The 57,671-nt window shown below is 45.2% G+C and carries 48 protein-coding genes and 1 tRNA gene (2 of these 49 only partly in view); 16 read left to right on the forward strand and 33 right to left on the reverse strand.

The window, feature by feature from the left end:
* From F8C76_RS15100 to rplM, 7 genes are all read right to left on the reverse strand, one after another.
* Window positions 1-556 carry the start of an efflux RND transporter permease subunit gene (locus tag F8C76_RS15100; protein ID WP_152132492.1) on the reverse strand. The gene continues 1,841 nt to the left of window position 1, outside the view, so the window shows 556 of its 2,397 coding nt (coding positions 1-556); the start codon lies at window positions 554-556; its stop codon lies beyond the left edge, outside the window.
* Between the two features lie 75 nt (window positions 557-631).
* Window positions 632-1,186 (reverse strand): ribosome recycling factor, encoded by a 555-nt coding sequence (gene frr, locus F8C76_RS15105; protein WP_152132493.1) that lies wholly within the window; start codon window positions 1,184-1,186, stop codon window positions 632-634.
* Window positions 1,187-1,228: 42 nt separating this feature from the next.
* Complete coding sequence (gene pyrH, locus F8C76_RS15110) at window positions 1,229-1,936, reverse strand: UMP kinase (protein WP_116217176.1); 708 nt, start codon at window positions 1,934-1,936, stop codon at window positions 1,229-1,231.
* A 139-nt stretch (window positions 1,937-2,075) separates the two neighbouring features.
* Complete coding sequence (gene tsf, locus F8C76_RS15115; RefSeq protein WP_152132494.1) at window positions 2,076-2,900, reverse strand: translation elongation factor Ts; 825 nt, start codon at window positions 2,898-2,900, stop codon at window positions 2,076-2,078.
* 84 nt (window positions 2,901-2,984) lie between these two features.
* Entirely contained in the window at window positions 2,985-4,040 is a 1,056-nt protein-coding gene (rpsB, locus tag F8C76_RS15120; protein ID WP_129655570.1) for a 30S ribosomal protein S2, read from the reverse strand.
* Between the two features lie 208 nt (window positions 4,041-4,248).
* The gene (gene rpsI, locus F8C76_RS15125; protein WP_152132495.1) at window positions 4,249-4,635 is read right to left on the reverse strand and encodes a 30S ribosomal protein S9; all 387 of its coding nucleotides are present in this window, start codon (window positions 4,633-4,635) and stop codon (window positions 4,249-4,251) included.
* Window positions 4,635-5,090, reverse strand: a complete 456-nt coding sequence (rplM, locus tag F8C76_RS15130) for a 50S ribosomal protein L13 (RefSeq protein WP_129655568.1) — start codon at window positions 5,088-5,090, stop codon at window positions 4,635-4,637. The genes rpsI and rplM overlap by 1 nt, the downstream gene beginning before the upstream one ends.
* 352 nt (window positions 5,091-5,442) lie before the next feature.
* Between rplM and F8C76_RS15135 the strand changes: the two genes are divergently transcribed.
* Window positions 5,443-7,983: a DUF5916 domain-containing protein gene (locus F8C76_RS15135; protein ID WP_152132905.1), complete on the forward strand. Its 2,541-nt coding sequence runs from the start codon at window positions 5,443-5,445 to the stop codon at window positions 7,981-7,983.
* Window positions 7,984-8,183: 200 nt separating this feature from the next.
* Here F8C76_RS15135 and hisC read toward each other — a convergent pair whose 3' ends face one another.
* The 5 genes from hisC to hppD form a co-directional block, all read right to left on the reverse strand.
* Entirely contained in the window at window positions 8,184-9,284 is a 1,101-nt protein-coding gene (hisC, locus tag F8C76_RS15140) for a histidinol-phosphate transaminase (protein ID WP_152132496.1), read from the reverse strand.
* Window positions 9,285-9,287: 3 nt separating this feature from the next.
* Window positions 9,288-10,157 carry a flavin reductase family protein gene (locus F8C76_RS15145; RefSeq protein ID WP_152132497.1) on the reverse strand — a complete coding sequence of 290 codons (870 nt, stop codon included), beginning with the start codon at window positions 10,155-10,157 and terminating at the stop codon, window positions 9,288-9,290.
* Window positions 10,158-10,256: 99 nt separating this feature from the next.
* Entirely contained in the window at window positions 10,257-11,477 is a 1,221-nt protein-coding gene (gene fahA, locus F8C76_RS15150) for a fumarylacetoacetase (RefSeq protein WP_152132498.1), read from the reverse strand.
* 115 nt (window positions 11,478-11,592) lie between these two features.
* Complete coding sequence (locus F8C76_RS15155; protein WP_152132499.1) at window positions 11,593-12,750, reverse strand: homogentisate 1,2-dioxygenase; 1,158 nt, start codon at window positions 12,748-12,750, stop codon at window positions 11,593-11,595.
* Between the two features lie 86 nt (window positions 12,751-12,836).
* Window positions 12,837-13,970, reverse strand: a complete 1,134-nt coding sequence (gene hppD / locus F8C76_RS15160; protein WP_152132500.1) for a 4-hydroxyphenylpyruvate dioxygenase — start codon at window positions 13,968-13,970, stop codon at window positions 12,837-12,839.
* A gap of 175 nt (window positions 13,971-14,145) precedes the next feature.
* Between hppD and F8C76_RS15165 the strand changes: the two genes are divergently transcribed.
* Window positions 14,146-14,592, forward strand: a complete 447-nt coding sequence (locus F8C76_RS15165; protein WP_152132501.1) for a MarR family winged helix-turn-helix transcriptional regulator — start codon at window positions 14,146-14,148, stop codon at window positions 14,590-14,592.
* Window position 14,593: 1 nt separating this feature from the next.
* Here F8C76_RS15165 and F8C76_RS15170 read toward each other — a convergent pair whose 3' ends face one another.
* The gene (locus F8C76_RS15170) at window positions 14,594-15,325 is read right to left on the reverse strand and encodes a sulfite exporter TauE/SafE family protein (RefSeq protein WP_152132502.1); all 732 of its coding nucleotides are present in this window, start codon (window positions 15,323-15,325) and stop codon (window positions 14,594-14,596) included.
* A gap of 176 nt (window positions 15,326-15,501) precedes the next feature.
* Between F8C76_RS15170 and F8C76_RS15175 the strand changes: the two genes are divergently transcribed.
* Window positions 15,502-16,065, forward strand: coding sequence for a hypothetical protein (locus tag F8C76_RS15175; protein ID WP_152132503.1), 564 nt, complete (start codon window positions 15,502-15,504; stop codon window positions 16,063-16,065).
* Between the two features lie 74 nt (window positions 16,066-16,139).
* Here the strand turns inward: F8C76_RS15175 and F8C76_RS15180 are convergent, their stop codons facing one another.
* From F8C76_RS15180 to F8C76_RS15235, 12 genes are all read right to left on the reverse strand, one after another.
* Window positions 16,140-16,886, reverse strand: a complete 747-nt coding sequence (locus F8C76_RS15180) for an SDR family oxidoreductase (protein ID WP_152132504.1) — start codon at window positions 16,884-16,886, stop codon at window positions 16,140-16,142.
* 69 nt (window positions 16,887-16,955) lie between these two features.
* Complete coding sequence (locus tag F8C76_RS15185; protein WP_116217190.1) at window positions 16,956-17,513, reverse strand: Crp/Fnr family transcriptional regulator; 558 nt, start codon at window positions 17,511-17,513, stop codon at window positions 16,956-16,958.
* Between the two features lie 52 nt (window positions 17,514-17,565).
* Window positions 17,566-18,159 carry an SET domain-containing protein gene (locus tag F8C76_RS15190; RefSeq protein WP_152132505.1) on the reverse strand — a complete coding sequence of 198 codons (594 nt, stop codon included), beginning with the start codon at window positions 18,157-18,159 and terminating at the stop codon, window positions 17,566-17,568.
* A 144-nt stretch (window positions 18,160-18,303) separates the two neighbouring features.
* Window positions 18,304-18,630, reverse strand: coding sequence for a DMT family transporter (locus F8C76_RS15195; protein WP_152132506.1), 327 nt, complete (start codon window positions 18,628-18,630; stop codon window positions 18,304-18,306).
* Window positions 18,631-18,835: 205 nt separating this feature from the next.
* Window positions 18,836-19,117 (reverse strand): thioredoxin domain-containing protein, encoded by a 282-nt coding sequence (locus F8C76_RS15200; RefSeq protein ID WP_152132507.1) that lies wholly within the window; start codon window positions 19,115-19,117, stop codon window positions 18,836-18,838.
* A gap of 81 nt (window positions 19,118-19,198) precedes the next feature.
* Window positions 19,199-20,995, reverse strand: coding sequence for a leucine-rich repeat domain-containing protein (locus tag F8C76_RS15205; protein WP_152132508.1), 1,797 nt, complete (start codon window positions 20,993-20,995; stop codon window positions 19,199-19,201).
* Between the two features lie 64 nt (window positions 20,996-21,059).
* Complete coding sequence (locus tag F8C76_RS15210; RefSeq protein WP_152132509.1) at window positions 21,060-21,683, reverse strand: JAB domain-containing protein; 624 nt, start codon at window positions 21,681-21,683, stop codon at window positions 21,060-21,062.
* 66 nt (window positions 21,684-21,749) lie between these two features.
* Window positions 21,750-22,184, reverse strand: coding sequence for a hypothetical protein (locus F8C76_RS15215; protein WP_152132510.1), 435 nt, complete (start codon window positions 22,182-22,184; stop codon window positions 21,750-21,752).
* Window positions 22,185-22,566: 382 nt separating this feature from the next.
* Window positions 22,567-23,004, reverse strand: coding sequence for a hypothetical protein (locus F8C76_RS15220; RefSeq protein ID WP_152132511.1), 438 nt, complete (start codon window positions 23,002-23,004; stop codon window positions 22,567-22,569).
* Window positions 23,005-23,073: 69 nt separating this feature from the next.
* Window positions 23,074-25,908 carry a DNA polymerase I gene (gene polA, locus F8C76_RS15225; RefSeq protein ID WP_152132512.1) on the reverse strand — a complete coding sequence of 945 codons (2,835 nt, stop codon included), beginning with the start codon at window positions 25,906-25,908 and terminating at the stop codon, window positions 23,074-23,076.
* A 171-nt stretch (window positions 25,909-26,079) separates the two neighbouring features.
* The gene (locus F8C76_RS15230) at window positions 26,080-26,592 is read right to left on the reverse strand and encodes a hypothetical protein (RefSeq protein ID WP_152132513.1); all 513 of its coding nucleotides are present in this window, start codon (window positions 26,590-26,592) and stop codon (window positions 26,080-26,082) included.
* 99 nt (window positions 26,593-26,691) lie between these two features.
* The gene (locus F8C76_RS15235; RefSeq protein WP_152132514.1) at window positions 26,692-27,687 is read right to left on the reverse strand and encodes an isoaspartyl peptidase/L-asparaginase family protein; all 996 of its coding nucleotides are present in this window, start codon (window positions 27,685-27,687) and stop codon (window positions 26,692-26,694) included.
* Between the two features lie 38 nt (window positions 27,688-27,725).
* On the opposite strand from F8C76_RS15235, the gene F8C76_RS15240 reads away from it, so the two are divergent.
* The 4 genes from F8C76_RS15240 to F8C76_RS15255 all read left to right on the forward strand — a co-directional run bounded on the left by F8C76_RS15240 (window position 27,726) and on the right by F8C76_RS15255 (window position 31,058).
* Window positions 27,726-28,445 (forward strand): copper homeostasis protein CutC, encoded by a 720-nt coding sequence (locus F8C76_RS15240; RefSeq protein WP_152132515.1) that lies wholly within the window; start codon window positions 27,726-27,728, stop codon window positions 28,443-28,445.
* A gap of 54 nt (window positions 28,446-28,499) precedes the next feature.
* Window positions 28,500-29,732, forward strand: coding sequence for a metallophosphoesterase (locus F8C76_RS15245; RefSeq protein ID WP_152132516.1), 1,233 nt, complete (start codon window positions 28,500-28,502; stop codon window positions 29,730-29,732).
* 102 nt (window positions 29,733-29,834) lie between these two features.
* On the forward strand, window positions 29,835-30,626 hold the full coding sequence (locus tag F8C76_RS15250; protein ID WP_152132517.1) for a glycoside hydrolase family 16 protein: 792 nt from the start codon (window positions 29,835-29,837) through the stop codon (window positions 30,624-30,626).
* Between the two features lie 135 nt (window positions 30,627-30,761).
* Window positions 30,762-31,058 carry a thioredoxin family protein gene (locus F8C76_RS15255; RefSeq protein WP_036382448.1) on the forward strand — a complete coding sequence of 99 codons (297 nt, stop codon included), beginning with the start codon at window positions 30,762-30,764 and terminating at the stop codon, window positions 31,056-31,058.
* A gap of 37 nt (window positions 31,059-31,095) precedes the next feature.
* Here F8C76_RS15255 and F8C76_RS15260 read toward each other — a convergent pair whose 3' ends face one another.
* The gene (locus F8C76_RS15260; protein WP_152132518.1) at window positions 31,096-34,428 is read right to left on the reverse strand and encodes a glycosyltransferase family 117 protein; all 3,333 of its coding nucleotides are present in this window, start codon (window positions 34,426-34,428) and stop codon (window positions 31,096-31,098) included.
* Window positions 34,429-34,620: 192 nt separating this feature from the next.
* Between F8C76_RS15260 and F8C76_RS15265 the strand changes: the two genes are divergently transcribed.
* Window positions 34,621-34,692, forward strand: a tRNA-Gln gene (locus F8C76_RS15265).
* A 55-nt stretch (window positions 34,693-34,747) separates the two neighbouring features.
* On the opposite strand, the gene bamG is transcribed toward F8C76_RS15265, so the two are convergent.
* Together bamG and F8C76_RS15275 are read right to left on the reverse strand one after the other, a co-directional pair.
* Complete coding sequence (gene bamG, locus F8C76_RS15270; RefSeq protein ID WP_249042431.1) at window positions 34,748-35,995, reverse strand: BamG family beta-barrel-assembly machinery protein; 1,248 nt, start codon at window positions 35,993-35,995, stop codon at window positions 34,748-34,750.
* Complete coding sequence (locus F8C76_RS15275; RefSeq protein WP_152132520.1) at window positions 35,985-37,316, reverse strand: DUF4270 family protein; 1,332 nt, start codon at window positions 37,314-37,316, stop codon at window positions 35,985-35,987. Before F8C76_RS15275 ends, bamG begins: the two co-directional genes overlap by 11 nt.
* Before the next feature lie 223 nt (window positions 37,317-37,539).
* Here F8C76_RS15275 and F8C76_RS15280 point away from each other — a divergent pair, with 223 nt between their 5' ends.
* The 4 genes from F8C76_RS15280 to F8C76_RS15295 are packed head-to-tail and all read left to right on the forward strand — an operon-like array spanning window position 37,540 to window position 40,736.
* Window positions 37,540-38,535 carry a Kelch repeat-containing protein gene (locus F8C76_RS15280; protein ID WP_152132521.1) on the forward strand — a complete coding sequence of 332 codons (996 nt, stop codon included), beginning with the start codon at window positions 37,540-37,542 and terminating at the stop codon, window positions 38,533-38,535.
* A 50-nt stretch (window positions 38,536-38,585) separates the two neighbouring features.
* Window positions 38,586-38,951 carry a DUF4907 domain-containing protein gene (locus tag F8C76_RS15285; RefSeq protein ID WP_170284041.1) on the forward strand — a complete coding sequence of 122 codons (366 nt, stop codon included), beginning with the start codon at window positions 38,586-38,588 and terminating at the stop codon, window positions 38,949-38,951.
* Between the two features lie 37 nt (window positions 38,952-38,988).
* Window positions 38,989-39,996 carry a sensor histidine kinase gene (locus F8C76_RS15290; RefSeq protein ID WP_249042432.1) on the forward strand — a complete coding sequence of 336 codons (1,008 nt, stop codon included), beginning with the start codon at window positions 38,989-38,991 and terminating at the stop codon, window positions 39,994-39,996.
* Between the two features lie 14 nt (window positions 39,997-40,010).
* Window positions 40,011-40,736 (forward strand): LytR/AlgR family response regulator transcription factor, encoded by a 726-nt coding sequence (locus F8C76_RS15295; RefSeq protein WP_152132524.1) that lies wholly within the window; start codon window positions 40,011-40,013, stop codon window positions 40,734-40,736.
* Window positions 40,737-40,864: 128 nt separating this feature from the next.
* Here the strand turns inward: F8C76_RS15295 and F8C76_RS15300 are convergent, their stop codons facing one another.
* From F8C76_RS15300 to F8C76_RS15320, 5 genes are all read right to left on the reverse strand, one after another.
* Window positions 40,865-43,120 carry a xanthine dehydrogenase family protein molybdopterin-binding subunit gene (locus F8C76_RS15300; protein ID WP_152132525.1) on the reverse strand — a complete coding sequence of 752 codons (2,256 nt, stop codon included), beginning with the start codon at window positions 43,118-43,120 and terminating at the stop codon, window positions 40,865-40,867.
* Between the two features lie 33 nt (window positions 43,121-43,153).
* A complete protein-coding gene (locus tag F8C76_RS15305) occupies window positions 43,154-45,415 on the reverse strand; it encodes a xanthine dehydrogenase family protein molybdopterin-binding subunit (protein WP_152132526.1) in 2,262 nt (753 codons plus the stop codon).
* 26 nt (window positions 45,416-45,441) lie between these two features.
* On the reverse strand, window positions 45,442-45,900 hold the full coding sequence (locus tag F8C76_RS15310) for a (2Fe-2S)-binding protein (RefSeq protein WP_152132527.1): 459 nt from the start codon (window positions 45,898-45,900) through the stop codon (window positions 45,442-45,444).
* A gap of 271 nt (window positions 45,901-46,171) precedes the next feature.
* Window positions 46,172-47,269 (reverse strand): adenylate/guanylate cyclase domain-containing protein, encoded by a 1,098-nt coding sequence (locus F8C76_RS15315; protein ID WP_249042433.1) that lies wholly within the window; start codon window positions 47,267-47,269, stop codon window positions 46,172-46,174.
* Between the two features lie 90 nt (window positions 47,270-47,359).
* Window positions 47,360-50,782: a PA14 domain-containing protein gene (locus F8C76_RS15320; RefSeq protein ID WP_152132528.1), complete on the reverse strand. Its 3,423-nt coding sequence runs from the start codon at window positions 50,780-50,782 to the stop codon at window positions 47,360-47,362.
* A gap of 410 nt (window positions 50,783-51,192) precedes the next feature.
* Here F8C76_RS15320 and rimP point away from each other — a divergent pair, with 410 nt between their 5' ends.
* The 4 genes from rimP to F8C76_RS15340 form a co-directional block, all read left to right on the forward strand.
* Window positions 51,193-51,654, forward strand: a complete 462-nt coding sequence (rimP, locus tag F8C76_RS15325; RefSeq protein ID WP_129655498.1) for a ribosome assembly cofactor RimP — start codon at window positions 51,193-51,195, stop codon at window positions 51,652-51,654.
* A gap of 13 nt (window positions 51,655-51,667) precedes the next feature.
* Entirely contained in the window at window positions 51,668-52,900 is a 1,233-nt protein-coding gene (gene nusA / locus F8C76_RS15330) for a transcription termination factor NusA (RefSeq protein ID WP_129655496.1), read from the forward strand.
* Window positions 52,901-52,942: 42 nt separating this feature from the next.
* Window positions 52,943-55,651: a translation initiation factor IF-2 gene (infB, locus tag F8C76_RS15335; RefSeq protein ID WP_152132529.1), complete on the forward strand. Its 2,709-nt coding sequence runs from the start codon at window positions 52,943-52,945 to the stop codon at window positions 55,649-55,651.
* A gap of 239 nt (window positions 55,652-55,890) precedes the next feature.
* Window positions 55,891-57,671, forward strand: the 5' portion of a protein-coding gene (locus tag F8C76_RS15340) for a hypothetical protein (protein WP_152132530.1). The gene runs 151 nt beyond the window's last position; the window shows 1,781 of its 1,932 coding nt (coding positions 1-1,781); the start codon lies at window positions 55,891-55,893; its stop codon lies beyond the right edge, outside the window.

The following is a 57,671-nucleotide window of genomic DNA, read 5'->3' on the forward strand; positions in this document are numbered from 1 at the left end:
GCACCGCGGTGTTCATGATGTCCTTGTCCAAATAGGCAATGGTCTGTATGGTGCCACTTTTGGGATTGTAGACCAGATTGTCGTAAAAGGGCAGTTCATTGAACAGGTGATGGGTCAGGGAATCAATTTCCTGCTTGGTCTCAGGGGGATTTTTAAGGAAGGGCTCCATGATAAAAGCCTGTGTCTCATTATCCTTGACCAGGACCTTAAGGTTGTCCGTGGAAATCACAAAGTCAATCTCAGGAAAAGCCTCCAATTGCTTGCTGAGCTTGTTCCAACGGTTAAAATTTTGGGGTGTGAACAAAGCGGTATCCCGTATGGCCAATACAATGGCATTGCCCTCTTCGCCAAAAATCTTGGTGAAGGCATTGTACTGAACGGTGGCAGGATGGTCGTCTGGGAGAATGTTGGCTTCCGTGTTGGAAAACTGCATGTTTTTCCACTGAAGGCCCAAAAAGACCGTGAATCCAGCAATGGCGATAAGAATCAGAATCCTATTGCGAAGAATAATCCGTGCGACCTTAGGCCAAAATCCTTTAGTGAGCTTTGCTACCATTTGGGTTTTGTTGGGCGCAAAGGTAAAAAATGATCGGCTGTGTTCCTAGGAAAGCAGGCAATCTATACCTTGGTTTTACACCTTCATGATTTCCGCTTCCTTAACGGATAAAATGGCATCTACTTTTTTACTGTATGAATCGGTCAGTTCCTGCACATCTACCTCGGCATTGCTCAACAAGTCCTCAGAGATATCCAAGGCCTTAAGCTCCTTGTTGGCCTCCTGTCGGGCACTTCGAATACTTACTTTGGCATCTTCGGCTTCACTCTTGGCCTGTTTGGTAAGCTGAACCCTTCTTTCCTCGGTCAAAGGAGGGACATTGATGATGATCATTTCGCCATTGTTCATGGGGTTGAATCCTAAATTGGCATTCATAATGGCCGTTTCAATTTCTCCAAGAAGATTTTTTTCCCAGGGTTGCACCGAAATGGTCCTGGCATCTGGGGTATTGATGTTGGATACTTGTGAAAGTGGGGTTTTGGAACCATAATATTCCACCATTACCGTGGAAAGCATCACTGGACTTGCCTTTCCGGCACGGATTTTTACGAGGGCTTTTTCCAAATGGGAAATGCTTGCATCCATGCTTTCTTTAGTGCTATCAAGTACAAATTTTACTTCTTCGTCCATAATTTTTAAGTTTTATTGTCTCAAATCAAAGCGTATGCCAATTTAAATATTGACCACGGTTCCAATATTTTCTCCGGAAACTATTTTCATAAGGTTGCCCCTTGTGTTCATATCAAAGACCACAATGGGAAGTTCGTTTTCCTGGCTTAGTGTAAAGGCGGTGGTGTCCATTACCTTTAGCCCTTTGGAGAGCACTTCCTTGAAGGAAAGGGAGTCGAACTTGGTGGCATTCTTGTCTTTTTCGGGGTCCGAGGTGTATATGCCATCTACCCGGGTACCCTTGAGGATAACATTGGCATCAATCTCAATGGCACGTAATACTGCTGCAGAGTCGGTGGTGAAGTAAGGGTTTCCTGTACCTCCTCCGAAAATGACCACTCTTCCTTTTTCCAAATGGCGGATTGCCCTTCTTCGAATGAAAGGTTCGGCCACTTCATTGATTTTTATGGCGGACTGTAAGCGGGTTTCAACACCTTGATGTTCCAAGGCACTTTGTAGGGCCAATCCGTTGATAACGGTGGCCAACATGCCCATGTGATCTCCTTGAACGCGATCCATACCCTGACTGGTTCCGGAAAGTCCCCTGAAAATGTTTCCGCCGCCAATGACAATGGCCACTTCAACACCCTTTTCCACTACGGCTTTGATGTCTTCGGCATACTCGGCCAAACGTTTTGCATCGATACCATATTGTTGTTCGCCCATGAGCGCTTCGCCACTAAGCTTTAAGAGGATTCTTTTGTATTGCATTGAGGGTGTCTTGAAGTTCGGACAAAAATAATCAAAAATATTTATGGGGAAAGAAGAGAAAATAGGGGGAATAAAGAGGGTATGAACAAAAAAGCCGCTTCTTTACGAAGCGGCTTTTTCAATTATGGTATTGGGTGTATTAACCCAAGGCTACCCTTTTAAATCCAGTAACCTGCAAATCAGCATTTACCGATTTTACATATTGGGCAACACTCTGCTTACTGTCTTTGATGAAATCTTGGTTCACCAAGGTGTTGTCTTTGAAGAAACGGTTCAATTTACCTTTGGCTATGTTGTCCAACATGGCTTCGGGCTTTCCTTCTTGACGCAATTGGTCTTTTGCAATCTCGATTTCTTTGTCGATAACGGATTGGTCAACACCTTCTTCGTTAAGCGCAACCGGGTTCATGGCAGCTGCCTGCATGGCAACGTCCTTGGCGGCTTCTGCTGCACCATCCACATTGGCGGAAAGTCCTACCAAAGTAGCGATTTTGTTTCCTGCGTGGATGTATGACCCCACGAAAGGAGCGCTCAATTTTTCGAAACTTGCAATCTCGATTTTCTCACCGATCACACCAGTTTGCTCAGTCAATTTTTCGGCAACGGTCATGCCTTCAAAAGAAGCGGCAAGGAAATCATCTTTGCTATCGTAACCCAAGGCCAAATCGGCCAAATCGGTCGCAAGCTTGACAAAACTTTCGTTTTTGGCAACGAAGTCGGTCTCACAGTTCAATGAAATCACAACACCTTCGGTGGCATCGGAATTTACTTTTGCGATGGCAGCACCTTCAGAAGACTCTCTGTCGGCTCTGTTGGCAGCAACTTTCTGACCTTTTTTTCTAAGGATTTCAATTGCTTTTTCAAAATCACCTTCAGCTTCAACCAAAGCTTTTTTACAATCCATCATACCAGCTCCGGTGGTCTGTCTTAGTTTATTTACTTCTGCGGCGGTAATCTTAGCCATTTTCTTTGCTTTTTTAAAAATTTATGTAAAGTAAAACACAAAAAAAGTGTTTCGTTTTAGCTCAATGTTAAATCAGGTTTTGGATTATTCAACCCCACCTTTAACGCTGTCTTGCCATTCCTTTAGTTCGTCCCACTTGCCATCAGCGGCCATTTTGGCCTGCTTTGGCCAAGAAGTTGGATCTAAATGGGCCAAATTGGAACTAGCTTCAGTCAAAACCTCCTTGATTTTCTCGGGATCTGCCTTTGCCAAATCTGCATAAGTGGCAACACCACTGTTTACCAATGCTTCGGCAGCTTTAGGCCCAACACCTTCAATTTTGGTCAAATCTTCGGCTTCAACGGCTGCAGCTTTTTTCTCTTTCTTTGGAGCTTCGGCAGTTTCCTCTTTTTTGGATTCTGCTTTTTTCTCCTTTTTTGGAGCTTCGGCTTCGTCGTCTTGCTTGTCGTTCTTACGCTCGGCCAAACCTTCGGCTACGGCATCGGTTACGTGAGACAAGATAGCTTCGATGGATTTCCCGGCATCATCGTTGGCAGGGATTACATAATCGATAGGTCTTGGGTCTGAATTGGTATCCACCATGGCAAAAATGGGGATGTTCAATTTTTGGGCCTCTTTTACCGCAATGTGCTCACGCATGGTGTCCACGATGAAGATGGCACCAGGCAAACGGGTCATGTCTGCAATGGAACCCAAGTTTTTCTCCAACTTGGCACGCAAACGGTCTACTTGCAATCTTTCTTTTTTGGAAAGGGTGTTGAAAGTACCGTCCTTTTTCATGCGGTCGATGGAAGCCATTTTCTTGACAGCTTTACGGATGGTGACAAAGTTGGTCAACATACCACCGGGCCATCTTTCAGTGATGTAAGGCATGTTTACCTTGGATACTTTGTCCGCAACAATGTCCTTGGCTTGTTTTTTTGTGGCTACGAAAAGGATTTTTCGTCCAGAAGCTGCAATTTTCTTAAGGGCTTCGTTGGCCTCTTCGATTTTTGCAACTGTTTTGTAAAGGTTGATGACGTGGATTCCGTTACGCTCCATGTAGATGTAGGGCGCCATGTTTGGATTCCACTTTCTGGTAAGGTGTCCAAAGTGTACACCTGCTTCCAATAAGTCTTTGACTTCGATTTTACTTGCCATTTTTTGTACTTAGTTTACGTTCCGTTGTAGTAGCAATAGAAAGGTGGTCACAAAAGTTCGCCCTCTCCATTTAGATGCTAAACTAAATTCCAAAAAGCCATTTTTTTCCTTTTTGGAACAACGACAACTTGGTTAAAAATTTAACCCTGAAAAATGGATTCCAGGGTTTTCAATGAACTTTATATATAGGTGCAATTGCACCGAAATATTAACGTTTGGAGAACTGGAATTTCTTACGGGCTTTCTTCTGACCGAATTTCTTCCTTTCCACCATTCTTGGGTCTCTGGTCAAGAGTCCTTCTGGTTTAAGAACAGTTCTGTTTTCTTCGTTGATTTCGCACATGGCTCTGGACAAAGCCAAACGAACGGCCTCTGCTTGACCAGTGATTCCACCACCGTAAACATTTACTTTTACATCGTAGGTGTCTTCAGTTTCGGTCAAAGTAAAAGGTTGCTTTACTTTGTACTGCAATGTAGCTGTAGAGAAGTAGTCGTTCAAATCTCTTTTATTGATGGTGATGTTTCCTTTTCCTTCAGAAACATATACTCTCGCTACTGCAGTCTTTCTTCTACCAATCTTATGAACCACTTCCATTATTTGTAGTCGTTTAAGTTTATTGCTTTGGGTTTTTGTGCTTCTTGGCCATGCTCAGATCCGGCATATACCTTAAGGTTTCGGAAAAGGTCGGCACCAAGTCTGTTCTTGGGCAACATTCCTTTTACCGAATTCTCGATAATACGCTCAGGATGCTTTTCCAATACCTCTTTGGCGGAAGCAGAACGCTGTCCTCCAGGATATCCAGTATATCTTAAATATACTTTATCATCCAATTTATTGCCGGTCATGACGATTTTCTCGGCATTGATCACAATGACATTATCACCACAATCCACATGGGGAGTAAAGTTGGTCTTGTATTTTCCCCTAAGCAATTTGGCTACCTTTGACGCCAATCTTCCCAATGTCTGTCCTTCAGCATCAACCAATAACCATTGCTTGTCAACGGTAGATTTATTGGCGGAAATAGTCTTATAACTTAATGTGTCCACTTCTCTAATAGTATTGATTTAATAACCTATCCCGATAAACGGGCTGCAAATGTACAATTATTAGATTGAATTACAAATGGTTGATTGGGAATATTTTTTTGCTTTTTCCATTTTCTATCGGAAAGAGGCAAAACAACGGCTAAATGCACCATCTTTTGTTAAAAAAAATATAAAGTCAACCTAAAGTGTAACTGGGGCTTTCTTTGTGGGTCTTTACCTCAATCAATCAAAAAATAATCCAGTGAAACAAGCATGCCTTTTCCTTGTATGTATCTTCTTTGTCCAAATTCTACAAGCCCAAGATTCAACTACCGTAGTTCCTAAAAAGAAATATCGGACCCAAGCGCTGGGTATGGAAGAAGCGCCCATAATTGATGGTGTTTTGGATGATGCTTCATGGAATTTGGTACAGTGGGGCGATAATTTTATAGAGCAACGCCCAGATGAGAACACACCCCCTGGTCAACAGACCGCATTTAAAGTACTTTATGATGACAAGTCCTTATATATAGGTGTTCGGTGTTTTGATGATGAACCTGATAAAATTGTAAAGCGCTTGTCCAGAAGGGATGGCTTTGAAGGGGATTGGATCGGTGTTTTTATAGATAGTTATTTGGATAAGCGGACTTCCTTTGGCTTTATTGTAACGGCAGCAGGGGTAAAAGGAGATGTTTTTGGATCAAACAATGGGGCTGATGAAGATGATAGTTGGAATCCTATCTGGTATGTGAAGACCCAAACGGATGACGAAGGATGGACCGCTGAAATGCGGATACCGCTCAGTCAGATCAAGTTTGGCCATTCCGAAGATCAGGTCTGGGGATTTCAGGTAATGCGAAGGTATTTTAGAAATGAGGAGCGCTCCGTCTGGCAACGTTTGCCCAGGGATGTTGCTGGTTGGACCAGTGAGTTTGGGGAACTGCATGGACTTAAGAACATTGAACCCCAACGGCAAGTGGAAATACAGCCTTACACAGTTGCCAAGACTGAAACCTTTGAAGCAGAGGAAGGAAATCCCTTTGAAGACGGTAGTGATAGCAATATTACCGTAGGGCTGGATGCCAAAATAGGAGTGACCAATGACCTTACCTTGGATTTGACCGTCAACCCAGACTTTGGACAAGTGGAAGCAGACCCTTCTGCCATTGCTCTGGATGGATTCCAGATTTTCTTTCAGGAAAGGCGACCCTTTTTTGTGGAGAACAAGAATATTTTTGATTTTAATATTTCCCAATCCGAGGCTGGAAATACGTTTGGTTCCGACAATATTTTTTATTCAAGGCGTATCGGTAGAAGTCCACAGGGAAGCCCTGACACCGAAGATGGCGAGTTTGTGGACCAACCGGCCAATACTCCGATCATAGGAGCGGCTAAATTCAGCGGTAAGACCAAGAATGGTTGGGCCATTGGGGTACTGGAAAGTGTCACCGCCCAAAGACGGGCCACCATTTCGGGGGTGAACGGTGATCGTAGAAAGGAGATGGTGGAGCCCATGACCAATTATTTTGTGGGAAGATTGCAGAAAGACTTCAATGATCGGAACTCATATATAGGAGGTATTTTTACGGCTACCCATCGGGAAGAATTGCCCCAAGCCCTTGACTTTTTACATCGTTCTGCGTTTACAGGTGGAGTTGATTTTAAGCACCAATGGAACAACAGGGATTGGTACTTGGAAGGAAATATCACCTTTAGCCATGTAAAAGGGGGCGAGGCTGCTATCAAGAATACCCAAGAATCCATCACCCACCTGTTTCACCGTGTTGATGCCGATTACTTGGAGCTGGATTCCACCAGGACTTCCTTGACCGGTACTGGGGGTAATCTTCAAATAGGAAAACTTGGAAAGGGTAATTTTAGATTTGAAAGTGGTGCAACCTGGCGTTCCCCGGAACTCGAGCTCAACGATATAGGCTTTCAGCGCCAGTCCGATGATATTCGGCATTACACCTGGATAGGCTACCGCACCTTAAAACCGGACAACACGTTTCGACAATTGGGCATTAATTACAACCATTATACCGCTTGGGACTATGGGGGCAATCACAATTATTTGCAATTCAATACCAACAGCTGGCAAAACTGGAAAGGCAATTGGTTCAGCAATATTGGATTGAATTATGCACCTCTTGAATATTCCAACTTTGCCTTGAGGGGAGGTCCTAGACTACGGCTATCGCCTTGGGTGAGTTTTTGGAATAATATTGAGACGGATAATCGGAAGAAAATGCGGTTTTTCTATTTCCACAATGGACAAAAGGCACTGGACAATTCGTACAAGTCCTATTATATGGAAGGAGGGGTAACCTACCAACCGATTAATGCCTTGAGCGTCTCGGCCTTTCCCTCGTTGCGTATCAACCATGACAAGTTGCAGTTCATTGATAATTTTGACGATGTGAACGGGTCACCACGATACCTGAACGGCGAGATCGACCAGCGTACGCTAAGTATGTCCATCCGATTGAACTATACCATCAACCCTAACCTTACTATTCAATATTGGGGACAACCTTTTATTTCCAGGGGCAGGTATACCAATTTTAAACATGTGACCGATGCCACGGCCAAACGGTTTGAAGATAGGATCATGACCTATGGTCAAGATCAGGTGACATTGGTGGATGATGTCTATTCCGTTGATGAAAATCTGGATGGCACCGAAGATTTCAGTTTTGATAATCCAGACTTTTCCTTTGTGCAGTTCCGTTCCAATTTGGTGATCCGATGGGAATACATCCCAGGCTCCGAGTTGTTCTTGGTGTGGTCCCAAGACGTGTCCCGTGATGGAGACCCCACAAATGGATTATTGCCCAGCTTGAACGATAACATTTTTGGACAGAAGCCCCAGAACATTTTCCTGTTGAAGGCTACTTATCGATTTGTTCTTTAAGAGAAGTGTTATTCCGTACTTGATACGGAATCCTATCAAGTTCTGGTATTAGGGTCTGATGAGATGCTGAAATAAATTCAGTATGACGACTCTTCACATAGAGCTATTATTCAGAGAAAAGCAAAGAATTTAATTCTTTCGTCAACCTGAACTGGTTTCAGGTTCTTATAATATATTGAATCTTGAGGGTGGCCGAAGCACTATTTATTCATAATCTTCCGCATCGCATTCACCAAAGTTTCATTCGCTTCGGCATCACCTATGGTAATGCGTACCTTTCCCGGAGCCCCAAATTGGGAGACCGGTCGTACCATGATGCCTTCATCCATCATCCTATCGGTAAATTCCATTTCAGGAAGAGGGGGGTCTATGATGAAAAAGTTAGCTTGACTGGGCCAATAAGTGATTCCCGTTTCATCAAAGGCTTTGGCCAAAAACTTTCGACCTTCGTGTACGGTTTGGACCGTTTTTTCAATGAATGCATGGTCACTTAAAGCGCCCAGAGCTGCTTCCAACGAAGTTTGCGGTAACAAAAATGGTTTGTGGATCAACCGGATGTAATTGGCAATCTTGGCAGTGGTATAGCAATAGCCCACCCGTTGGCCTGCCAAACCATAGGTTTTTGAAAAGCTGTTCAGGCCTATCACATTATGACCGTCCAACACATAGGGGAGCGCGGTCACATAGTCTTCGGCATCGGCAAAATGACGATACACTTCATCAAACACCACCACAATATTTTTGGGGATACGGGAGATGAAATCATCCATCACCGATTTTGGAATATAAGTCCCTGTGGGATTGTTGGGACTGGTCAAGAAAATGACCTTGGTCCGTTCCGAAATGGCATTAAAGATTCCTTCCACATCCAAAGTGTAATTGGGTTGGAGCAAGGGGATATCAATAAGTTTGGCGCCATACCACCTTGAAAATACCGAATAGGGCAAAAAGCAGGGATTGGAATAAATGACCTCGTCCCCTTCATTGATAAAGGCCCGTAGAATCATATCTATGATTTCGGAGCCCCCATTGCCACAGATAAATTGGTCTTCGGTCAGTTTTGCGTCAAAATCTTGGGCAAGGGCCTGTCGGAGACGGATATCGGTCTGATCTGGATACAGGTCAATCCGGTCGGCGGTTTTTTTTATGGCCTCAACCGCTTTGGGCGAAGCTCCCAATGGGTTTTCGTTGGAGGAAAGTTTATATATTTTTTTGTCGGAAGGAGGGATGTTCTTACCTCCTTTATATACGTCTTTGGGCACCAAATGGGCCTTAAAAATGGATTCTATTCCGTTTTTCATGAATTATAGCGTTTCTGCGTGCAACAAAATGGACATGGCCCTCTGGGCATTTCCTTCTTCCAAAATGCGTTGTGCCAAGCGGTGCAACTCAATCTTGGACAATGTTTTTACTTCTGGGTCTTGGGAGATGTCCATTACATCTTGCTTGGAAGGTAGCTGTTCCATATTCCCCAATCGTCCCAAATTGTTTCCCGTCAGTACCTTACTTTCCCGAATGCCCTTGGGCAGCGCATCTACGCCCATACCTTTGGTTTGAATGGGTTTGGGAATTTCAAAAAGGGCATCTTTGGAGGCTCTGATATACCAACTGCCTCCCATACGGCCCACCAAATCCAATTTTTCAGTGTCCAAAATACCATTGGTAAAATAGGCTTCGTTGATATGGATGAGTTCCACCTTGGCCATTATCAAGTTGCCCGCTCCCGGGGTTTGGGCCAGTTCAATGACTTCCATCACACTACATTCAAACGAAACAGGGGCTTCGCCCACACGGGGAGGTCTTACTTTTTCACTGGGTATTTGGGTAAAGCCGGCCTTTACAAACTCGTTTACCCCTTTGTCATAGGCGGTACTGGACAATGACATCTGTTCCACCATATCATGGTTGACAATATTGATGACCACTTCGGGGACCTCCTTAACGTTCTCGTGGGTATGTTTCAAGCTATTGTCCCTACCGCTACGTGAAGGAGAAAATACCATCACAGGCGGATTGGAACTAAATACATTGAAGAAACTGAACGGGCTCAGGTTTACATTGCCTTCCTTATCCACGGTACTGGCAAAGCAAATGGGCCTTGGGGCCACCGCAGTGAGCATGATACTGTGGAGCTCAGGTTGCGAAATTTGGTTGGGGTCTACGGTCTTTATCATGGCATTGACTTTGCTGTCATATCGAGCGCAGTCGAGATATGGATTAAATCTAAGATGACATTTCGACTGCGCTCAATGTGACATCTTTAACTCATGAGCTTATTTTGCGGGCAATACTTTAGTGGAAACGGTTCCAAAACCAACCCGTATGGCTTCTTTTTGTGCATAACCGCGAAGGGTCACGGTATCCCCATCATTGATGAACTTGCGCTCGGAACCATCGTTCAGTTGTACGGGTTTGGTACCCATCCAGGCCAGCTCCAACATAGAACCATAGGAGTTTTTATCTTTTCCGGAAATGGTGCCGGAGGCCATCATATCGCCCACATGAATGTTGCAACCGTTCACGGTATGGTGTGCCAATTGTTGTGCCATGTTCCAATACATGTATTTGAAGTTACTATGGCAAACGGTGGTTTCATCACCTCCATCCGGGGTAATACCCACTTCAAGGTTGATGTCGTAGTTTTTTTCTCCTTCATACTCCAAATAAGGGAGCACTTTGGGCTCTTGTTCTGGACCGGCTAATCGAAACGGTTCCAAAGCATCCAAGGTAACGATCCAAGGGGAAATGGAAGAGGCAAAGTTCTTGGCCAAGAATGGGCCTAACGGCACATATTCCCATTTTTGGATATCCCGTGCCGACCAATCATTGAACAGCACTAGTCCAAAAATGTAGTCTTCCGCTTCCTTGGTGGATACACTTTCGCCTAAATCGGTATTCTTACCTACTACAAACCCCATTTCCAGTTCAAAGTCCAACCGTTGGGAGGGTCCAAAAACGGGAGTATCCGAGTCTTTCGGCAAGGTCTGCCCTTTGGGCCTGTGAATGGGCTGCCCGCTTACCACAATGGAACTGGCGCGGCCATGATAGCCCACGGGAATGTGCTTCCAGTTGGGCAGCAGGGCATTTTCGGGGTCGCGGAACATTTTGCCCACATTGGTGGCGTGCTCAATACTGGAATAAAAGTCGGTATAATCGCCAACGCAGACCGGCATGTGCATTTGTGCTTCGGATTGTTTCACGAACAACTCCGGTTTTCCCGCCAATGGGGAAGTATTGTCCTTGAGCCAATACTGGATTTTTTTCCGGACCCTTGAGGTGATTTCTTTCCCCAAGGAGATAAAATCATTGAGGTCTTCCCGCTCCAAAACGGCCACGTTGAAATCGAAAACATCCAATTCCCCCACAGCGACCAAATCCAAAATGTGGTCTCCTATGGCAACCCCAGCCCGTGGGCTTCTGTCTTTGGTGGAAAAGATTCCAAATGGAATGTTATGGATGGAAAAGTCTGAATTTTCAGGTATATCTATGATCATTGATGTTCTTTTTCTTATTTCTGTCATTTCGAACGAACGTGAGAAATCTGAAATTGAGATTTCCCAATCGTCCCGATGCTATCAGGACTTATTTTGAAATGACCGTACTTTAATGTTACTCCACCCAAGATTTGTAATACTTGCCATCGTCAATCTTGAGGGCATTCTCGGTTATCTTTAATGGCTTAAAAGTGTCTATCATCACAGCGAGCTCCTCAGTGCCCTTTTTGCCAATGCTGGCTTCGTAGGTTCCGGGGTGCGGCCCGTGTGGAATCCCGGCGGGGTGCAGTGAAATGTATCCGGGTCCAATTCCGGTACGGCTCATAAAATCACCATCCACATAGTACAACACTTCATCAGAATCTATATTGGAGTGGTTGTAGGGTGCCGGAATGGCTTTTGGATGATAATCGTACAGCCTTGGACAGAAGGAACATACCACAAAGGCACTGGTCTCAAAAGTCTGGTGTACTGGGGGCGGTTGGTGTACCCGGCCCGTAATGGGTTCAAAATTATGAATGGAAAAACCGTAGGGATAATTATAGCCGTCCCAACCCACAACATCAAAAGGGTGCGTGGCATAGACCAATTGGTGCAACATGCCCTCCTTTTTGATTTTCATCAAGAACTCCCCGGTCTCATCATGGGCCTTCAAGTCTTGAGGCAATTTATAATCCCGTTCGCAGAAAGGCGAATGTTCCAACAACTGCCCGAACCAATTCCGGTACCGCTTTGGGGTATACATGGGGTGAAAGGATTCGGCATAGAGGATGCGATTGTCCTCCGTGTCAAACTCAATCTGATAAATCATTCCGCGGGGAATGATGAGGTAGTCCCCATATTCAAAAGGGATATTTCCCAAAAAGGTCTTCAAGGTCCCAGAACCTTTGTGAATGAACAACATCTCATCCGCATCGGCATTTTTATAGAAATACTCCGTAAGGGATTTTCTGGGAGCTGCCAGTCCAATATGGACATCATTGTTGACCAAAAGCGGTTCCCGGGATTCCAAGAAATCGCCCTTGGGTGCTACATCAAAACCAATGAGTTTACGACTGGTGATGTTCTTGTCCACTGCAATCTTTGGGCGTACATCCACTGCCTTGCCAATCTCCTTTACCTGCGTAGGGCGATGGATATGGTAAAGCAGGGACGACATCCCATCAAAACCTATGGTACCGAACAATTGCTCATAATAGAGCCCGCCCTTGGGTTTCTCAAATTGGGTGTGCCGCTTTTGTGGGATTTTCCCGAGTTTATGATAGATAGGCATTTTTTAAGTTTTAAGTTATCAGTGCTAAGTGTTGAATAGTGGGTACACTGCCCTACTTAAAATTCAATATTTAAAATTTACAATTTTTAATGCAATGTTCCCCGAAGCTCTTGTTCGCGCTCAATGGCTTCGAACAGTGCCTTAAAGTTACCTTTTCCAAATGATTGTGCACCCTTTCTTTGAATGATTTCAAAGAACATGGTAGGTCTAGGTTCCACGGGTCGGGTGAAAATCTGTAGCAAATAGCCCTCATCATCACGGTCCACCAAAATGCCCAGTTCTTTCAAAGGAGCAATATCTTCATCTATTTTGCCCACACGGTCGGTCACGGCCTCGTAGTAGGTGTCGGGTACACGCAGGAATTCAACCCCACGGCTTCTAAGATCTCGGACGGTTTGGATGATATCGTCCGTAGCCACAGCGATATGCTGTACCCCTTCGCCTTCATAAAAATCGAGATATTCCTCTACTTGTGATTTTTTCTTCCCTTCGGCAGGTTCGTTGATGGGAAATTTGATACGGCCATTGCCATTGCTCATCACCTTGCTCATCAGGGCGGTATATTCGGTTGAGATATCTTTATCGTCAAAAGAAAGGATGTTCTTAAAGCCCAATACGTTTTCGTAGAACCCTACCCAGTGATTCATTTTGTTCCAATCCACATTGCCCACCATATGATCAACATATTTTAGGCCAGTGGAAGTGGGGTTGTAATCCGGGGTTTCCCATTTTTTGAAGCCAGGAAGAAATACCCCATCGTAATCTTTGCGTTCCACAAAAATATGGACGGTCTCCCCATAGGTGTAGATGCCAGAACGTACCACTTTACCAGTGGAATCCTCTTCCACTTGGGGCTCCATGTACGATTTTGCGCCACGTTCCATGGCTGCGTTATAGGCATAGGTGGCATCGTCTACCCACAGGGCCACCACTTTAACACCATCGCCATGTTGGTCAATATGTTTTCCAATTTGGGTCCCACTTTTTAAGGGAGAAGTAAGGATCAATCGAATCTTATCCTGTACCACCACATAGCTTTCGCGGTCTTTTAACCCAGTTTCCAGCCCGGCATAGGCCAAGGATTGAAAACCGAAAGCTGTTTTATAGAAATGGGCTGCTTGTTTGGAGTTGCCTACATAAAGTTCAATATAATCTGTGCCATTGATGGGCATAAAATCCGTCCCTTGATCAGATGTTTTGGTAAGTGCAGATGTCTCCATGATGAATATTTTTAGTTGTTAAATCACTTTGTTGTCTATGCAACAAAAATAAGTATTTTTGGGAAACGAAATTATTTTCCACGTTAAATTTTAAGCTAAAATTTGGAGCCATAGTACAAGGAAGGGCAAGACCCATAAAAAGGGAATCCCTATTTTTGTTGGAACATAAAAACTGATGCTTAACCATATAGATGACATACAGGGGATTGGATTGCACTTGGATTTGGTCCTCCGCAAGATTCAAGATGCCTATTTAAGGACCTTTGAGGACTTGGGTGTTGAAATGACCATTGAGCAATGGGTAATCTTGCACCGCATCTATGAGTTAGGCGATGAGGCCAGCCAACGGGACATTGTCCGAAGCAATTTCCGGAACAGGGCCACAACTTCACGGGTAATTGGTGGGTTGGAGCGAAAGGGCTGGATTGCCAAAACCCGTTTTGATGGCGACCAAAAACGATTTAAGCTGGAGTTTACCCCCAAAGGTCAAGAGGTGATTGACCTCGTATTACCGCACGCGCTCCAATTGCGAAAATTGGCAGTAAAAAATCTGGGGCCAAATGAGTTTGAGACCTTTTTAAAGGTCTTGGACCAAATAGGGGAGAATTACGAGGAAAGCTAAATCACTTTGCCACCATTATCTGTATCAGGGTGGCCAGACCAATAAGGAGAATGAACAGCAGGCTCAAGCTCCTAAACTTATCCTGTGGAATGTACGCCAGTATCTTTTTGCCCAAATAGGTCCCTATCAACCCAATGGCGAACAAAAAGGGAAGGTAGGTGAGTTCCTGTTTTCCAATATAGCCGTTGTTGTAATAGACAAAGGTCCGGGAAAAATCGATCATAAAATCTATAAAGGCCGAAGTGGCTATAAAGGCATGCTTTTCCAAATTAAAAGCGGCCATGGTCAACCCCCTTATGGCACCGCCGGTTCCCAAAAGCCCTGCAGAGAAGCCCGAAAGCGTTCCCCCAATGACCGCATTCTTTTTATTGGGAAGCACCACAATCTCTTTTTTAATGAGGAACAGCAGGCTAAAGACCACTAAGAAAACCCCCAGAACCACGGTAAGGGCGTAGCCATCCACCAGTTTTGAAAGAAATCCTCCGGCAATCACAAAGAATACGGACGGAACCCCAATGTACAGCAACAGTTTTTTGTCCAACCCTTTCTTGAACAAAAAGATCTTGCTCAGGTTGCTGGACAGGTGGAAAATGGCCGTCATGCCCAACACCGAATAGAAATCAAAATAAAAGTTGCCCAAGGGCACAAAAAAGACCGAAGACCCAAAACCACCGATGGTACCGATGATTTCGGCAGCCAAGGCCAAAAGCAGGAAAAAGTAGTTGATTTTCATAAGGTTTTGGGTGGTTGTTGCGTCACAAAGAATGGATGGTTTACAAAATTTTAACCTAAAATAAGCCTAAATTCCATCATATGGGTAATACAGCATAGAAACTGGTGAATTCTATGGACGCACGCATTTCAAATCCACCGCAACTTTGCCCTTGTATAATTTTAATATACAGGATTATGAAAAAGACAAGATTTTATCCAACAATATGGAGCACTGTACCTTTTACGCCCAGCATCATGGCCGATTGGTATGCACCACAGAACGGAAGCAAGGAGCTGATCATGAAAAACAATGCCGCTACCTCGCTAAAGGTTTCTGAAATGACCTTGAACATTGTAAAATTGGCAGCCGTGGATACGGATGGGAAAGAACACCAGGTCGTGGACTTCCCAGGACAGAACCCCGTGGTACTTAAAGGTATCCCTTCGGGATGTTTTTTGCGCTCCAAGAGCCTGCTTGCCCTTCCCAAGGGAAAATATACCGCCCTACGCTTTTATTTGGCCGGCTGGGGTAACCAGTTCATCTATAGGGATGGAGTGGAAGAATCTGCCAACTCTTTCGACAGTTTGGACTTTGCCGTGGAAAATGGCTTTGAAATTGATGGAAATGAATTGACGGAAGCAAAATTATGGTTTGACTTTGCTCCCTACCAGTGGAAGCGACACTTTAAACCGCTGTCGGATTTGTTTAAAGGGAGCAAAAGTCCCAAACCAAGATTGGCCAACAGTTTTGGCAATTAACATGTTTTGAGCAAATGGAAAAGGCACCTTTTGGGGTGCCTTTTTTGATTTTAGGGATTGGGGCGGATGTGGAATCAAGCATCGGCCAGTCCGTTTATTTTGTTGAAAGCGAACTTTGGGGCAATCCTTGAAATTTTGTAGAGCAGTTTTACCCCGGCAATTCTCACCTCGGGACTCCCTTTTTGTAGCCCTGCAAGCATTCCATCAACGGCTTTTTCCGTGGTGATGGCGATCTTGGGCGGATTTCCCTTGTGCCATGGGGTGTTCACCGCAGGGAACATGACCTCAACGGTCCGTACCTTGCCAGTTTCCGTTTTGCTCCGGAAGACTTGGGTGAAGGAGTGGAGGGCCGCTTTGGTGGCATTGTAAAAAGGGTAATCGGCGCGTGGGGTATAAATGAGGCCGGTGGTTACATTGATGATGTGTGCATCTGCGTTTTTTTGCAATTGCGGATACAGAAAATGGATCAGGCGAAGCGGGGCCAAAAAATTTGTTTCCACTTCCTGTTCCGCCATTTCCATAATATGGTCCGTGGTTAAAAAATCAACCTTATGGACCAAGGCTGCATTGTTGATGAGTACATTGGTTTCAGGATACTTCTCCATTACTTCTTGGGCCAATGCTTTGCATTGCTCTTTTTGGGAGAGGTCACATTGTATGGTTTCCAGTTGGGGAAGCTCTGCTTTGGCCCGTTCCAACTTTTGTTGGGAACGCCCACAGATAATGACCTTGTTTTGGTTGTTGATCAGGCGTTTGCTGAGTTCAAGGCCAATGCCCGAACTTCCGCCCGTGATCAAGATGGTGTTGCCGGATAGTTTCATGTTTTTTTGCATTTACAGTTGATACGCACCAAAAGTAAATCGGTGGAACCGGCACCGCATTGATGTATGTTAAGTCTGCATATTTTTCCGGATTCGACTGAGGCTTTCCGGCTGTATGCCCAGATAGGAGGCAATAATGGTCTGGTTGATCCTTTTGTCGATATTGGGATATTCCTCTAAAAAATCCAGATACCGTGTTTCGGCATTCAAGAGCAGAAGATCTCGCTCCCTTTTTTCCTTTTTGGAAAATCCCTTTTCAATGGATTTCAGTAAAAATTTCACCCAAAACACATCGGTTTCAAAAAGAGCGAGCCATTTTGGGTAGGGAATGACCAATATCTCGGCATCCTCCATCGCCTCGATAAAAAAATGGGAAGGGGCATTGGAGGTCATGGCCGAGTAGGAGCTGATAAAATCATGCTCCATGATGATGCCCTTGGTGAACTCGTTCCCCTTGGGGGTGATGTATACATATCTGAACAGCCCCGATTTTACAAAGGCAAAGCCTTTGGGGATTTCCCCCGCCCGAACAAAGTAATCGCCCTTTTGCAGGGTTTTCACCTGACCTATGGCGAGCAGTTGTTCCACTTTGTCCTCGGGCAATATGTGTTGCAGCACTTCTTTCATGGCCTGCCCTAAAGATACTAAGGGAATTTATTGGATGATCAAAATAAGCGGTTTATACACTTTCCCCATTGTAAAAATTGGTAAGGATGGATTCCATTTCTTCCTTGCCGGCCACAATACCCTCAATTCTGTCCCACAGTGCTTCGGGGAGCAAGGGGCGAAGGGCCTGTTGCCGTTTGGTGATGTGGCCGAACACCTTTTCAATTTTTTTGTCCCACACCTTGTAGTATTTCCGAAGGTCGTCCGGGTACACGATCTTGCGGCGGGTACCCTCATCGACTGCCCGAAATGGCAGGGGAATGTTGAGGTAGCCGTAATCGTCCGTCAATTGTTCCCCGGGCTGTATGTCGCGGATGGCGATCTCAAAATCGTAGGCCGTGGTCAGGCAATTGGAGTTGAAACTGTGGTTCACGTACCGCCCATTGTCCCAACAAAGGATGTAATTGCCCTTGTTGTTGCGAAAGGTGTAGGTGTCCAAAATGTTTTGGTAAATGGGGTCCATTTGTTGGAGCTCCAAAGGGGTGAACTCGCGGTCCAAGCGGTCCAAGACCCATGTGATGGTGCCCGCGGGGATGAACTTGGTGGCCACTACGCCATAGCCGATCTCATTGCTTATAAACTTTAATTCTGTATCTGGATGAATCATTTTATACTCTTGAATTTTTAGTTGAAGGTATAAAATTGTTGGATCGGTTTTTTGGAATAATGCGGTCCAATAAATAATGGAAACCACACCTGTACAAACCCTTTATGGCCGCCCAGAATTGACTTGAAAATAGGATGGCTCCCTTTAGTGGGACACCATTTTAAGGCCAATGATGGAAATGACCAAAGTGGTGATGAAAAGGAGTCGCAAAAACGTGGTGGGCTCCTTGAATACCAAGATCCCGATCAAGACCGTGCCAACGGCCCCAATCCCTGTCCAAACGGCGTAGGCCGTTCCTATAGGCAAGGTCTGGGTAGCTTTTACAAGAAGTCCCATGCTTATGGCAAGTGCTATCAGAAACCCTGCGTACCATAAATACATATCGGTTCCTGTGGCCTCTTTTGCCTTTCCCAAACAGAATGCAAAAGCTACTTCAAACAATCCGGCAACGATCAAGATGATCCAGTTCATGCTACACTGACATTAATACCCATTTGGACGGTTTCCAACAGGTTTTTTTGGCACCATGCAAAGGTATGGTTTCTTGGGGTTTCTCCTTTAGTTGTATGGCTCTGTTTTATACCTGATATATTTTGGGGTATAGGTATGAATGGTCAAATCCGTTGATGGAAATTTTAGGGGTGTAACCGCGTAGTTTTTTTCAGGGTAAAAAAACCTATTCCCCACTCAATCGCTTGAGTTTTTGCAAGACTTCATACACTGAAAAACTGCGGGCAAAGCGGTACATTTCTTTGTTGTCTGCCTTGAGTATTACCACCGGCAGCGTGAAGACCATGGATTGCCCGGTAAACTCCACTTCCTCCTCCACATCCACCACACGAATGGCCACCTTGGGAAAATTTTCTTGAATAGCCTCCAGCAACTTTGGTTTTAGCACTTTACAGACCCCACAGGTTTTACCGGTAAAATAGAGGAGTTCAATGTTTTGTGTTTCCATATGACAGCAAACGATTTTACGGTCAAGCTGTATTCCTAGCATCCATTGGATGATAAGTGACAAATGATCAAAAGAATGATCCTACGGACTACAGTTACCTTCCGAAATGTTTTGCTGGGTTGGATTGAACGCATTGCCCATTATCTCAAAAGAGTTGGAAAATCCATTGTCGATCAAAGGCTTTAACCCACAAAAATCAGTTAAACTGGTATTGCCGTTCACTCGAAGATCCCCATTAAGGGTGGTCAAAGCTCCCAATGCATCTATATTCACTAAAGAGGCATTCTCAGTGATTTGTAAGTTGTAATCAACTAGTTCTATATTGTTAAGGCCATCAAGACTGGTCAATGCAGAATTTTCAGAGATCAGCATTCTGCCATTAATCCCAAGAACATTTCTAAGTCCGTTTAGGCTGGCCAATGAAGGGTTCCCGACAATACTAACATTTCCCTTTATTAGCTCAAAATTGGTTAGCCCCTCAAGGTCCGTCAATGAACTATTATACTCAATTCTGATCCCTCCGTAAAATATGATTCCATTGACCTTGCTTAGTCCATTGATATTTGTCAGATTATTATTTCTTTGGATTGTGATGGATCCTAATGTCTCGAGATTGCTCAATCCATCAAGGTTGGTCAGGGATGTATTGTCTATTATTGTCAAATTTTCACCAATGGAAGTCACGCTGGAAAGCCCATTGACATTCATCAACACAGGATTCTTTTGAACATAAAGACCATATCTGGTAGATACCAACCCGGAAAGGCCGTCAATATTCTCCAAGGTTTCATTGTTATCTACTCCGAGCCACCTATCTACTTTGGTTAGATTTTCCAGACCATCTAAATTTTTTAAGGAAGGGTTTGTGTCTATATCCAAGTAGCCTAAAATTTCTTGTAGACCATCAAGTCCTTTTAGTGTGGTCAAATAGTCATTGTACATAATAGTGACGTTATCGCCTATCGTGGTCAAGTTTTCCAGACCTTCAAAACTTTCTAGATGGGTAGGGCCGACCCAAACCTCTCCATCCACTGTAGTAAGGTCCTTTAAGGGCTCTAAACTATTGATGATATTGTCATCAATGGCGGAGATTCGTAAGCGCCCAGTAATTCTCTTGTATCCATGGCTGCCAAAAGCATCAACCTCCTCTTGGGAGGTCAAATCTATATACCCTTCATATGTGAGGGCAGGGAAATCTTGGGACGTGAAGGTCACTTCGTTGCCATAAGCAACTCCAAAGCTGTTTGCCGCATAGGCCCTTAGGTAGTATTTGGTGTTTGCCGTTAAATAGGTCAAGGCGCTGGTATAAGTACCTGTTCCCGTACCGTCTAGGGTCCTGCCGCCCGATCCTATGACTGGGTTGGGAGAAGTGCTCCAGCAAATGCCTCTTACCGTAATCTCGGCACCACCGTCATTGGTGATGTTCCCCCCACTGCTAGCCGTTTCTTCACCAATTTCCGAAACCGCCAAAGTGGTAAGTGTGGGCAAGCCAACATCCGTGGTGAAGATCACTTCGTTGCCATATGCGGTTCCCTTGCTGTTGGTGGCATAGGCCCTTAGGTGGTATTCGGTTTTTCCTGATAAATGGGTCAAGGCACTGGCAAAATTTCCTGTCCCTGTACCATCGGTGGTCTTGCTGTCCGCTACGGTAGGGTTGGTCGAAGTACTCCAGCAAACGCCCCTTGCCGTAATCGTGGCACCACCATCATCGGTGACGTTGCCCCCACTGCTGGCGGTTTCCCCATCAATTTCGGAGACCGCTAAAGTAGTGAGCGTGGGAAGGGCGATCGGGGTCTCATTTTCTATGGGATCGGAACTGTCTTTGGAACAGGAAAAAAAAGTAAAGGCAATAAGGAGGGATAGGAAAATCGGTTTCATTGGGCTAAGGTTGAGTAACTTCTGTTTTTAAAGGACAAAAATGTTCAAGATAACCATTTTGGATTTATTTCCGCTTCCCCCGCAACTTTTTCACCTCGTCCACGGTAAGGCCGGTGGAGTTGGCAATGGTTTCCACATCCACACCGTTGGCTTTAAGTTGCCGGGCAATCTCAATTTCCCGTTTTCGTTGGGCCATGGCGGCGGCCTCTTTTTTGTAGCGTTCCTTGAGCACGTAGTTGGGCACGTACTGGGTGCTTTCGGCCAGTTCTTCCATAAGCCCCATGTTCTTGAAGCTTACGTAGCTCTCGGTGGTAATGATCAAGTGGTCCAGCACCTCGGTGTTCACAATAATGCCCACTTGTATAAGGCGGTCTGTAATGTCCTTGTCCACCTCGGTGGGCACCAACTCGCCAGATGGGTGGTTGTGGCACAGGACGATCTTTACGGCCCTTTTCTGGAGCGCCAGGCTAAAGACCTCCATGGGTTCGGCCAGGGCACGGTTCACCGTGCCCAGACTGATCAGCTCTATAAAGAGGATGCGGTTGTTGTTGGCCAGCCCGATCACCCAAAAGTGCTCGCGGTCCTGGTCTATCTTGTCCTCACGCAACAGAATGCGCTGCATGATGCCATAAATATCGAAAGCGTTGAGGATTTTGATCTTTTCGGCTTTGGTGAGTTTAATGTCCATGTTCTAAAGATAGCATTTTGTAGGATTTGGGTTTGGGGAGGTTGGGGGTAATCCAATGGTTGTTTTTTAGATGTTTTCTCTAGTTACCTTTAAATTTAATAGTTTAAGTTCTTTTTCAAGTAAATCAATGGTCTTTTTGTCCATCGCAAGCATAAAGCCGCCATTCTTTTCTCCGGTGATTTTGATAAACGGTCCTGCACGAACAACCTTTTTTAGTTCAATGTTGTTGATTTTTTCAAGTTTGAAACTCATCTCGGCAAACTTAAAAGGCATCAATGGTCTTTTGATTACCAGATTTGATTTTGAAAGATGGAATGTTTTTACTTTTCGGATGAGTTGGACTACCCCAAATACCATTAAAAATGCCCCTGCCCATAAGAAAAAAGCATCTTCTCCATGTGAAGCCAGAAATGTGATTCCAAGGCCTATTTCTAGAATGGCATCCAGTATATAAGGGATGATTTTTCTCCAATTGACACCTATTTCTAAAATACCGTTCATTTTGTAGGATTTGGGTTTTGGGAGGTTGGGGGCTAATATAATCTTTATTTGAATTCTAGTTTTTTACATCTCCATTTGATGAAAAATGCCAGTAAAAAGATAAATACAATATGTATGATCGGAACAAAAATAACGTACAATAATCTCTGGATTCCATATTCGTCGTGGCCAATGAAAGGAAGATCGGCATAGATCAGATATAGGGAATAGCCAACGACCAAAATTACATTCAGGACAAAGAACAATTTAAAGTATTTCCAATTTGAAAGTAATGCCATACTGATGTACCAGAGGATTCCGGGTACCAGAAATATCAAAACGAGAAGGAATACAACGTCCATGTTCTAAAGATAGCATTTTATAGGATTTGGGTTTTGAGAGGTTATGGGTTTGTCAATATTGGATTTTGAATAAATTCATCAATTCTAGTTTTTTTCCAAAATGGAAATGCCCAAAGTAACATTGTGGCAAAACTTTCAAACGTGCCATTTCTTTCAACAAAATAATCAGTTCTATAGTGAAAGCTCCCCTTGTAATATTTTTGTCTTTTTATTCTTGAGTGTAAAACTTCCTTGAATCGATTTATCCCATCACTATGAGTCCTGCCTTCTTCAAATTTGTCCGAAAAACATTCATCAACAGCATCAATTCCGACTCTAACTTCATTGAATTCATACCTAATCGAAATTGAGGAGTGTTCTTTATTCTTAGGTTCGATGTGGAACCAATAAGGTTCAATCCAGTTTGTTTCACATTCAATTGTGTTCTCAAGGATTTGTTCAACTTTTCTCACACTGTTTTGAAACTCTATCAAATCCAAGGGCGTATTTTAATATAGGATGAAACAATTGTACATGTTGATTTAAAGTGTTTTTAGATGCAAGATAAATCAATGCGCCTCCAACCAGTTCTCGCCCACACCCACTTCCACATCCAAGGGTACGGAGAGGGTATAGGCATTTTCCATTTCGGCCTTAATGAGTTTTTTCATCTCCTCCAGTTCGGGTTTGTAGCAATCGAACACCAATTCATCGTGCACCTGCAACAACATCTTGGTCCTGTACTTTCCTTCGGAAAGCTTTTTGTGGATGTTGATCATGGCGATTTTGATGATGTCCGCCGCACTCCCCTGAATGGGCGCGTTCACGGCATTTCGCTCCGCGGCACCACGCACCACCTGGTTCCCGGCGTTGATGTCCTTTAAATAGCGTCTTCGGCCCAAAATGGTCTGCACATAGCCGTGGTCACGGGCAAAATCTATCTGCTCACTGATGTAGTTGCGCAGTTTGGGATAGGTCTTGTAATAGGTGTCTATGAGGTCCTTGGCCTCGGTACGGCTCAGGTCCGTTTGGTTGCTCAACCCAAAGGCCGATACCCCATAAATGATCCCAAAGTTCACCGTTTTGGCATTGCTACGCTGTTCGCGGGTCACTTCCCCAATCGGCACATTGAATACCTTGGATGCCGTGGAGGCATGGATGTCCTCTCCGTGTTTAAAGGCGGAGATCATGGTGTCTTCCTCGCTCAAGGCCGCGATGATACGCAACTCTATCTGGGAGTAATCCGCGGCGAGCAGCACGTAGTTTTCATCCCGTGGGATAAAGGCCTTGCGCACCTGCCTTCCCCGTTCGGTACGGATGGGAATGTTCTGCAGGTTGGGGTTATTGCTGCTCAAACGCCCTGTTGCGGCCACGGTCTGCATATAGTCCGTGTGTACGCGCCCCGTTTCTTTCTGAACCTCGTTGGGCAGGGCGTCCACATAGGTGCTTTTGAGTTTGGCCAGTCCGCGGTAGTCCAACACATTTTGGATGATCTCATGGTCCTTGGCCAGATAGGAGAGCACGTCCTCCGCAGTGGAGTACTGTCCCGTTTTGGTCTTTTTGGGCTTGTCCACCAGTTTCAGCTTGTCAAAAAGGATGTCGCCCAACTGTTTGGGAGAGGCAATGTTGAATTGCTCCCCAGCCTGCTCGTAGATGTTCTTTTCCAGTTCTGCAATGTCCGTTTCAAGGGCAGTGGAGAGGTCTTTCAAATAGTCCTCATCCAGATTGATGCCTTCCCGTTCCATATCGGCCAAGACGCGGAGCAGAGGTACTTCAATGTCCTCGAACAGTTTGTCCGTTTGGGCCTCTTTGAGTTCCGGGGCAAAGTGCAGCCCCAATTGAAAGGTGATGTCGGCATCCTCCACGGCATATTCCGTTTGTTTTTCCAAAGGCACCTGTCGCATGCTGAGCTGGTTCTTGCCCTTTTTGCCGATGAGCTCGGTAATGGAAACGGGCGTGTAGTTGAGGTAGGTCTCTGCCAGTACGTCCATGTTGTGTCGCATATCGGGGTTGATGAGGTAGTGGGCCAACATGGTATCGAACAGCTTGCCCTTGACCTCCACGCCATAATTCTGCATCACCTTGATGTCGTACTTGAGGTTTTGCCCCATCTTTTCAATCTTTTCCGATTCAAAGAAGGGGCGCAATTTTTCAATAAGGGGCATGGCATCGTTTTTCCCTTCGGGAAAGGGTACGTAAAATCCCTTGCCGGGCGACCAGCTAAAGGCAATCCCCACCAGTTCGGCTTCCAAGGGGTTGATGGAGGTGGTCTCCGTATCAAAACAGACGGTGGGCTGTTTCAGGAGCATTTCCAAGAACAGTTCCATGCCCAATCCATGTTGCACGGTCTGATAAAAATGAGGCACATCGGCAACGGTCTTTCGGCCGCTATGGTCCTTGATGGTGGCCGCTGCCTCGGCGGGATCGCCCCCAAAAAGGGTAAATTGACCGCTTCCGGCCACTTTGGCCTCCTGTTTGGCGGTTTCGGTGCTGGTCACGGGAGCGCTGGGCTCAGCTTCCCCGGAGAATATTTTAATGAACTGTTCCTTCAACCTGCGGAACTCTAGCTCCTCGAAGATTTCCTGTACTTTTTCGGAATCGGGTGGACACATTTCGTAGTCCTCGGCATGGAACTGCACATCACAATCAATTTTGATTTCGGCCAATTGGCGAGACAAACGGCCGAGTTCGGCGTTTTCCTCCACTTTTTCTTTCATTTTGCCCTTGAGCTTATCCGTGTTGGCCAACAATCCTTCCAAGGAATCAAAGTCTTCCAAAAACTTCTTGGCGGTCTTGTCGCCCACACCGGGCAGTCCGGGAATATTGTCACTGGCATCACCCATCATTCCCAGATAATCGATCACCTGTTCCGGACGTTTCACGCCGAAGCGTTTTTGTACTTCGGGGATGCCCCAGATTTCTATGCCGTTGCCCATTCGCGCCGGGCGGTACATAAAAATGTTCTCGCTCACCAATTGTCCAAAATCCTTGTCCGGGGTCACCATAAAGATCTTGTAGTTCTCCTTTTCGGCCTGTTTGGCTATGGTCCCGATAAGGTCATCGGCCTCATATCCTTCCAATTCCACAATCGGGATCTTCATGGCCTTGAGGATATCCTGAATGTAGGGCACCGCAATACGAATGGCGTCCGGGGTCTCGTCCCGGTTGGCCTTGTAATCCTCAAAAAGTTCGGTGCGCTCCACACTGCCACCTTTGTCAAAGGCCACGGCCAAATGATCGGGTTGTTCGCGTTTGATCACATCAAAAAGGGAGTTCACAAACCCCATGATGGCGGAGGTGTCCATCCCTTTGGAATTGATCCGCGGGTTTTTGATGAGGGCGTAATAGCCCCTAAAAATCAGGGCATAGGCGTCAAGTAGAAAAAGTCGTTTTTGTTCGGACATATTATTTTCAATGGTCAATTAACAATGTTCAGTAAGCAATAATCAATTAGCAATAATGCAGTGATCAATTAGCAATAGGCAGTTTTTAAAAGTACGAATTGCGGTTTAAAATATTAAGTTTCAAGTTCAAGTCATAAGTTCAAGAACAAAAAATTAGGAGTCAAGAGTTAATCAAAGTGTTTCTTTAACATATTTTCTGTATTTGGGACCAAACAGTTTTTCATTTAAACAATGATCCGAAGGAAATACCGAAACCTTGATTTTTGGATTTTTAGACTTTAACCAATTAAAAAACTCAACAAATTGATCATCAAATGCAACAGTTTGAAATTTTATGGATTTAAGACCTGATTCAGTTTTAAACTTGATTCTGTTCATGGCTGGCTGTTTATGGGCTGAAATGTATTCAATACCAATCAAATCCGAATGGTTCAATCTAATTTTTTGATTTTTCAAATGGTACTCAATCAATATTTCATTTTCATTGAAAAAAATATCAAAAACAATATTTCTGATATACAGAACAATTAGTACAATGGCCAATAATGAGAATCCAACGGTAATGGTTTTAATAAATGTTGATTCAGATGTGGAGAAAATGGCATAACCAATTCCCATGCATGCTATCGAAGCAAAGATTGCTTCAAAAATAAAATAGCTGGAGGAAGAATGGTATTTGTGCATTTTATTGTCCAATTCAAACTTTCTTGGTTCCAAAAATCTAACAGCGAAGCGCTCTAAAATCTAGAAGCACAGCGGTCTTGTTTCCAAACCACAGCGGTCTTATGTCTTGGAGTAAAAACTGCTCACCTGCCTGTTCTCGTGGCCGTTTTCACTGTATTCGCGATAGGTAAACCCGGGATGTACGCAATAGCCTCCCGTTTCCCCATTTTTGTTGATGGCCAGGAACCCGATCTGGAAATCCTTGCGGCCCTCGTTTTTCTTCATGATGCGTTTTACACCCACCTCACAGGCCTCTTGGGGACTCATGCCTTGTCGCATCAATTCCACGATCAAAAAGCTGCCCACGGTACGGATCACCTCTTCACCAACCCCGGTGGCCGTGGCACCACCCACTTCGTTGTCCACATACAATCCGGCACCGATAATGGGGGAGTCCCCCACACGACCAGCGACCTTGTAGGCCATTCCACTGGTGGTACAGGCCCCGGCAATGTCCCCGTTGGCATCAATGGCCAACATGCCAATAGTATCGTGGTTCTCTATGTTGATGGTGGTCTCGTACTTTGAAGTTTTGAGCCATTCCTGATACTGTTTCCGGGTACTTTCGGTGAGTAAATCCTCTTTTTTGAAACCTTGTTCGTAGGCGAACTTTTCGGCACCCTTGCCCGCTAAGATAATATGGGGGGTTTCCTCCATCACTTTTCGGGCCACGGACACGGGATGTGCAATGTTCTGGAGGTAGACCACGGAACCGCAATTGCCGTCCTTGTCCATGATACAGGCATCCAAGGTTACATTGCCGTCACGATCTGGGCGTCCCCCTTTTCCAACCGTTTCGTTGGTCACATCGGCTTCTTCTATCATGACACCCTGTTCCACGGCATCCAAAGCGGAGCCTCCGCTGTTCAATACTTCCCAGGCTTTTTCGGTGGCATTCCCGAAGTTCCAGGTGCATACCGCAATAGGTTTTACGGCTTGGATGGGAGGAACGGTTTCGGGGGTCTTATTTTCATCTTTACATGAGGCCAATACGGGAACTGACAGCAATCCTGCAGTGGTAAGGCTTGAATTTTTAAGGAATTTTCGTCTTTGCATTGAAGGGTTGTTTATTTTTAGCTTTTAAAGATAGGAATATGCTTGTAGAAGTTTGTGCCAATTCGTTGGAATCGGCATTGAATGCCCAAAAAGCAGGGGCGGACCGTATTGAACTTTGTTCGGAACTGGGGGTTGGTGGGGTAACCCCATCCCACGGTCTACTTGAGATGGTCAAACAAAATCTACAGATACCTATTCATGTGCTCATCCGTCCCCGAAGTGCCCATTTTACCTATTCCGATGCTGAGTTTGAGGTGATGAAAGCAGATATTGAACAATGCAAGAAAATGGGAGTGCAGGGTATAGTTTCCGGTGTCCTTTTGAAAGATGGCACCTTGGATGTGGAACGCACCCGTGAACTGGTCACCTTGGCCAAACCGCTACATTTTACATTTCATCGTGCTTTTGAATGGATACCCGATCCGCTTGTGGCTTTGGCTAAATTGGAAGCCATGGGCGTTGATACCGTTTTGACCTCGGGAGGAGAGACATCGGCCGAAAAAGGGATCAATCATCTTGAAGCATGGCAACAACAGACCTCGATGACCATCATGGCCGGGGGAGGGGTGGTCCCACAGAATGCGCCTCTGTTCAAAGCAATAGGGCTGAGCGCCATACATTGTTCCGGAACTTCCTTTGGAAACCCCGTGGGTCTTGAGGGGAAAATCAGCATGAATTCTTCCAAACATTTAGCAGAGGATGAGGTGGCGGTAACAAATGAGGCAGTTGTTCGTCGTATTGTTCAAGCCGTTAAATAAATCCAAAAACCCTATTTTTTAGAAGTTTAGCGATAATTTTGTAAAAAAAATTGCATGTCTCGTTTTATCCTATTGGGAGTTCTTTATATAGTCTTCGCCATGTATGGCTTTCAGGCGTTCAGGACGTTGTTTAAGAGTCCATGGATGCATTGGGCCTATGGAATTCTTTTTTTTGGCGCGCTGTTGTTTGTGGCCATCAAGATTATTACCTATGTGCCCGGTGATGGAATTCGCGGTGCTGTAGCGATGTCTGCGGGGATTTTCTTGGCGTTTTTCCTTTTGGCCTTGGTTCTTGGATTTTTCCTTTTGGTTGAGGATGTGGTACGGTTAGTGGCCTTTGCTTACAATAAAGTGGTAGGTGAAGTGACTTCACAGGGAGGGCATTTTCCGTCCCGTAGAAAGTTTCTCAGTGGATTGGCCTTGGGATTGGCTTCTATTCCATTTGGAGCTATGCTCTATGGCATGTACCGGGGCAAGTATAATTATCAGGTACTCAAATACGAGGTGGAGTTCGATGACCTTCCTGATGCTTTTGATGGATATCAGATCACCCAGATTTCCGATGTGCACAGCGGGAGCTTTGATAATTTCAGGAAAGTGGCCTATGGTATAGACCTGATCAATGCCCAGCAAAGTGACGTGATTTTCTTTACGGGTGATTTGGTGAACGACAAGACTTCTGAAATGGAACCTTGGAAAGAGGTCTTCTCCCGTTTGGAAGCCAAGGATGGGAAATTTTCCATCTTGGGTAACCATGATTATGGGGATTACACTTCTTGGGAATCCGAAGCGGCCAAAGCCCAAAACTTGGAAGATCTTAAGGTGATGCAAAAGGAAATGGGCTTTGATCTTATTCTGAATTCTAACCGCTATTTGGAAAAGGACGGCCAAAAAATAGCCCTATTGGGTGTGGAAAACTGGGGGCGCGGTGGTTTTAAAAAGGCTGGAGACCTCCAATTGGCCAAAGAGGGTGTGGATAGGGACGATTTTAAAATATTGTTGAGCCATGACCCATCGCATTGGGAAGATGTGGCCTTACACGATGACTATCATTATCATTTGACCTTAAGTGGACACACCCATGGTATGCAGTTTGGTGTGGAGATTCCCGGATGGATAAAGTGGAGTCCTGTTAAATGGCGTTATAAATATTGGGCAGGACTGTACAAGGAAATGGGACAGTTTATCAACGTGAACCGCGGTTTTGGGTTTATAGGTTATCCCGGACGTTTTGGTATTTGGCCCGAGATTTCTGTTATCACCTTGAAGAAAAAGGCATTATCCTAAAGGCTTTTTTTAAAACAATATTCTTTATTTTTTATAGAATTATCCAAACATCCGATTGAGGAATTGATGGGTTATCTTTAGGCAATCTCTAAACCAAAAGAAATGCCATTAAAGATTTTCAGGATTGCCACCATTTTGTTTCTAATTATACTGTTTGGGTCATTTTTGAGGTACAGCCCATCCCAAAATGCCAAATTGGTCTGGGAAGAGAACTTTGACCAAAAATCCTTGGATACCACGAGATGGTCCAAGATCCCGAGGGGAGGAGCCGACTGGAATCGCCATATGAGTGATTATGACAGTTGTTATGCCCTTCGGGATGGGAAATTGGTGCTAAGGGGAATCAACAACATGGCCGTTGTTAGCGATACTTCCAAATACCTTACGGGAGGGGTGTATACCAAAGACAAGGTAGGGTTTGGTCTGGGGAGGCTGGAAATACGAGCCAAATTGAACAGTGCCACGGGGGCTTGGCCGGCATTTTGGCTATTGGGCCAAGGGAAGAAATACCCTGGTGGTGGAGAGATCGACATTATGGAGCACCTTAATTTTGATGACACGGTTTACCAAACAGTCCATTCCATATATACGATCGATTTAAAGATCAAAGACAATCCAAAGCATTATGGTACCGCGCCCATCAACAAAAATGGATTCAATACCTATGCAGTTGAAAAGTATCAGGATAGTGTAGTGTTTTATGTCAACGACAAACGCACCTTTGCCTATCCTAGGATTGATACAGACCAACCGGAACAATTTCCCTATGCGGATGGAGATCATTATTTGCTTTTGGATATGCAGTTGGGAGGTAGTTGGGTCGGTGAGGTGGAACCCTCCGAATTGCCTGTTGAAATGGAAATAGATTGGGTGCGGTTCTATACTTTTGAATAGCTAAGAACTTTTCTTGATACTTCAGCTTAGAAAGGTTTAACTTGAATTTAACGAAGGTCAGCGGGCTAAAGCTTTGACTTGATGTAAAACTTTAACAATTTTTCTTACTTTTGGTTGGTAAACCAGAGAATACACATGTCTAAATTTGGTGAACTCATAGATTTAAAGGTTCCAGTGCTACTGGACTTTTATGCAGAATGGAACGAACAATCCACTTCCATGCATCCTGTTTTGCGCGATGTGGCGGCAGCCCTCGGCGACAAAGGAAAAGTAATCAAGATTGATGTGGACAAGAACAAAGAACTGTCACAGGCCCTTAGAATAAAGGGGTTGCCCACATTGATGATCTACAAAAAAGGAGAGATGGTCTGGCGACAGAGTGGCGAACAAGATGCCAATACGCTCATCGGCATACTCAACGAATATATTTAATAAAAAAAGCGAGGTTTAAACCTCGCTTTTTTTATGATCATTCCAATCCTGTGGAATCTTCTACAGGATTCAAGGTATCCAACGGAATGGAGTCTTCCATGTCTGGATTAGGTTCCAGGGTCGGTTCCTCAAAAACATCTTCTTCATCACCTGCAAATTGGGAGAACTTGTCGATATACTCATTAAAAATGAGAGTTTCCGATTCGGCCAGTTCCTTGTCCTGGTTTTCAATAAGGATATCAATGTTCCTTCTGTAGGCCTGCATATCGGCCAAGATATCATCCATTTTCCCATATTGTTCATCCAAGGGAATCCCGGCATAGTATTCCAATCGCTCTTGATAGATCTTTTTTAGTTTTTCAAATAGGGCCCTTGCCTTGTCGGTGTCACCCACTTTGTAGTATCCATCCACAAAAGGCTCCACAAAGGCATAGAAACCATATTTGTCCACGGGCATATTGGTCATGGCGATTTCAATGACCTCGCGGGCCTTGTCTATTTTGTTTTCCGCAATTAAGGTTTCCATCAATCGGGCCAGATTCCCCCTAAACGAAAGGCCTTGCGAACGGGTTTGTGGGTCGTGGTAGATTTTATCACTGCCCGAATTGCCCCAGTCCCATTTCTTTACGATGTCAAACATCAAGTCGGTGTCAATACGTCCCATTTCAAAGGAATTTCGACTCTTGGTCTTGATGGGTACCAATTTGTACACCAGGCCATCCAGTTGAAGATAATCCTTCATCCAGATATATTCGGCACTGTCAAAGCTACCCCCGGAAAAATAGATGGGACGTTTCCAGTCGTTGTTGGCGATAAGGTCCAACATTAATATCCTGTTCTTGGGAAGGGCACTTTGCGGAAGGTCTATATCAATATAATCCAAAATCAGGGCAGAATCCTTTTCCTTGACAAGTCCGCTTTCCAAAACGTTCTTTTTGTTGACCGGGATACGGATTTTATTGGTGGGATAATATACAATGTCCAATGTGCTGGCGGGGTATTGACTGATATCCGCTCCCCGACTTTCCATAATGTGCCTATACTTGGTCTGGGGTTTGTCGCTTCCTACCCAGTTCATGAAATCCTTGATGTTCCAACGGCTATCGGTGACATTTTGGTAGTAGATGGCGTCCCTGGATCCGTAACGGTATTTATCATGGGTGAGCTGTGAAGGGATGGCCTCACTTTCGTAGGCTTTCCGTTTCATCTGGTCGATGTACCAATCGGTGGCAAAAAGACTGGTGTTCACTACTCGGACATCGGTTCGGTACTGCTCAATTTCCTGCACATACCATAAAGGGAAAGTGTCGTTGTCGCCAATGGTGAACAGTATCGCCCCGGCATCTTCCTGACAAGAATCCAAATAGGCCTTGGCCGTGGATTGTGCCGTATATCGACCCGAACGGTCATGATCGTCCCAATTCTCCGCCGCCATCAAAAGGGGTACGCCCAATAGGCACAGGGATGTGATCAAAGGAGCCGCTATCTTGGCGGACAGCAATTTTTTAAATTCCTCGAACAGACCATACACACCCAAACCTATCCAAATACAAAAAATGTAGAAAGATCCTACGAGCGAATAGTCCCGTTCCCTAGGTTGAAAAATATAAGGGTTGGTATAGAACTGAATGGCCAGTCCGGTAAACATGAAGAACACAAACAAGACCCAAAAATGCTTGGGATTCCTTGAAATCTGAAATACAATGCCAATGATTCCCAAAAGCAGGGGAAGGAAGAAGTAGGTGTTCCGCGCCTTGTTGTTCTTCCATTCGCTGGGGAGATTGTCCTGGCTGCCCAATTGAAGACTGTCCAAAAAGCCAATGCCGCTGAGCCAATGCCCATTGTCATCGTACCTACCCTGAACATCGTTTTGTTTGCCCACGAAGTTCCACATAAAATAGCGCATGTACATATACCCAAATTGGAACTCAAAAAGGTATCGCAGGTTTTGGCCCAGAGTTGGGGGTTCCACTTCAATATACTCCCCAAATTCACGTAAAAAGCGAATGTATTGTTCGGTATCCAGTTCGCCCTGGCCATATGCCGTTTTAAATTGGCCTACCGCTTCGCGGAGGTCATTGTTGGAAATGTATTCGGACTTTATTCGGAAATCCAGTGCACCAAAATAGCGCATGTAATTTTCGGCATGCTGATCGCTCCACATCCTGGGCAAGAAGCCCACATGCTTTTCATTGGGGCCTTGAAGGGCATTTTCGTAATGGTTTACAATGACATATTTGCCCAATTTAAGATCTTTCTCATATTTGGGGCTTTCATCCTTGTCTTCGCCCGCAGGGGCAAACGTGTCGGAGTAGTAGGCTCCATAAAACGGACTTTCCACACCGGGGTATTGCTCCCGGTTGTAATAGGCCAAAAGTGCCCTGGCATCTGCTGGATTGTTTTCGTTTACCACCGTTTTGGCGTTGGCGCGAATGGGCAACATCAACCAAGAGGAAAAACCAAGGAACATGAACATAAGGCATAGTACAATGATATTTCCTGCGTAGAAATGGTGTTTTCGCGTATATCGGAGCGCAAAATAGAAGGCCGCAATAAAGAGGATGGCCATGATGATAGTCCCGGAATTGAACGGTAGGCCCACTTCGTTGATAAAAAAGACCTCGCTCCATCCAAAGAGCTTGAGCACGTAGGTGAGCGAGAATTTATAGACCAGTATCAGAACACCGATAACGGCAATATTGGCCAAAAGAAAGTTCTTTGCGTTGGTCTGCTTGTATTTTTTGAAATAATAGAGCAATCCTATGGACGGAATGGCCAAAAAGCCCATGAACTGGATTCCAAAGGTTAATCCGATCAAAAAGCAGATAAGCAATAGCCAACGATGCCCTCTTGGGTCGTCCAGGTTGTCGGTCCATTTTAATCCCAGCCAAAGTAGTAGGGCCATGATCAAACTGGCCATGGCATACACCTCGGTTTCCACGGCATTGAACCAAAAACTGTCCGAAAACGTAAAGGCCAGGGCACCTACCAGTCCACTTCCCAAAATGGCAATGGCCTTGCTATTGGTGACGGGTTTGCCTTTGGCTACCATCTTTTTCACCAAATTGGTGATGGTCCAAAACATGAACAGTACGGTAAAGGCACTGGATACGATGGATACCGCATTGACCATCAGTGCAATCTTAGAGGTATCGCCAAAGGCGAACATGGCAAAAAAGGCTCCGATCATTTGCAGCAATGGGGCCCCTGGAGGGTGTCCCACTTGTAGTTTCGCTGAAGTAGAAATGTATTCCCCGGCGTCCCAAAAACTTCCAGTGGGTTCAACGGTTAGGGCATAAACGATAAATGCTATGGTGAAAGAAACCCACCCAAGGATGGTGTCCCATTTTTTGAAGTCTTTTGCAAACATAATGGATGGTGCTTAACCAGATTGGGGCGAATTTAGTAAATATCGGAGAGACGATTGTCCATTTTTGGAAAAGCTTTAACAGCAGGATATGGAAAAATAGTTCGTAATCTTCCCAAAATATTTGTTGAAATAAAACTTTGTTTTAAATTTGCACGCTCAAAAGCTGAATCAAGTTCAGCTGAATATTGGTACTGGCCTATGGTGTAATTGGCAACACTACTGATTTTGGTTCAGTCATTCTAGGTTCGAGTCCTAGTAGGCCAACAAAAAAAACCTGCATTACGTAATGCAGGTTTTTTTGTTTGGTGAAAGAGGGGGGCTAATTAATTTTCCTTTTTTTGAACCAAAGATCTTCAAGACTTAAATTCACCGTTAGTGTATGGTATTTTTCCCTTACCAATATATTTTGCACATACCCTTTGGAACTGTAGCCATACGATAAGTTTATCATAGAGTTGGAAAACACCCCAATAGGCAATCCCAGTCCTGCCGTAAAAGTGTAGCCATCTATCTTTTGGTTGTTAAGTGCCAAATACCCATTGTCATAGTTGAACCCTGCGCGATAACCAATCCTTTTCCAATATTTATAGGCCCTTTGGTTATTGAGATATTGCAAGCCAAAGGCATAGGTGTCCTGGTCCGTGTAGGTTCCAATATGCTCGGACTGATGGGTGGCATCCCAAAAGCTTTTACGATAATCGGCCGTTAGGGTAAAAGAATCTTTGAGTCTGGCGCTTATTCCAAACCCCAATTCCATGGGGAGTTTAAAATCTGAAACATCATTGTCCGCTTCAGCGTCCACAACAACGATCTCCTCGCCATCGAGGATCTTGGCCACCGTCCGTGTGAGATTTCCATTCAGGGTGACGGGCAGTTTCAAAACACCTCCCAAGGTAATGTTTTGGCCAATATCCCAATGAGTGCCAAATCCGATTCGAAATCCACTATAATTGGTAGTTTCGGTGAGTTCCAAGTAGCTTCGGCTTATCACAAAGGATTCGGTTTCCTCTATATTTCCAAATAAGAATGAACCCGTAAATCCGAGCCTTAAGGATTCTGTAAGGCTATACCCCAAATTTATACTCAAGTCACTGAGCCCTCCAAGGCCATACACATTGCTCTCAAAAGATTCATTGGAGCCTTCAATATTTGAGGATAATCCCAGAAGGGAGTATCCAACATCACTGTAGGGAATCATGGTGACTCCGGCCCCAAGCCCCTCCGTGATTCGGAAAGCGAATGCCAAGTTGGAAAAATTAAGGGTTGTTTTGGATTCTCCGTCCCCTCGGTTGTTATAGTGGTTTAGTTCGCCCTTGATTCCAATGTCATAAAAAAAGGAGTTTTGCGGAACCAATGCAAAGTTTGCTGGGTTGAGGTTGTTTATCCCGGTTTCCTGTTTGAGTCCAATTCCGCTATGCCCTAGACCGTTGGAGATGCCAATACTGGTCTGGTTTATGGTTCCAAGGCCGTAAAGGGAGTAGGGTGAACTGGTTAGACCTTCCGACTGTGAAAAGGTAATCTGGGCCATTAGGGCTGGGAGCAAAAGGATCCAAAATCTATTCTTCATCTTCATCATATATTGCGTAGGTTAGTTCCAGTAGGGTCCGAAAATCTGAATTGTCCATACCGTTTAGAACAAAGCGATCCACTGTGGAGTCATAGTTATTGGGTAATAGGGTCAATGCCTCATTGGTTTCCCTTTCGGCCAGTAACAGCTGTTCTATGTAGCTGCCCAGTTGGATTTCATAATAGATTTCGTTGAATTCTTCTTTTTCTCTGTTGAGGATAGCTTGTACAGGGGATACTTCTTGATAAAACAATTGCTGTATCAGGTCATTGTTGCGGTCCACCACATAAACGGATAGGGTGTCGCGAAGTATGAGATTGTCGTCAAAGCTGCCCGGTTCGGGTTTTATTTTAAGAACAGCGTCCAATATGGTGCCCTGCCCCTTTATATCGTAAATGGTCTTGACGGTTGGAAACTGAATTCGGGCCGCTACCCCAACCCCGGATTGCACAAAACATCTATTGGCGGCTTCCGAACTGGAAAGTACGGACTCCTTATCCTGTAACATTTGGAGTTGTTCAATAGGATTTTCAGCCAAAATCTGGTTGAAAAAGGGGACAGGGGTAGTGCTAAGATCCAACTCAAAGTCGATGTTGTCCTGAACCCGTTCATCCTCTTCTGAAATGCCATAGTACAAACGCATAAAACTGGCACCGGTATCTTTGGAAAAACCAACTACAGAGCCATTGTCATTGTCTCCGGGAAGTATCCCAATACCCTTAAAGTAATCTTTGAACTGGTCGGTATTGGTGATCAATTTTTCTTGAAGCCCGTTGAAGAGTTCCCTACCGAGTTCATCGGAGACCTTAATGGCAATTGTGTCAGATTCCATGGGCCTTGGTCGATAGGAAAGTGCTCCCAGGTCCTCGTCAAGGTAAGATGCCTCTGCCGTGTTATAGAGCGCATCACCTTCATTGGGTCTAAGGGTCTTTGTCAATCGCTTTATGTGCAGGGTGTTGGTCTTAAGGGTATCGTTGTAATAGTAGTTGTCCAGTTTCAGAAAAAGGACAATGCTGTCATATTCTGCCTCGCTGTCTATTGAGAATGAGTTTGGAATCAACCCCATATAGCTGGAGGCTTTGATCTTTCCAAAAATGGGGTCGGAATATTGTCCGACCAAAATCCGACTGGATTGACTGGTCTGGATGCTGTCAAATTTCATGGTGGAGGTTTCTATCGTCATGGTGTCGATTAAAACAACCCGCATATTGCTGTCGGAAAAGGCCTCGCCTGCCAAGAAATCGGAAGAATTGTAGTTTTCGGAAGTACAGGAGGCCAACAGTAGAATGGAAGGGGTGATCATTCCCAATAATCTTCTCATAAATTTAGTTTTCACCAAAAGTATAAGCTGCGAAAGCCCTTAAAAATGGGAATAGACCAACTAGGATAATTATGGGACAAAGTCGTTGTTTTTTCTCTATAAAACTTTGGTCCGCGTTCGTCGATGTTTTTTTGGGGTTGAAAGGTTAAAACGCAGGGTTCATATATTCCCTTTCAACCAGAAAGGCCCTAAAATTACTTTTGGCAAAAATTAAATGGTTGACATGGACAAGATAGTACAAGTGACAAGTAAAGCGTTTGTTGTGATCCTTTCTGGGATGTTTCTTTTAAGTTGTTCCAACGATGAGGATGTTGAGGACTTGGGGAATTGGATAGATCGATCCGTATTTGATGGAAGCCCTAGAAGTGGGGCAGCGGCATTTGTAATTGATAATATGGGGTATATGGGGGTTGGCTATGACGGGGATGACTATCTCAACTCGTTTTGGGCCTATGATATTGAAGGCGATTATTGGTCCCAAAAAGCGGATTTTCCAGGGGTACCCAGAAATGCTGCGGTAGGATTCGATATTGATGGCAAAGGCTATATTGGTTCTGGCTATGATGGTGTGGACGAACTGAGTGATTTTTATTCTTATGACCCGACGACCAATAGCTGGACCCAAATTGATTCGCTTCCCGGTATAAAGCGGAGGAGTGCGGTGGCATTTTCGGCCAACGGCTTTGGATATTTTGGTACTGGATACGATGGAGAGAACGATAGAAAGGATTTCTGGAAATATAATCCTTCTTCAGATACCTGGACCGAGCTGGAAGGATTTGGTGGCGACAAAAGAAGGGCTGCCACTACATTCACGGTAAACGGAACTGTATATATGGGGACCGGGGTTTCCAATGGGGTATATCTGGACGACTTTTGGGCATTTGACCCGGATACCGAAGATTGGACCAAAAAAACAGATTTGGACGAGGAGGATGAATATACGATCACTAGAAGTAATGCCGTTGGTTTTGAATTGAATGGCTATGGTTATATTGCCTGTGGGGAACGAAGTGGTGCCACCATCAGTGTTTGGGAGTACGATGCGTCTTCCGATACCTGGGAATCCAAGACCAGTTTTGAAGGCTCCACTCGGCAAGATGCCATTGTCTTTTCCAATTCCACCAGAGCTTTTGTAGGGATGGGTAGAAATGGAACCCTTTATCTGGATGATTTGGACGAGTTCTTGCCATTTGAGGAATATGATGACGAGGATTGATCCGGATGGGAAGTGATAATGGAGGTTTGTCCAAGAAAAATCTTTTGGGAATGAAGGGATTGGGTTCCAATACTATGGCAAAAACCATGATGATGGTATTGTTGATGTTCATTGGTGCCACGATTATTGGTTTGGGCTTCCTTTTTAAGAAGAGCAGTGAAGAGGAAGACAAAGCCCAATTTCGGACAGAAGTTATTAAAGTTGGCAATGGGTATGGCTATCAAATATTTTATGGGGATAGGCTGCTTATCCAACAAGAGTGTATTCCAGTGCTCAGGGGAAACGTCCCATTTCAAAATCCAGAAGATGCCACTTCCGTGGCGGGACTGGTTGTTGAAAAGATTGCGGAGAGACAATCCCCTGAGCTTTCCCTGGAAGACATTAAAGCATTGGATGTTGTAATTTTAACGCCTTAGCTAATATCGTATGGTTTCAGGGCGACCAAAAATAAGAATGTTCATTATCCATTTATCACTGTGGATACTGCTGTACGGACTCTTTTTAATGCCATTTCTGTTTCAGTTCCGATTGATTCCACCGGACCTTCCTTTGCGACTTACCTTTGTGGTGGCGCTTTTTTACATAAACTATTATCTGCTCGTACCCCGGATTTTGTTGAAAAGGCATACGGCCTATTACATTGTTGCTTGTTTGGCCATTGTCTTGGGTATTGGGCTTATTATTAATTTAAGTTTTGATTTTGGACCTCGCGGTCCTGCCCGATTTATTGAAGATAGGGGAAGGGCTTCCGATTTTTGGATGCGTCAGATTTTCACTATGCTCAATTTGAGTGCGCCGATTTTTGTGAGTGGGCTCCTTCGGTTGTATATGGAGTGGAGAAAGAACGAAGGGCTTAGGGTCCAAGTGGAAAACGAAAAGGTCCATTCAGAGTTACAGGTCCTTAAAACACAGCTTAATCCCCATTTTCTGTTTAATTCACTGAATGCCATTTATTCACTTTCAGTAAAAAATTCCAGTATAACTTCCGAAGCGATCATCACCCTTTCAGAACTCATGCGATATATGCTGTATGAAGCCGACAAGGAAAGTGTGCCCTTGGGCAAAGAAATGGACTATATTAAAAATTATGTTCAGCTACAAAGGTTGCGCTTGTCCGATAGTGTCAACGTGAAGCTGCGGATGTCCGGGGATGAAAAAGGGAAAGAGCTGCCCCCTTTGCTCTTTATTTCCTTTATTGAAAATGCATTCAAGTACGGAACGGATTTTAAAGGAAAAACACATGTTGAAATAAACCTTCAGATAGAACAAGAGTCCATTGTGTTCAAGGTCAGGAATAGAATAGGTGCGCACAGGGCAGAACAGGGTAGCTCGGGAGTGGGTCTGGAGAATGTAAAAAATAGGTTGAACCTGTTGTATCCCAATAGGCATACCCTGGAAATAGTCAATGATGGCCAAAATTATGAAGTGACCCTTATTCTTGACTTGTGGCCTAAAGAATAATAAATTGGTAAAGGATGAAATGTATCATAATTGATGATGAACCATTGGCAATAGATTTGTTGATGGAATATTGCCAGAAGCTGGACTTTGTGGAACTGGAAGGTACGTTTACCAATCCCCTGGACGCTATTTCCATAATCAAGGAAAAAAAGGTGGACCTTATTTTCTGTGATATCGAAATGCCCCAGATCAACGGAATTGATTTCATTTCCTCTTTGGACAATACCCCTATGTTCATTTTCACCACGGCCTATTCGCAATATGCCGTTGAAGGCTTCAATTTGAATGCCATTGATTATCTGGTAAAGCCCATACCCTACAATCGGTTTATCAAGGCAATTTCAAGGGCCAAGGAAGTTATGGGCTACAAAAGACCCGTTGAGCCCCAGAATGTTTTTCCGTCCCACGGGGAAGGAACAAAATCCTCGGAATACATCTTTGTAAAGGCGGAGTATGAAAGTGTGAAGATCAATCTTAATGATTTGCAATATATCCAAGGACTTAAAGATTACCTTAAAATACATGTGCAGGGTACCAATAAGGCCATACTGACCTTGATGAGTTTCAAGGAGATTATGGAAAAGCTGCCGGCCCACCAGTTTTTAAGGGTGCATAAATCCTTTGTGGTCAATATTTCTTGCATCAAAACGGTGCAGAGAAACAGAATCGTGATCAATGATGTCCGAATTCCGATAGGGGAAAGCTACAAGGCCAATTTTTTCGACATCTTGAATTTATAATTGAGGGGATTTCTCCAGTATGGGAAAACATAAACCCTTTCAAGCTTAAGCTTTGGTGATTTTGTGGTCGAGAAAAGAGATGCTTGCTCTTTCAGCTCTCTCCATTCCGTCTTACCATAGCTTTAAAACTATATGGCCCAGTTCTTTAAAAAAGGTTGTTCATAGAGACGTTTTCCGGTGGCCTGGTAGATGGCGTTGGCCAGGGCCGGGAATATAGGTGGAAAAGTGGGCTCACCCAATCCGGTAGGGTCTATATTGTTCTTTACAAAATGTACCTCGATTTCTTTTGGGGCTTCTTGCATACGGATCATTTGGTAGGTATCGAAATTCTTCTTGGTGGGCATGCCCTCTTTAAAGGTAAGCTCACCAAAAAGTGCATTTCCAATCCCGTCCACAATGCCGCCTTCCGCCAAATTTGTAGCTGCATCGGGATTCACCACTATGCCGCAGTCAACCGCACAGGTCACTTTCTGTACTTTAGGCTTCCCGTCTTCCATGACTATATCCAAGACTTGGGCGGCATAGGAATTATGGCAAAAATAGGCCGCCACACCACGACTTGTCTTTGCATCTTGATTTCCCCATTCGGATTTTTCCTTGACCAACTTTAAGACTCCTGCATAGCGTGCCGGGTCATAATCATTGGTCACGCCTTCCATAGGTTTATTGATGGCCCTATCCAATAGCTCCAGTCGAAAATCAATGGGGTCTTTTCCGGCGACTTCGGCTACCTCGTCCAAAAAGGATTGTTCAGCGCAGGCCATGAAATTGGAACTTGGAGCCCTAAAAGAGCCTACGGTAATGTTGCTGTCAATGGTCCAGCCCTCTGCCAAATAATGATCTACCGCCCCAGCTGGGAATCGGTTTTCATAAAGCGGACATTCGGGAACACCTCCGACATTTACATGGTAGGCGATGAGGTTGTTGTCGGCATCCAACGCAGCCCTCAGTTTAGCATGGTAGGTTGGCCTATAGATGCCATCTGTCATATCATCCTCACGGGTATAGATCAGTTTTATGGGGGCTTCCATCCGTTGTGAAATCAGAGCGGCTTCCACGAGCCAATGGGCATAGGAACGTCTACCGTAACCACCACCCAAGCGTGTCATTTTAATATCTATGTTCTCCAAGGGAATGCCTGTGCGGGCCGAAAGGGTCTGCTCCGTAAACTCTGGTTTTTGTAAGGGACCTATCAATTCCGCTTTGCCGTCTTTCACATTCGCAAAAAAGTTCATGGGCTCCATGCAATTGTGTGCCAAAAATGGGGCGGTATAGGTGCGTTCAATCACTTTGGCGGCTTTTGCAAAGGCTTGTTCTGGATTTCCGTCCTTACGACGGACTTCCCCGCCTTTTTCGGTCCTACTACGCATCTGGGCATAATGGTCCTCCGTGTTTTCAAGACCCTTTGGGGTATGTTGCTCCCAAGTAGTTCCGAATCTATCCCTGGTTTCCGTTGAACTTTGGATGGGTTCGCATTCTATTTTCAGGGCTTTTTTGGCTTGCATTACCTGCCAAGTGGAATCTCCTACGATTACGGCCACTTCATTGTAGGTGCGGGTATCAAAGAAGGTCTTGACGTAATCATCATTGAATACTTTGACTTTAAAGACATCCCGGATGCCCGGCATAGACCTAACCTCTGAGTCGTCTATGGATTTTAGTTGTAATCCAAAGGCCGGTGGATGCACGATCATGGCGATGAGCATACCTTCTTGATGGGTGTCGATACCAAAAAGTGGTTTACCTGTCACGATATTCATACCGTCTACATTCTTTTGTGATGTGCCAATGATGGTAAACTCGTTCTTCTCCTTGAGCTGTACTTCTTCGGGGACCTGCATTGTTGCTGCCATGGAGGCCATTTCACCGTAGGTTGCCGATTTGCCGGAACCTTCATGGCTCAGCATTCCTCCGGAAGTTTTTATTTCGTCCGCAGGAACCTTCCAGACTTGGGCTGCTGCTTCTTTCAGCATTTGCCGTGCCGATGCTCCTGCCATCCGCAGACCGGTCCATCCTTGACGTAAGGCTTGACTCCCTCCAATAAATTGTCGCGTAAAGGCCCCTGTATCCAAGGGGGCTTGTTCAACCATGACATCTTTCCAATCCACATCCAATTCATCGGCAATGATCATGGGCATGGACGTCTTTACATTCTGACCAGCCTCGGGGTTGGGGGACAGGATGGTGACCAATCCGTTTTCTCCAATTTTTAAGTAGCCGTTCAGTTCAAACCATTCCTTGGACAGTTCTTTGGCTGCCATGTCCAACCCTACTTTTGGCTTACAGGAATTCAGCCAGCTAAAGCCCAGAACAAGTCCGCCACTGGCCAGACTGGTATTTTTGATAAACGCTCGTCTTCCGATTTTGGTTTTTATGGATGTCATTTGATATGCCCTTGGGGCGTATGGTTTTTATGGTTAACCCACCAAAGGTGGTTTGTCGGTGCTAAAGGGTTGTTTGGTAAATCTTCTGCCAGTGGCTTTGTACAGCGCATTGGCCAAAGCTCCAAATACGGGAGGAAATGGTGGTTCGCCCAATCCGGTCGGGTCAATTTCGTTTTGCACGAAATGAACCTCAATTTCTTTTGGGGCCTCATTTTGTCGTATCATTTTGTAGGTGTCAAAATTGGAATGGTCCGGCTTCCCATCGGTAAAGGACATATTGCCGTACATGGCGTTTCCAATCCCATCAACAATGGCTCCTTCGGCCATGAGGGAGGCTGCATCCGGATTTATGACAATGCCACAATCAATGGCACATGTTACCTTTTCAACCCGTGGTTGGTCCCCATCCATCACCACATCCACTACATGGGCGGCATAGCTATTATGGCAGAAATATGCGGAAACACCTCGATGGACTCCTGGTGGGGTTTGTGCCCAATTGGATTTTTCCTTGACCAATTTCAATACACCGGCAATACGGTCCGGGTCATAATCATTTTCTTCCCCAACCGGGTTTTCCTTGACCCGTTTGAGCAATTCCAACCTAAAATCGATAGGGTCTTTGCCTGCTGCCTCGGCCACTTCATCCAAGAAGGCCTGTTCTACGCCAGCAGTAAAATTGGATCGGGGTGCTCGGAACGCACCAATGGTAATGTTTGAATTGATGACCCATTGTTCCGCCAAGTAATTATCGACCGCCCCCGCTGGAAAACGGTTGGCGAAGAGCGGACTTTCAGGAACGCCTCCAGATTTTACGTGGAAGGCTATGAGGTTGTTGTTTTCATCCAAGGCGGCACGGTAGGTGGCTTGGTAGGATGGACGATAAATTCCAAAAGTCATATCATCTTCCCTGCTGTACACCAATTTTATGGGCGCCTTGGCCTGTTTAGAGATTAGGGCAGCCTCAATGGCGTAATGGCCATAGGCCCTACGTCCAAAACCGCCTCCCATTCGCGTCATTTCTATCTCAATTTTTTCCGCGGGCACATCCAATCGGGATGCCAAGGTGGATTCAATGATACTGGGGGCCTGTGATGGACCTGCCAGTTTGATGCCTTCCTCGGTCACATGGGCAAAGAAGTTCATGGGTTCCATACAGTTGTGTGCCAAAAACGGGCAGCTATAGGATCTTTCCAATACTTTGGCCGCATTTTTGAATGCTGACTCCGGGTCTCCATCCTTTCTGGCGATTTCCCCAGGTTGGGAAGCCATCTTCTCCATGAGCTCGTCATGCTTTTTGGTACTTTCCAATCCGCTGGGAACGGTCACCTCACTGATACTTCCAAAACGGTCGAAGGTGAGTTTTTTCTCAGTGATGGGTTCCCATTCTGCCTTGAGTTTCTTTTTGGCGTTCATGACCTCCCAAGTGGTTTTGCCCACAATGGCCACCAAATCTGGAAATGCGTTGGTGTCGAAAAAATTTCGGACAAAATTGTCGTCGTAGGTATTGATTTGGAATACATCCACAATACCGGGCATGTTGCGCACTTCGGAATCATCAAATGATTTCAGTTTCAGGCCAAAGGCAGGTGGATGTTCCACCATGGCGATCAAGGTGCCTTCGTATTGATAATCCAAGCCGAACATGGGCTCACCGGTCACAATCTGTTTGCCCTCTACATTTTTCTTTGAGTGACTGACGATCTTAAAATCTTTTACGGCCTTGGTTTCCACATTTTCGGGAACCTCCATGTTTGATGCGGCAGCGGCCATTTCACCAAACCCAGCGGTTTTTCCGGTGGCTTCATGGCTCAATACCCCATCGGAAACCGTAATCCCGGAAACAGGGACTTGCCATGCTTCCGCAGCAGCTTGCTTTAGCATTTGTTTGGCGGTTGCCCCGGCCATGCGAAGGCCTTCCCAACTACGGCGAATACCTTGGCTTCCCCCAGTGAATTGCCGTTCGTATAATTCAGTGTTGAACGGAGCCTGTTTCACCAAAACATCTTTCCAGGAGATGTCCAGTTCCTCGGCAACGATCATGGGCATAGCGGTCATGACGCCTTGACCAAATTCCGGGTTTGGGCAGAAAATGGTCGCCACCCCATTATCACCTATTTTGATATATGCGTTGATTTCAAACCACTCTTTGGGCATTTCAAGAGCTTGCTCAGTGGAAATGTTTTTGGGTTTGCATGAGTTCAGCCAACTAAACCCAATAATCAATCCTCCACCGGCAAGGCCGGTATTTCGTATAAAGGCTCTTCGCCCGATATGTTTGTCTATCTGGTCCATGATTTTTGTTTTAGTATTGGTTTGACCTAGCTGTTTTCGGATGCTATTTTCACGGCTTTTTTAATGCGCAAATAGGTTCCACATCTGCAAATGTTTCCGTTCATGGCCATTTCTATTTCTTCGTCGCTTGGGTTGGGGTTCTTGTCCAACAAGGCTGCCGCAGTCATGATCTGGCCTGCTTGGCAATAGCCGCATTGGGGTACGTCCACATCCAACCATGCCTTTTGTACGGGATGGTCGCCATTTTCGGATAGTCCTTCGATGGTGGTGATCTCTGAATTTCCCACCATGGATACGGTAAGCATACAAGATCTGGTAGCTGTACCGTCCAAATGAACGGTACAGGCCCCGCATTGAGCAATGCCACAGCCATATTTGGTCCCTACAAGGTTCAAATGATCCCGCAATACCCACAGTACGGGTGTGGATGGATCTACGTCTACCTCTTTTACTTCTCCGTTGATTTTTAAATTCAGTTTTGCCATAATTGTAATGCTTGGCATGAAAATATCACTATTTGATGGAAAAAGGCTTACAAAATTCAAACACATTCAAAGGATTTAACACTCTTTTGGGGATTTTAAGGTGGGTGAGGGGTCTCTTTGGCCACCGCCAGAAAGGTCCGTCACTTTTTGGTGCACTTTTGTGAGATTTAACGAATGGCCCGCAGGGGTGTTAACGATATTGTAAAAAGAGCAGATGGCGGATAGAAGATAAAATCCGTAAAGAATCAATTCGTCCTTATAAGGTACGTTTTTACATCAAGGGAGCAAAAAGCGACACTTGTGCTTTCCGACCTTCCAGTTCCATGGTTCCCAAGGCTTCAAATCCAAATGAGGCTGTTGGCTCCAATAGGGTTTTTAATTCCCCGGAGAGAAGGAGTTCCTGATCAAGTGATTTACATAATTTTTGTATTCGGGCAGTAACGTTCAGGACATCCCCTGTAAAAAATATTTCTTTTTTGAGGGCCCCGATTTCCCCGGTGGTCACATGGCCCATATGAAGTCCAGCCCTAAATGAGGGGGTCACACCATAGGTTTTAATGAAAAAAGCTGATTTTTTTTCAAGGGCTTCTTTCATGCTGTAAAAACACTGCACGCAATTTTGTTGGGTTAGGCCCTTCTCCTGTTTCCAGGTAATTACGATTTCATCCCCAATGTATTGGTACACTTCACCATGGTGAGCAATGATTGCGTTGGAAAGTTGGTTGTAGTAGTCCCTTAAAAAGCGGAAGTATTGTTGATGTCCCAATTGCTCTGCCAAAGATGTGGAGGATTTCATGTCCAGAAACATGAAAATGCGGGACTCCTCTTTGGGTTGATGGTACTTGCCCGAGAAAAAGTTGATCAGTACATCATGTCCCAGATGTTCACTGATGCCTGAATATAGCAACGAGACAAAAATGCTAAAGGCCAATGAGATCAAGGTGCTTAAAAAAGTTCGACTGACCACATAATTTGAAAATTTTTGCCATACTTCAGGATTTCCCAATGAAGTATTGAGCTCAAGACTCGCCGCAATGGGATAGGCAATTAGGTTGATGGCCAGCATGAACAGGAGGTAAAATCCCATTTTATAGAGGATCTTTTGTCCAAAACCCTTTGATTTGAATAGTTTGCCCAACCAAAAGACCTCAAGGGTCCCTACCGCCAAACCTACTACAAAGACCGCGAGGGAGGCGAACAGAAAAACATCCCAAGTGACCGTTATGTCCGTTTCGGGACGGACATTTTTATATTCGGTGGCCATGGATTCAATGAGCAAAATAAACCAACTGAGTACCAACCAAATGATGCCAAAAGGAAGAATCCGCTTAAAATAGAATACAGTCTTCGGATTTTGAAAAAGCCTCATGCTGTAAAGGTAACAGGAATTTGGAATGAAAAAACCTATTGGGTCTTAGCCAAGGGTTTGGTCCATAATAGGGTGGCTTTTAGTTCAGGGTTAATCCTTGTTCACTCGGTACGTAACCCTACGATTGGTGATTACGGTTCCCACTTTTACCGTCAGGTTGGCTTCATCCGAAGCAAGGGCATTGCAAGACCCCGAGGAGTTGGAAACCCATACGCGGAAGATGTATCCGTTTTTGTCCGTGCCTGCTCCTATTACGGAAAGGTTGGCTGTTTGGGTCCCGGTATAATCCGAACCATCGGTAAGGGATGCAAAATTGCTGCCTCCGTCGGTGCTCACTTCCCATTGGTAGGTGTCCACATTGCTAGCGGTTACGGAGAAGTTGGCAGCATTTCCTGCAACCACATTTTGGTCAGTGGGTTGACTTGAAATAGCGAATGGTGAAACGGTGATGGTCTGCTGTACGTCCAGAGAATTGCCGGAAGCATCGGTTACCCTATACGTACGAGTAATGATTTCTGGATCGGATCCACCATCAGTCACATCACTGATAAAAGTTACGGTAGGGTTTGGGTCGCAGTTATCGGCTTCGTCGTTGACAACGGTGACATCGGGTACGGGAATGTCAGCTGTACAGTACACTGACAAGGGTGCTGGATTACTGGCTGTTGGCGCAACATTGTCCACGGTAATGGTGGTCGTGGCAGCTATATTGGGTGCCGCTGGGTCGCCGGGCATACCCCCATATTCCACTAAATACCCTTTAGGTTGATAATCCCCGCTTGCGGCTCCTGTGTTGGAGAGGTCATTCCAAGAACCGGGAAGGCCGACTCCTGGGGCGGTGATATGTGCATAATCTTCGTCGCCTGAATTGTTCGGTTCACCGCCATTCCAAAATTCATAGGCATAAGCCGTTCCGGAGGAGTTTCCTCTCCAGAACAAAGTTCCGGTTTCAGGGCCTGTTACCCAGTACCAATCCCCTTCCAAGGCGGCATCACTGGCTCCGATCCATCCGGCTCCGGGAGCTTGGGATCCTAAAAGGTCAGACTCGTCTTGAATGGAAATGGTGGCCAAATATCCTTGGAGCCCATAGAATGTTCGCAGGGCGGCGGCATCCCTGGCAGAGGTCCAAGTAATGCCCAATGCGGGTACATATTCGTAATAGTGTCCGGTAGAGGCCAGGTAATTGGCCTCGTTCAATACGATGGAAAAACTTCGGGTATCCCCAGAGGCAACTGTTGCGGTGGTTTGAAAAGTAACGGCTGCCACTGCGGTTTCAAACTCAGCCAGTGTGGCCGGACCGGTCAAGGTCAGTCTTCCTTCCGAAGAGCTCCAACTGGCGGTAATATTGGGATGTGTGCCCGTTAAGCTCAAAAGGTCGCCCGAGTTGTCATAATTGGAAGTGATCTGTATGTAGACCGCATCCAAAGTAGCGGTGTCCGGGTCCGAAATGGATACACTTTCAACAATGACCATTGGACTGCCAGGGCAGAATATCTGGTCTCCAGAGGCAGTAATGGATGGGGGTTGATTGCCATCATTGGTATCGTCCCTAAAATCCAAATCACCACCGGATGCAGTGTCCCCATCGGAATCTGGCAGCATAATGCTACCTCCACTGGTTGTTGTGGGGTCATCAATGGTTCCACCTGGGTCACTGTAATCGGTTGAGGTGTCTATACTATCATCCAGACCATCATTGTCGCTATCCGTTCCTGAGAGGGAAAGGGCGGCTTCAGTAGTGTCATTTGTTCCGTCATTGTCACTGTCCGTATCCAAAAAATCCGGTGTGCCATCCCCATCGGTATCCACATAGGAAATCCCACCCGTTTCATAGGCGTTGTCCAGACCATCATTGTCAGAATCGATGCCGGAAGGCGCTATATATCCTGCAGAGGTTTGGGCCTCCACATTATCGGGGATGCCATCCCCGTCGCTATCAAGGTCTTGGTAATTGGGGATGCCGTCCCCATCGGTATCTACGGTAGTGCAATCCACGGTGCCACTATAACTGGCACCATAGATTCTTGCTCCAATTTGGTAGGCCTCAATACGAAGGTACTCCAAGGGATTTGTGTTTACGGTAAAGGTAACTTCCCGTATGGAGCCCGGTGCAGTATTGTCGGCATTGGCAATCCAGCCATTGCTGTTTCCTGCGGCATCCGAACGTTGTAATTGCATATCTGTATCGGTCACTGCGGGATCTGCCCCTAAAAATACACTTACATTGGTGCCTACGGGCAATGCTGTTGGGAACTGAAGAAGTAGGATGGAGCTTGCTCCTGGATATGTGGTGGGCGAGTTGGAGGCATATGTTGTCCCGGGATTTCCTTGGGCGTTGGAGTCATTGCTAAAGTGTCTGATATTGGTAGCTGATATGGCATAATTTACACTCAACCCGCCACATTCATCAGTATCCAATATACCATCGTTGTCGTCATCAACATCAACACTGTCCTCAATGCCATCGCCATCCAAATCTGCTATGGCTACGCTACAATTGGAATACAATATGGAAAAAGGTACGTTTTGTTTGGAAATGGAAGGGCCTTGGTATTGAACCGTCAGGGTCTCTCCACCGTTATTTTCAAAAAACAGGACAGTGATGGGATGCAAGCCAGCAGTGAGGGATATGGAGCCCGACCTTTCTTGTGTGCCGTGTAGGCCATCGTTGTCCACCACTTGGGTTCCATCAATGAAGAGTTTGGAGCCATCATCCGATGAGGTATAAAAAGTATAGGAGCCCGCGTTGCTGATTTGGATATACCCTGAATATCGGATACTGAAAGTTTCCGCATCCCCCGGGTCTTCCTGATTTTGGAGGGCATCCACATCAAAACTGGAGAACACGCCTGTTCCCAAGGCTCCGGAAGTTGGGATATTGTCTGTGGTGTAACCTGATGGGACACTATCATAAAATTCAAAATCAAGCTCGCCGTTGCATATTCCAGAATATCCAACAACCGAAACATCATCAATATAATATTGCTCATCATTGTCATGGTTGAGCATCTGTACCCTGATTTCGAGGGTGGAATTTCCAGAGGTGGATATGTTTACTGCATAGGAAGGGTCCAGTGGGTCCGAATCCGATCCGGAGGCATTTACAAACTGCTGCCAAGATCCTCCATCAATACGGTAAGCCCCTCTGAAATAGTCATTCCCATTGTCCATTTCATCTTCATCATCCACCCAGGTTTCCATGCTGAAACTAATGAAACCGTATCCCGTGATATCAATCGGATCAGTTTGCCAGGTACCTTCTGAGTCCAAATTTCTTCCCCTTAGTGTATTGTTTCGAACGGATAGCCTTCCCCCTCTATTAGTGCTCCAGTCTGAAGCGGAAGGACCTATGGCAGTTCCGGTTTCAGCACCATTACCATAACTGAAGTCCTCGTTCCAAATGGTGGTTTGGGAGAATAGGGATAAACTGCACTGCAAGAAAAGGATAAGGACAAGATAGTTCCTTAGTGATTTTCTTTTTGCTGTCTGTCTGCCATATATGATCAAGCCCATTACCACTTTTGTGTTTAAGAGTGCAAAACTAACCGCGGGAAGTTCTGTTGAAAATATTTGTTGTGAAATGGGGGAATACGGATGTTTATTGGGGATATATATGATTCTGGCCGCCTATTCCCGGATAATGGAGGGATTCTGGACATCTTTTTGTTTGGAAAGGTAGAGGAAGCAAATAGGGTGTGGGACGGGATGCTTTCTTGGATTCAAATCGCAAAAACAGTTTTGTGGCCTTAGTTTGCACATACTGATATAATTATCGTATATTTGCGCAGCTGAACGGATATAAAAGTATTCATGAGGGGACTTAGAGTCCCCTCTTTTATTGGCAAAATCCTTTTTGATCACCAAGAAAACCTAGTATTGCCGCTTCAGTTTTTGGAAAGGGACAACCTTTATTTGATGCGCTCATGTTGAAAGAAAAAGTGGAATCGTTATTGAACAAGGCTTTGGAGGAACATCCATCTTTGTTTTTGATTGATTTTACCGTAGGAGGGGATAACACCATAAGGGTGGTTTTGGATGGAGATAACGGGGTCGATCTTCAGGATTGCATGAATGTGAGTCGTGCCATAGAGCACAACTTGGATCGTGAAGAAGAGGATTTTTCTTTGGAGGTCACCTCGGCGGGAGCTACATCCCCATTACGGTTGCCACGTCAGTATACAAAGAATATTGGTAGAAAAATAAAGGTCAGGACAGGTGGTGAAGAGTTGGAAGGCACCTTGGTCCAGACCTCGGAAAATAGTATTACCTTGGAGTGGAAGGCACGTGAGCCCAAACCCGTGGGTAAAGGAAAAGTTACCGTACAGAAAAAGCAGGAAATTGCATTTTCTGACATACAGGAAGCAAAAGTTATTTTAAAATTTTAATTGTAGTTTAAAAATGGAAAACCTAGCGCTCATCGAATCCTTTTCGGAGTTTAAGGACGATAAGTTTATTGACAGGGTGACCCTTATGGCCATTTTGGAAGATGTGTTCCGAAATGCACTCAAGAAAAAATTTGGTTCCGATGATAACTTTGATATCATCATCAACCCAGATAAAGGGGATTTGGAGATTTGGAGAAACCGAGTTGTGGTAGAGGACGGTGAAGTGGAAGACCCTAACGAGGAAATCTCCCTTACGGAAGCTAGAAAAATCGAGCCCGATTTTGAGGTTGGGGAAGATGTTTCCGAAGAAGTAAAGTTGATCGACCTTGGGAGAAGGGCCATTTTGGCCTTGCGCCAAAACCTGATTTCCAAGATCCATGAGCATGATAATACCACCATCTACAAGCAATTTAAGGACTTGGAAGGTGAGATTTACACCGCTGAGGTACACCACATTCGCCACAAGGCCATAATCTTGTTGGATGATGAAGGGAACGAAATCATTCTTCCAAAGGAAAAGCAGATTCCATCTGACTTTTTCCGCAAAGGCGATAACGTAAGGGGTATCATCGAGAGCGTGGAACTCAAAGGAAACAAGCCTACGATCATTATGTCCCGGACCTCACCTATTTTCTTGGAGCAATTGTTCTTCCAGGAAATCCCAGAAGTGTTCGATGGTTTGATCACCATTAAAAAGGCAGTTCGTATCCCTGGCGAAAAAGCAAAAGTTGCTGTGGATTCGTATGACGATAGAATTGATCCCGTAGGAGCTTGTGTGGGAATGAAAGGAAGTCGAATCCATGGAATTGTCCGTGAATTGGGCAATGAAAATATTGATGTGATCAACTGGACCAACAATGCACAATTGATGGTCACTAGGGCATTGAGCCCAGCAAGGGTATCGTCCGTTAAGTTGAACGATGAGAAAAAAACTGCTCAGGTTTACCTAAAGCCTGAAGAAGTGTCCAAAGCTATCGGTAGAGGAGGACATAACATTCGATTGGCGGGTCAATTAACTGGTTATGAGATTGATGTGTTCCGTGAAGGAGTTGAGGAAGATGTGGAATTGACCGAATTCTCGGATGAGATAGAAAGCTGGGTGATAGAGGAATTCAAGAAAATTGGATTGGATACCGCCCGAAGCGTTTTGGAACAAGATGTAAGTGACTTGGTGAAGCGAACCGACCTGGAAGAGGAAACTGTACAGGAAGTCGTTCGTATCCTCAGGGAAGAATTTGAAGATTAAACTATATATTAGCAGCGAATTTTAGGGCAAGCAAAACAATTTATGGCAGGAAACCCAACAATACGACTTAACAAAGTTCTCAGGGAATTGAACATTTCGCTTGATCGAGCAGTGGACTACCTTTCCTCAAAAGGTCATGAGGTAGAGGCGCGTCCCACTACAAAGATCACGGACGAAGTGTATCAAGTACTGTTGGATGAGTTCCAAACGGATAAGAGTAAAAAGGTAGCTTCCAAGGAGGTCGGTGAAGAAAAGCGCAAGGAGAAGGAAGCCATCAGGGTCCAGATGGAACAGGAACAGGAAGAACGCAGACTGGCTAGGGAGAAAAGAGAGGCAGAACAGCAGGTGATCAAGGCCAAAGCGGAACTTGCAGGTCCAAAGACCGTGGGCAAGATAGATTTGGACCAAAAGCCGGAAACGCCCAAAGAAAAGGAAAAGGAAGAGGAACCCAAAGTGGTGGTGGAAGCGCCCAAAGTGGAAGTGGAAGCTCCCAAAAAAGAGGAGACCGCTCCTGTCAAAGAGGTCAAGGAGGTCAAAAAGGTAGAGGTAAAAGAGGAGAAGGAAGAAGCGCCAGCGGAGTCCGGTACCATTAAGACCCAATACAAGAAACTATCCGGCCCGAAAATTACGGGAGATAAGATAGACCTTTCGCAATTCAACAAGCCCAAAAAGAAGAAGGAAGATCAGAAAAAATCCGATGCCAACGGATCTGATAACAGTGCCGATAGAAGAAAGCGAAGGAAACGGATTGTAAAAAACGATTCCCAATCTGGCGGAGGACGTCCAAATAGGGGCAACGGGCCAGGTAGAAGAGGTGCTCCAAGAGGAGCTGTTCCCAAAGTGGAGCCTACCGAGGAAGAAGTACAAAAACAAGTGCGGGAAACCTTGGAAAAACTCCAAGGGAAATCCAGCAAGGGCAAAGGTGCCAAATATAGAAGGGAGAAAAGGGACCAACACCGTCAACAGACCGAAAAGGACCTCGAACAACAAGAACTGGAGAGCAAGATTCTCAAGGTAACGGAGTTTGTTACCGTGAACGAGGTGGCCACCATGATGGATGTGTCCACCACCAAGATCATCTCCGCTTGTATGTCCTTGGGGATCATGGTGACCATGAACCAGCGTTTGGATGCCGAGACCCTTTCCATCGTTGCTGATGAATTTGGGTACGAAGTGGAGTTTGTCACTGCGGAAATCGAGGAGACCATTGAGGAGGTGGAAGATGCACCGGAAGATATGGTGCCAAGAGCTCCCATTGTTACCGTAATGGGTCACGTGGACCACGGTAAAACCTCTTTGTTGGATTATGTCAGGGAAGAAAATGTGATTGCCGGAGAAAGTGGAGGCATTACCCAGCACATTGGTGCTTATGGGGTGACACTGGAAAACGGACAACGGATCACCTTTTTGGATACACCGGGTCACGAGGCGTTTACCGCAATGCGGGCACGTGGAGCCCAGGTTACCGATATTGCCATCATTGTAATTGCGGCGGATGACGATATCATGCCACAGACCAAGGAGGCCATTAGCCATGCCCAAGCGGCTGGGGTGCCCATTGTGTTTGCCATAAACAAAGTGGATAAGCCTACCGCCAACCCAGATAAGATCAAAGAAGGCCTTGCCCAAATGAACCTTTTGGTGGAAGATTGGGGAGGTAAGATCCAATCCCATGATATATCGGCCAAAACAGGTCAGGGTGTCAAGGAATTGTTGGAAAAAGTATTATTGGAAGCAGAACTGCTGGAACTCAAAGCCAATCCGGATAGATTGGCCTCAGGTACCGTAGTGGAGGCCTTTTTGGACAAAGGGCGAGGATATGTTTCCACCATTTTGGTCCAAACCGGTACCTTAAAGATCGGGGATTATGTATTGGCCGGAACCTGTAGTGGTAAAGTAAGGGCCATGCAGGATGAACGAGGTAAAAATGTGAAAAAAGCAGGACCTGCCACACCTATTTCAATCTTGGGATTGGATGGGGCGCCGCAGGCAGGGGACCGATTCAATGTGTTGGAAGATGAACGGGAAGCAAAACAGATTGCGGCCAAACGTTCCCAGTTGCAGCGTGAGCAGTCTGTAAGGACACAGCGACACATTACCTTGGACGAAATTGGAAGACGAATCGCATTGGGTGATTTCAAAGAGCTCAACATTATCCTTAAAGGGGATGTGGACGGTTCTGTGGAGGCCTTGACGGATTCCTTCCAAAAACTGTCAACGGATGAGATCCAAGTGAATATCATCCACAAAGGTGTGGGGGCCATCACGGAATCCGATGTGTTGTTGGCCAGTGCCTCCGATGCGATTATTATTGGATTCAACGTTAGGCCAATGGGCAACGCCCGTATCGTGGCGGAGAAGGAAGAGATCGATATCAGGACCTATTCCATCATCTACGATGCCATCAATGATCTGAAAGACGCCATGGAGGGTATGCTTTCACCGGTGATGAAAGAAGAGGTGACCGGAAACGCCGAGATCAGGGAAACCTTCAAGATTTCCAAGATCGGGACCATTGCAGGTTGTATGGTCACCAGTGGAAAGATTTTCAGAAACTCACAGATTAGACTTATCCGTGACGGAGTGGTCGTCTTTACAGGCGAATTGGCATCCTTGAAACGATTCAAGGACGATGTGAAGGAAGTTTCCAAAGGCTACGATTGTGGTCTTCAGATCAAAAACTACAATGATATCCGGGAGGGCGATATTGTAGAAGCCTTCCAAGAGGTGGCCGTGAAGAAAAAACTCTAAGAGTTTACCGATAAATAGATAAATAAAAAATCCCGTCTTGTACGGGATTTTTTTATTTGGGGCCGTTTAGTTCGGTGCAAGGAGCACGGCATCCGGACACCCACAATTTTCCAATCCATCAATTGAAAATACCCATCCGTCAATTGGTAAGGGCCACCCATCAATTATAAATAATTTCTTTCAAGGAATGAAGGTACTTTTTGATGGATGAAATCACTCCACCCTAAATCCATTGACCTATGAACAAAAACTACATTCCAACCCTGATCGTGATCGTATTGGGAATCATGATCCAATCCTGCGAAAAAGAGAATCCCCCGCTTCAAGAAAAAGACCAAACGGTGGATACGGACAATGCCAAGATCATTATGGGTGATTCCTTGGAAATCCCCTATACGGTCGCCAATATGCAAACGGCCTTTGACAATCTTATCTTCAATCTAAAGAAAAACTCCAAGACCAGTAAGCTGGCAAAGACCTTTAAAGATGGGGATGATATTGAGATACTCCCATCCCATTACTATTATCGTTTTTTGCCCAAGGACAGTCTGGAACACGATTGGTTGGTCAATGATACCATCCTCCAAGTGTCCAACATACCCCTGCACCTAAAGGTGGTGGAGGAAGGGGATTATTACGACGACCCGGACCTAGAGGGGGATGAGAACCCAGGAGACCTCGCTTACCTCTATGCCGTGGTGCCCTACGACCATCCCGTTCCCGAAAACATACACAAAGAATTGTTGGATACCTATTATTTTGCACCTGAACAGTCCAAAGAGGAGCCGGTGGAGGGTGAAGTAGCGGTGAAACAGCCTGTGAACAAGACCACCAAGGACATTCTCAATGTTGATGAAAATGGGGAGGTTTTTGAATACTTGGAACTCGAGGCACTGAAGTTGACCAACAACCTGGACGAGGACGAACTGGCGGTATTGCGGTTTTACCTGCCCAACGATACCACGGCCACCCTGTACAGTTATGATCAAGCGGCCCAATTGGGGTGCGAGCAAAAACAACTGATCTTGGACCTGAACTCCATAGATGCCCTATTGGAACAGGAGACCTTGGCCAACCGGAGCAAATGGAACCCCAGCGGAACCATTACCGTACGGGAAGATGTAGTGAACAAAACAGTGGGTGTTGTAGGTGCCGAGGTGAAGGTGCGCAAATGGGGTTTGGTAGTGATCAAACGTGCGCGTACCAACCACAAAGGCGAGTTCCGTACCAGTAGCACCAGCACCAAACGGGTAAAGTATGCCGTGTATTTTCAGAATAAAGACCGAAAATTTAAAGTAAAAGCAGGCACCAGCCTTGTAGATGCCAAACACCGGGGTACCAGTACCTATAAAAAGCAGTCATGGAGCCAACATTTTTCTTCGGGCAGGGGGCAGTTTTATGCATTGGTGCACAACGCCGCCTATGATTTTTACGATAGGGCTGTGGCCAAATTTGGGCTGCATCACCCCAATCAAAGTTGGTTGCGGATAAGTGCACGATACAACGGTGAAATTTCAGATTCCCGACACAGCGATATCAATGTAAATGGTAAGATTCCTTGGGTGCCAATACTGGCATTGAAATCAGAAGTCCAAGTAGGAAGATTATCTAAAGGAAGTTATAAAGGGAGTGATCTTATTTATGGGGTAGTGACCCATGAGATGGCCCATGCCAGTCATTACAGGATGGACCGCAGTTTTTTTCTTAATGTAAATTTTGTAACAAGAAGTTCCAGATGTAAAATGCAAACTTTATCGGAAAGCTGGGCGGAAGGGGTGGAGACCATTGTGACGAATGATAGATACCAATTATTGGATAAAAATTACGTGGCGAGTGCTATAGCTCGAGATGATGATGTTGGGACTTTTTATAATTCTAGAAAACAAGATGAATTTAAAAATGATATTGATGAATATACCCCGATCGTAGCTGATTTAAATGATAATTATAATCAAAGACAAAAACTTAGATTTAGTAATGGAAATCTAAACCCAAATAGACCAAACGACAGGGTCATGGG

This window comes from Flagellimonas olearia (genome assembly GCF_009184425.1).
GTDB lineage: Bacteria > Bacteroidota > Bacteroidia > Flavobacteriales > Flavobacteriaceae > Flagellimonas > Flagellimonas olearia.

What these genes read in the sequence shown, in the direction of transcription:
- frr (WP_152132493.1), bottom strand. Translation starts at nt 1,186, where the DNA reads ATGGACGAAGAAGTAAAATTTGTACTTGATAGCACTAAAGAAAGCATG.
- pyrH (WP_116217176.1), bottom strand. Translation starts at nt 1,936, where the DNA reads ATGCAATACAAAAGAATCCTCTTAAAGCTTAGTGGCGAAGCGCTCATG.
- tsf (WP_152132494.1), bottom strand. Translation starts at nt 2,900, where the DNA reads ATGGCTAAGATTACCGCCGCAGAAGTAAATAAACTAAGACAGACCACC.
- rpsB (WP_129655570.1), bottom strand. Translation starts at nt 4,040, where the DNA reads ATGGCAAGTAAAATCGAAGTCAAAGACTTATTGGAAGCAGGTGTACAC.
- rpsI (WP_152132495.1), bottom strand. Translation starts at nt 4,635, where the DNA reads ATGGAAGTGGTTCATAAGATTGGTAGAAGAAAGACTGCAGTAGCGAGA.
- F8C76_RS15135 (WP_152132905.1), top strand. Translation starts at nt 5,443, where the DNA reads ATGGAAGAAGCGCCCATAATTGATGGTGTTTTGGATGATGCTTCATGG.
- hisC (WP_152132496.1), bottom strand. Translation starts at nt 9,284, where the DNA reads ATGAAAAACGGAATAGAATCCATTTTTAAGGCCCATTTGGTGCCCAAA.
- F8C76_RS15145 (WP_152132497.1), bottom strand. Translation starts at nt 10,157, where the DNA reads ATGATAAAGACCGTAGACCCCAACCAAATTTCGCAACCTGAGCTCCAC.
- fahA (WP_152132498.1), bottom strand. Translation starts at nt 11,477, where the DNA reads ATGATCATAGATATACCTGAAAATTCAGACTTTTCCATCCATAACATT.
- F8C76_RS15155 (WP_152132499.1), bottom strand. Translation starts at nt 12,750, where the DNA reads ATGCCTATCTATCATAAACTCGGGAAAATCCCACAAAAGCGGCACACC.
- hppD (WP_152132500.1), bottom strand. Translation starts at nt 13,970, where the DNA reads ATGGAGACATCTGCACTTACCAAAACATCTGATCAAGGGACGGATTTT.
- F8C76_RS15165 (WP_152132501.1), top strand. Translation starts at nt 14,146, where the DNA reads ATGCTTAACCATATAGATGACATACAGGGGATTGGATTGCACTTGGAT.
- F8C76_RS15170 (WP_152132502.1), bottom strand. Translation starts at nt 15,325, where the DNA reads ATGAAAATCAACTACTTTTTCCTGCTTTTGGCCTTGGCTGCCGAAATC.
- F8C76_RS15175 (WP_152132503.1), top strand. Translation starts at nt 15,502, where the DNA reads ATGAAAAAGACAAGATTTTATCCAACAATATGGAGCACTGTACCTTTT.
- F8C76_RS15180 (WP_152132504.1), bottom strand. Translation starts at nt 16,886, where the DNA reads ATGAAACTATCCGGCAACACCATCTTGATCACGGGCGGAAGTTCGGGC.
- F8C76_RS15185 (WP_116217190.1), bottom strand. Translation starts at nt 17,513, where the DNA reads ATGAAAGAAGTGCTGCAACACATATTGCCCGAGGACAAAGTGGAACAA.
- F8C76_RS15190 (WP_152132505.1), bottom strand. Translation starts at nt 18,159, where the DNA reads ATGATTCATCCAGATACAGAATTAAAGTTTATAAGCAATGAGATCGGC.
- F8C76_RS15195 (WP_152132506.1), bottom strand. Translation starts at nt 18,630, where the DNA reads ATGAACTGGATCATCTTGATCGTTGCCGGATTGTTTGAAGTAGCTTTT.
- F8C76_RS15200 (WP_152132507.1), bottom strand. Translation starts at nt 19,117, where the DNA reads ATGGAAACACAAAACATTGAACTCCTCTATTTTACCGGTAAAACCTGT.
- F8C76_RS15205 (WP_152132508.1), bottom strand. Translation starts at nt 20,995, where the DNA reads ATGAAACCGATTTTCCTATCCCTCCTTATTGCCTTTACTTTTTTTTCC.
- F8C76_RS15210 (WP_152132509.1), bottom strand. Translation starts at nt 21,683, where the DNA reads ATGGACATTAAACTCACCAAAGCCGAAAAGATCAAAATCCTCAACGCT.
- F8C76_RS15215 (WP_152132510.1), bottom strand. Translation starts at nt 22,184, where the DNA reads ATGAACGGTATTTTAGAAATAGGTGTCAATTGGAGAAAAATCATCCCT.
- polA (WP_152132512.1), bottom strand. Translation starts at nt 25,908, where the DNA reads ATGTCCGAACAAAAACGACTTTTTCTACTTGACGCCTATGCCCTGATT.
- F8C76_RS15230 (WP_152132513.1), bottom strand. Translation starts at nt 26,592, where the DNA reads ATGCACAAATACCATTCTTCCTCCAGCTATTTTATTTTTGAAGCAATC.
- F8C76_RS15235 (WP_152132514.1), bottom strand. Translation starts at nt 27,687, where the DNA reads ATGCAAAGACGAAAATTCCTTAAAAATTCAAGCCTTACCACTGCAGGA.
- F8C76_RS15240 (WP_152132515.1), top strand. Translation starts at nt 27,726, where the DNA reads ATGCTTGTAGAAGTTTGTGCCAATTCGTTGGAATCGGCATTGAATGCC.
- F8C76_RS15245 (WP_152132516.1), top strand. Translation starts at nt 28,500, where the DNA reads ATGTCTCGTTTTATCCTATTGGGAGTTCTTTATATAGTCTTCGCCATG.
- F8C76_RS15250 (WP_152132517.1), top strand. Translation starts at nt 29,835, where the DNA reads ATGCCATTAAAGATTTTCAGGATTGCCACCATTTTGTTTCTAATTATA.
- F8C76_RS15255 (WP_036382448.1), top strand. Translation starts at nt 30,762, where the DNA reads ATGTCTAAATTTGGTGAACTCATAGATTTAAAGGTTCCAGTGCTACTG.
- F8C76_RS15260 (WP_152132518.1), bottom strand. Translation starts at nt 34,428, where the DNA reads ATGTTTGCAAAAGACTTCAAAAAATGGGACACCATCCTTGGGTGGGTT.
- bamG (WP_249042431.1), bottom strand. Translation starts at nt 35,995, where the DNA reads ATGAAGAATAGATTTTGGATCCTTTTGCTCCCAGCCCTAATGGCCCAG.
- F8C76_RS15275 (WP_152132520.1), bottom strand. Translation starts at nt 37,316, where the DNA reads ATGAGAAGATTATTGGGAATGATCACCCCTTCCATTCTACTGTTGGCC.
- F8C76_RS15280 (WP_152132521.1), top strand. Translation starts at nt 37,540, where the DNA reads ATGGACAAGATAGTACAAGTGACAAGTAAAGCGTTTGTTGTGATCCTT.
- F8C76_RS15285 (WP_170284041.1), top strand. Translation starts at nt 38,586, where the DNA reads ATGAAGGGATTGGGTTCCAATACTATGGCAAAAACCATGATGATGGTA.
- F8C76_RS15290 (WP_249042432.1), top strand. Translation starts at nt 38,989, where the DNA reads ATGTTCATTATCCATTTATCACTGTGGATACTGCTGTACGGACTCTTT.
- F8C76_RS15295 (WP_152132524.1), top strand. Translation starts at nt 40,011, where the DNA reads ATGAAATGTATCATAATTGATGATGAACCATTGGCAATAGATTTGTTG.
- F8C76_RS15300 (WP_152132525.1), bottom strand. Translation starts at nt 43,120, where the DNA reads ATGACATCCATAAAAACCAAAATCGGAAGACGAGCGTTTATCAAAAAT.
- F8C76_RS15305 (WP_152132526.1), bottom strand. Translation starts at nt 45,415, where the DNA reads ATGGACCAGATAGACAAACATATCGGGCGAAGAGCCTTTATACGAAAT.
- F8C76_RS15310 (WP_152132527.1), bottom strand. Translation starts at nt 45,900, where the DNA reads ATGGCAAAACTGAATTTAAAAATCAACGGAGAAGTAAAAGAGGTAGAC.
- F8C76_RS15315 (WP_249042433.1), bottom strand. Translation starts at nt 47,269, where the DNA reads ATGAGGCTTTTTCAAAATCCGAAGACTGTATTCTATTTTAAGCGGATT.
- F8C76_RS15320 (WP_152132528.1), bottom strand. Translation starts at nt 50,782, where the DNA reads ATGGGCTTGATCATATATGGCAGACAGACAGCAAAAAGAAAATCACTA.
- rimP (WP_129655498.1), top strand. Translation starts at nt 51,193, where the DNA reads ATGTTGAAAGAAAAAGTGGAATCGTTATTGAACAAGGCTTTGGAGGAA.
- nusA (WP_129655496.1), top strand. Translation starts at nt 51,668, where the DNA reads ATGGAAAACCTAGCGCTCATCGAATCCTTTTCGGAGTTTAAGGACGAT.
- infB (WP_152132529.1), top strand. Translation starts at nt 52,943, where the DNA reads ATGGCAGGAAACCCAACAATACGACTTAACAAAGTTCTCAGGGAATTG.